The organism is Saccharomonospora xinjiangensis XJ-54, assembly GCF_000258175.1.
GTDB classification, from domain to species: domain Bacteria; phylum Actinomycetota; class Actinomycetes; order Mycobacteriales; family Pseudonocardiaceae; genus Saccharomonospora; species Saccharomonospora xinjiangensis.
This window is the reverse complement of sequence record NZ_JH636049.1, coordinates 379668-435657: the sequence shown is the minus strand read 5'-3', so window position 1 is coordinate 435657 and position 55990 is coordinate 379668. Positions and strand designations below refer to the sequence as shown.

Sequence of the window (55990 nt, the reverse complement as noted above, 5' to 3'; positions counted from 1 at the left end):
CGAGCCGGCCAACCTGGTGCTGATCGACGCCGATGCGGAGTGGACCGTCCGGGGTGCCGGGCTGGCGAGCCGCGCGGCCAACACGCCGTACGAAGGGCTTCGCCTCCCCGCTGTGGTCACGGCCACGCTGCTGCGCGGGCGTGTGACCTCGCGCGAAGGGAAGATTGTGTGATGGACAGGCTTTTGCTGACACTGCTGTGCTTCGCCGTTTTCGCGCTCTGCCTCTACGGCATGTGGCGCGGCTGGCGGCGCAAGGCCCGCGCCCAGAGCGTGCGTATCCCGCCGTTTCCCGAGGTTCCCGCCGACCGGGGCGAGGTGCTGCTCGAAACTCGCGGCCTCTACGTCAGCACGACGATGTCGGGGCACTGGCAGGACCGCATCGTCACCAGGGGCGCCGGTCTGCGTGGACCCGCGGTGCTGCGGCTTCACGACGGCGGGATCGAGGTCGATCGCACCGGTGCTCCGGGTTTCTGGATTCCGCGCGAGCGCATCGTCGGCGTCGGTACGGCCAAAGGAATGGCGGGCAAGGTCATGGGCACCGAGAGCCTCTTGGTGATCACGTGGCGCCTTGGAGACGTCGAGCTCGACACCGGTCTTCGCGGTGACGATCTCTCCGTCTACCCGCAGTGGATCGAGAAGGCCAAGGGAGGTGCCCAGGTATGACCGGCACGAATGGTCACAACGCCGCCGCACTCGTTCTCGAGGACGGCCGGGTTTTCCGGGGGACGGCGTACGGGGCGCGAGGGCGCACTCTCGGCGAGGCCGTCTTCTGTACCGGCATGACCGGCTACCAGGAGACGCTGACCGACCCGTCGTACCACCGGCAGATCGTGGTGCAGACGGCGCCGCAGATCGGCAACACCGGGTGGAACGACGAGGACGACGAGTCGAACCGCATCTGGGTGGCGGGCTACGTGGTGCGCGACCCCTCGCGGGTGCCGTCCAACTGGCGGTCTACGCGGTCGCTGGACGACGCCCTCGCCGAACAGGGCGTCGTGGGCATCGCCGAGGTGGACACGCGCACGCTCACCCGGCACATCCGGGAGCACGGCGCCATGCGCGCGGGAGTGTTCTCCGGTGACGCGCTGGCCACCGAGGACGACATGGTCGCGCAGGTGCTGTCGAGCCCGGCGATGAAGGGCGCCGACCTCGCGGGCGAGGTCACGACGGCGAAGCCGTACGTGGTGCGGGCCGAGGGCGAGACCCGGTTCAGGGTGGCGGCGCTGGACCTCGGCATCAAGGCGAACACGCCGAGGCAACTGGCGAGGCGGGGTGTCGAGGTGCACGTGCTGCCTGCGGGCAGCGGCCTCGACGACGTGCTCGCCGTCGATCCGCACGGGGTGTTCCTGTCGAACGGCCCCGGTGACCCCGAGACGCAAGCCCACGCCATCGACCTCACGCGCCGCGTGCTGGAGCGCGAGCTGCCGCTGTTTGGCATCTGCTTCGGCAACCAGATCCTCGGCAGGGCGCTGGGGCTTTCCACCTACAAGATGCGCTTCGGCCATCGGGGCATCAACATCCCGGTTCTCGACGCGGCGACGGGCCGGGTCGCGATCACCTCGCAGAACCACGGCTTCGCGCTGGAAGGTGAGCCCGGCCAGCAGTTCGACTCCCCGTTCGGCAAGGCGCACGTGAGCCATTACTGCGCCAACGATGGCACCGTCGAGGGCCTTCGCTGCGAGGAGGTGCCCGCGTTCTCCGTGCAGTACCACCCGGAGGCCGCGGCAGGCCCGCACGACGCGTCCTCCCTTTTCGACGACTTCGTGACCCTGATGGAGGCCCGCCATGCCCAAGCGCACTGACATCGAGCATGTGCTCGTGATCGGGTCGGGGCCGATCGTCATCGGCCAGGCAGCCGAGTTCGACTACTCCGGCACCCAGGCATGCCGTGTTCTGAGGTCGGAGGGCCTGCGGGTGAGCCTGGTGAACTCCAACCCGGCGACGATCATGACCGACCCGGAGTTCGCCGACTCCACCTACGTCGAACCGGTCACGCCGGATTTCGTGGAGAAGGTGATCGTCGCCGAGCAGGAGAAGGGCAGGCCGATCGACTCGCTGCTCGCCACGCTCGGCGGGCAGACGGCCCTGAACTGCGCTGTGGCCCTTCACGAGCGCGGCGTGCTGGAGAAGTACGGCATCGAGCTGATCGGCGCCGACATCGACGCCATCCAGCGCGGTGAGGACCGGCAGAAGTTCAAGGACATCGTGCGTGCCATCGGCGGCGGGGTGCCGCGCAGCGCCGTGTGCCACTCGATGGAGGAGGTGCGCGAGACCGTCGCGGAACTCGGCCTCCCCGTCGTCATCCGGCCGTCGTTCACCATGGGCGGGCTCGGGTCCGGCATGGCGCACACGCCGGAGGAACTCGAACGCATGGCGTCGTTCGGCCTTGAAGAGAGCCCGGTCACCGAGGTGCTCATCGAGGAGAGCGTCCTCGGGTGGAAGGAATACGAGCTGGAGTTGATGCGCGACCGCCACGACAACGTGGTGATCGTGTGCTCCATCGAGAACCTCGACCCGATGGGCGTGCACACGGGCGACTCGGTCACCGTGGCGCCCGCGATGACGCTCACCGACCGCGAGTACCAGCACATGCGTGATGTCGGGATCGCGGTGTTGCGCGAGGTCGGCGTGGACACCGGCGGCTGCAACATCCAGTTCGCCGTCAACCCCGAGGACGGCCGCATGGTCGTCATCGAGATGAACCCCAGGGTGTCGCGCTCGTCGGCCCTGGCGTCGAAGGCCACGGGCTTCCCCATCGCCAAGATCGCGGCCAAGCTCGCCATCGGCTACACGCTCGACGAGATCACCAACGACATCACCGGTGAGACGCCCGCGTCGTTCGAGCCGACGCTCGACTACGTGGTCGTCAAGATGCCGAGGTTCGCGTTCGAGAAGTTCCCCGGAGCCGACCCGATGCTCACCACGACGATGAAGAGTGTCGGCGAGGCGATGGCGCTGGGCCGCAGTTTTCCCGAGGCGCTGGGCAAGGCCATGCGCTCGCTGGAGACCAAGGCCGTCGGGTTCTGGACGAGGCCGGACCCCGAGGGCGCGACACTGGAGTCGGTGCTCGACCAGCTCCGCACGCCCCACGAGGGCCGCGTCTACACCGTGGAGCGCGCCCTGCGCCTCGGTGCGACGGTCGAGCAGATCCACGAGGCCAGCGGCATCGACCCATGGTTCATCGACCAGATCGCCTTCATCGGCGAGGTCGGCGCGCAGGTGCGCGACGCGCCGGTGCTGGAGGAACACCTGCTGCGCAAGGCCAAGCGCATCGGCCTTTCCGACCGGCAGATCGCGGCACTGCGGCCCGAACTGGCCGGTGAGGACGGCGTGCGGGCGCTGCGGCACCGGCTGGGTGTCCGCCCGGTCTTCAAGACCGTGGACACCTGCGCCGCGGAGTTCGAGGCGAGGACGCCGTACCACTACTCGGCGTACGAGTCGGACCCGGACGCGGAGTCCGAGGTCGCGCCGCAGCGTGAGAAGCCGAAGGTGCTCATCCTCGGCTCGGGGCCGAACCGCATCGGCCAGGGCATCGAGTTCGACTATTCCTGCGTGCACGCCGCGCTGGCGCTGCGGGAAGCCGGGTTCGAGGCCGTGATGGTCAACTGCAACCCGGAGACGGTGTCCACCGACTACGACACCTCCGACCGCCTGTACTTCGAACCGCTCACGTTCGAGGACGTGCTGGAGATCGTGCACGCCGAGCAGGAGTCGGGCGAGGTCGCCGGGGTGATCGTGCAGCTCGGCGGCCAGACGCCGCTCGGACTCGCCCAGCGGCTCGCCGACGCGGGCGTTCCCGTGGTGGGCACGCCGCCCGAGGCGATCCACCTCGCCGAGGAACGCGGGGCGTTCGGCGACGTGCTCGCAGCGGCGGGGCTGCCTGCGCCGAAGTACGGCATGGCCACGTCGTTCGACGGTGCCCGCCGCATCGCCGACGAGATCGGCTACCCGGTGCTCGTGCGCCCGTCCTACGTGCTGGGCGGCAGGGGCATGGAGATCGTCTACGACGAGGAGTCGCTGCGCGGCTACATCGAGCGCGCCACGGAGGTGACGCCCGAACACCCGGTGCTGGTGGACCGCTTCCTCGACGACGCCATCGAGATCGACGTCGATGCGCTCTACGACGGTGAGGACCTGTACCTGGGCGGGGTGATGGAGCACATCGAGGAGGCCGGGATTCACTCCGGCGACTCCGCGTGCGCGCTTCCGCCCATCACGCTGGGCCACACCGATCTGGAGACCGTGCGCCGCTCGACCGAGGCCATCGCGAAGGGCATCGGCGTGCGAGGGCTGCTCAACGTCCAGTACGCGCTGAAGGACGACGTTCTCTACGTGCTGGAGGCCAACCCCAGGGCGTCGAGGACCGTGCCGTTCGTGTCGAAGGCCACCGCGGTGCCGCTGGCGAAGGCGGCGGCGCTGCTCATGACCGGTTCGTCGATCGCCGATCTGCGCGCACGGGGCGTGCTGCCCGCCGAGGGCGACGGAGGGCTGCTGCCTGTTGGCTCCCCTGTGGCGGTGAAGGAGGCGGTCCTGCCGTTCCACCGCTTCCGCACCCCCGAGGGCCACGGCGTTGACTCACTGCTCGGCCCCGAGATGAAATCGACGGGCGAGGTGATGGGCGTCGATCTGTCCTTCGGTGAGGCGTTCGCCAAGTCGCAGGCGGGCTCGTACGGGTCGCTGCCGACGCAGGGCACCGTGTTCGTGTCGGTGGCCAACCGCGACAAGCGGTCGCTGGTGTTCCCCGTCAAGCGGCTCGCCGACCTCGGGTTCGCGGTCGTGGCCACCGAGGGAACGGCGGAGGTGTTGCGGCGCAACGGAATCGACTGCGCGGTGGTGCGCAAGCACTACCAGGGCAGCACACCGGACGAGCCCAACATCGTCGAGGTGATCCTCGACGGCGGGGTGGACATGGTGATTAACACTCCGTACGGCAACAGCGGCCCGAGGGTGGACGGCTACGAAATCCGCACGGCGGCGGTGTCGCGGGGAATCCCGTGCATCACCACGGTGCAGGGTGCCGCCGCGGCCGTGCACGGCATCGAGGCACTGATCCGCGGTGACATCGTCGCGCGGTCGTTGCAGGAACTCCAGGCCACCGTTCGCGAGGTGACGGGCGCGTGAGTGCGGAGAACACAGCCGCGCGCCCTTTCGGCGCGCGGCTGGCCGAGGCCGTCGCCGAGCGAGGGCCGCTGTGCGTGGGTGTTGACCCGCATCCGGAGCTGCTGCGGTCGTGGGGGCTGCCCGTTGACGCGAGCGGTCTCGAACGCTTTGCCCTGACGGCGACGGAGGCACTCGCGGGCTCCGTCGCCGTGCTGAAGCCGCAGTCGGCGTTCTTCGAGACGTACGGATCGGCGGGAATCGCTGTGCTGGAACGGGTTCTCGCCACCACGAGGCAGGCCGGTGCGCTCCTTCTGCTGGATGTCAAGCGGGGTGACATCGGCTCCACGATGGCCGCCTACACCGACGCTTATCTCGCCGACGGCGCCCCGCTGGCGGTCGATGCGATCACCGTGTCGCCCTACCTCGGATTCGGTTCGCTGGAGCCCGCGCTGGCCAAGGCCCGCAGCACGGGCAGGGGAGTCTTCGTTCTCGCGAGGACGTCCAATCCGGAGGGGCACACCGTGCAGCGGGCGAGAGACTCTTCGGGAACCACAGTGGCACAGTCCGTTGTGGACGCCGCGGCGCGGTACAACGCCGGTGCCGAGCCGCTGGGCGACGTCGGCGTGGTGGTCGGGGCCACCGTCGGGCCAGGTGAGGTGCGTCTCGACACATTCAACGGCCCCGTGCTGGCCCCGGGGTTCGGCGCGCAGGGGGCCACGGCGGAGGATGTGCGGCGGGTGTTCGGCGCGGGATTGCGCGGGCTGCTGCCCGCGTCGTCGCGTGATGTGCTGCGCCACGGGCCCTCTCCCGATGCGCTGCTCTCGGCGGCGCGGCGCGCGGCCGACAGTCTTGCGGCCATTCTGCCCTCGTCCTGACCGGCTCGCGAACAAGCCCAGGTCCGACCATATTTTGATCTTGCACTACGCTACGTTTCGTGGCGTCAGGCGGGGTTTACGGCGCGACAGGCAGAGCAACGGATTCCGGCCGCACTGCCCGGCAACGGGCAGTGTTGTCGTGAGTAGTGTCGTCTCTGGCCGCGGATCACGGCTCCCAGTCGTGACCCGGTTCAGTGTCGCCGGAAAGGACTTCCGGTGACACCTGCGGTCGGCGCCACCCCCGCATTGAGAGTCAAGGTCGAGGGTGGGTACGGTCGCCACACCCACCCAGAATTTTCTGAGTAACACCGGAGGAAAACGTGGCACTTCCCCAGCTCACCGAGGAACAGCGTGCTGCGGCGCTGGAGAAGGCCGCCGCCGCCCGTCGCGCTCGCGCGGAGCTCAAGGAACGGCTCAAGCGCGGCGGTACGACCCTCGCCGAGGTGCTGAAGCAGGCCGACGAGGACGAGGTTCTCGGCAAGATGAAGGTCTCCGCTCTGCTGGAGGCCCTGCCGGGCGTGGGTAAGGTGCGTGCGCAGCAGACGATGGAGCGACTGGAGATCGCGACCAGCCGTCGTCTGCGTGGCCTCGGCGACCGGCAGCGCAAGGCGCTGCTGGCCGAGTTCAGCGGCGAGTGAGTGAGCAGGACCGCGGCTCTCACGCGGCAGGCCGGTCGGCAGGTCGCGTGGTGAACGGTGAGCCGGTGCCGGGCGCGAGCCCACGGCACCGGCTCACCGTCGTCTCGGGGCCGTCCGGGGTCGGGAAGTCGAGCGTCGTGGCGGAGCTGCGGAGGCTGTGCCCCGACATCTACTTCAGCGTGTCGGTCACCACCCGGCCGCCGCGTGCGGGCGAGGTGGACGGGGTGCACTACCACTTCGTGGACAGCGGCACCTTTGAGACCATGGCCAGCGGCGGGGAGTTGCTCGAACACGCCGAGTTCGCGGGCAACCGCTACGGCACACCCCGGGAACCTGTCGAACGGATGCTGCGGGAGGGCCGCCCCGCGGTGCTGGAGATCGAACTCAAGGGCGCGCGCCAGGTGCGCGAGGCGATGCCGGACGCACAGTTGGTGATGTTGCTGCCGCCGTCCTGGGACGAACTGGTCGGCAGGCTCACCGGGCGCGGCACGGAACACGACGACGCCGTGCGCGCACGGCTGCGCGAGGCCGAACGTGAACTCGCGGCGGCGGACGAGTTCGACCAGCGCATCGTCAACGCCGATGTGCGGACCGCCGCACGCCAGTTGCTAAGCTTGGTGACTGGCCGAACCACCGCTTGCGACGAGACGGAGCACAGTCAGTGACCGCGATTACGCTGGGTCCGCAGGGTGAGCAGCTCGAAGGCATCACCAACCCGCCCATCGACGACCTGCTCGAGAAGGTCAGCTCCAAGTACGCCCTCGTGATCTACGCGGCGAAGCGCGCCCGTCAGATCAACGACTACTACGCGCAGCTCGGTGAGGGGCTCTTGGAGTACGTGGGCCCGCTTGTGGAGCCGGGCCCGAGGGAGAAGCCGCTGTCGATCGCTCTGCGCGAGATCCACTCGGGTCTGCTGGAGCACACCGAAGGCGAGTAGTCCGCCGGTGACGACACGGCCGCGAGTCGTCCTCGGTGTCGGGGGCGGTATTGCCGCCTACAAGGCGTGCGAGGTGTTGCGGGGACTCACCGAGACAGGGCACGACGTCCGCGTCGTCCCCACCGCCTCCGCCCTGAACTTCGTCGGGGCGGCGACGTTCGAGGCGCTGTCGGGGCACCCGGTGGACACCGGGGTGTTCAGCCGGGTTCCCGAGGTGCAGCATGTCCGCGTCGGCCAGGAGGCCGACCTGGTGCTGGTCGTCCCCGCGACCGCGGATCTGCTGGCCAAGGCCGCGCACGGACTCGCCGATGACCTGCTCACCAACACGCTGCTGACGGCGAGGTGCCCTGTCGCGTTCTTCCCCGCCATGCACACCGAGATGTGGGAGCATCCCGCCACGCGCGACAACGTGGCGCTGCTGCGGTCGCGGGGCGTGGTGGTCACCGAGCCGGACTCTGGCCGGTTGACCGGGAAGGACACGGGCAAGGGCCGCCTCGCCCACCCGCAGGAGATCGTCGATCTCGCCCGCCTGCTGCTGGCGAGACCCACGGCGCTGCCGAGAGATCTCGACGGCGTCAGGGTCGTGGTGTCGGCGGGAGGGACGAGAGAGCCGCTGGACCCGGTGCGCTTCCTCGGCAACCGCTCGTCGGGCAAGCAGGGCTACGCGCTCGCCAGGGTCGCCGCGCAGCGGGGTGCCGAGGTGACACTCGTCGCCGCACACACGGCGGCGCTGCCCGATCCCGCTGGGACGCGCGTGGTGCGGGTCTCGACGGCCGAGGAGCTGGAGAAGGCCGTGAACGCGGCGGCGGCGGACGCCGATGTCGTCGTCATGGCCGCCGCCGTCGCGGACTTCCGCCCGGCCGATCGCGCCGAGCACAAAATCAAGAAGACGGATGACGATTCGGCGCCCGCAGTGGTGCTGACCCGCAACAACGACGTCCTCGCGGGTCTGGTGCGGCGGCGGCGTCCCGGCCAGCTCCTCGTGGGTTTCGCTGCGGAGACGGGCGACGCGCACGGCACCGTGCTCGACCACGGCAGGGCCAAGCTGAAGCGCAAGGGCGTCGATCTGCTGGTGCTCAACGCCGTCGGCGAGGGCAGGGCGTTCGAGGTGGACGAGAACACCGGGTGGCTACTGTCCTCCGACGGCGCCGAACGGAGCATTCCCCTGGGGGCGAAGTCCGAGCTGGCGACCATTGTGTGGGACGCCGTGTCGGAGTTGGTGCGTGCGGGTGGACGTGCCCAGTAGGCTGCCCCGGTAGACACTCTGTCGCGTCGATCGAGGATGGGGCGAGTCCGGTGAGTGCGTCCAACCGCAGGTTGTTCACCTCGGAGTCGGTGACTGAAGGGCACCCCGACAAGGTCTGTGACTCGATCAGCGACACGATCCTCGACGCGCTGCTGAGCAAGGACCTCCACAGCCGGGTCGCGGTGGAGGCCCTGATCACCACAGGGCAGGTGCACATCGCGGGTGAGGTGACCACGGAGGCGTACGCCGACATCCCGACCCTCGTGCGCGACCGCATCCTCGACATCGGCTACGACTCGTCCACCAAGGGGTTCGACGGCGCGTCCTGCGGGGTGAACGTCGCCATCGGTTCGCAGTCGCCGGACATCGCGCAGGGCGTCGAGTCCGCCTATGAGACGCGGATCGGAGAGCACGATCCGGGCGAGGTGGACGAGCTGGACCGTCAGGGTGCCGGTGACCAGGGCCTGATGTTCGGCTATGCCTGCTCGGACACGCCCGAGCTGATGCCCCTGCCGATCGCGCTGGCTCATCGCCTCGCGCGCCGGTTGACGGCCGTACGCAAGCAGGGTGTGCTGCCGTATCTGCGTCCCGACGGCAAGACCCAGGTGACCATCGAGTACGAGGGTGACCGTCCGGTGCGGCTGGACACGGTGGTGATCTCCAGCCAGCACGCCGAGGGCATCGACCTTCAGAAGCTGCTCGCGGTGGACGTCGCCGAGCACGTGGTGACGCCGGTGTTGCGGGAGATGAACTGGGACCAGGAGGACGCGCGCCTCCTGGTGAACCCGACGGGCCGGTTCGTGGTGGGTGGTCCGATGGGTGACGCGGGGCTGACGGGCCGCAAGATCATCGTGGATACGTACGGCGGGATGGCCCGGCACGGTGGTGGTGCTTTCTCGGGCAAGGACCCGTCGAAGGTGGACCGCTCGGCCGCCTACGCGATGCGCTGGGTCGCCAAGAACATCGTCGCCGCGGGCCTCGCGGGCAGGGTCGAGGTTCAAGTGGCCTATGCGATCGGCAAGGCGGCTCCGGTGGGGTTGTTCGTGGAGACGTTCGGGACGGAGAAGGTGGACCCCGCCAAGATCCAGGCCGCGATCACCGAGGTGTTCGATCTGCGTCCCGCGGCGATCATCCGTGATCTCGACCTGTTGCGGCCGATCTACGCCCCGACGGCCGCCTACGGTCACTTCGGCCGCACCGACATCGACCTGCCCTGGGAGAAGACCGACCGCATCGACGACCTCCGGCACGCTGCCGGAGCGTGACGGCACGCCACCACCCCTGCGGGGTACGGCCGGTGTGGTGGCCTAAACTTCCGGACTCATGGTGCAGGCGCAGGAGGTCAGGCCGAGCCCGCTGGTGGCGGCACGACCGGATAAGGCCGGGCCGCGCAAACCGCGCTACATCAGCTGGGATGTCATCAGGGTCGTCGGCATTCTCGCCGTTCTGGCCTTTCATGCCACGTTGCTCGCGCCGCTGAATCTTCCCGGCCTCGATCTTCCGCCGGAACCGCTGCGCATGGACTTCCCGTTCGGCGCCTCGGTGCTGATCACGGTGTCCGGTTACTTCGCGGCGATGACGATCGGCAAGCATTCGTCGCTGCGCTGGTGGCTGCGCAGGCTGGCGCGCCTGCTGCCCGCGTTCTGGGTAGCGGTGCTGGTGATCTTCGCGGCGACCCAGCTCTTCGCGCCGGAAGGACTGCCGAGGCACACCTACCGCGATCTGCTCGGCAACCTCGCCCTCGTGCACCTGCTGGTACCCGACATCGCCTACATCGACCTCGCGCACTGGACCGTGCCCGTGCAGGTCGCCGGGTTCACGGCGATCGCGCTGCTCGCGGCGAGCAAACGGGTCCGGGGCAGGGTGGCGTCGGCGGTGATGTGGCTGGTGCTGCTCGTGCCACTGGCGGTGCGGTACCTGTTCATGGGGCCGGGTGACATGGTGCCGATGTGGCTGTCCATCGCCATGGACGGCACGGGCCTCAACCGCGCCCACCTGCTTCTCGCGGGCGTCGCCATCTACCGGTGGTCGAAGAAGCGGATGAGCTTCACCGAGCTGTACCTGATGCTCCTCGCCGTGCTGCTGGCTCACGACCTGCACCCGCCGGACAACGACGCCGTGCAGCCTTATGCGCTGGCCATGGTGCTCATCTGCGTCGCGGCCTACGAACCGGCCTGGAACGGCAGGGTCTTCACGGCGCTGGAGCGGCCGATCCGCTGGCTCGCCGGCATCTCCTACGGCGTCTACCTCATGCACTTCGTGATGGGCACCATCGTGGCCAGGCACCTCGCCGACCTCGGCCTGCCGTGGTGGGGCTGGGTGCCCGCGTGGTTCGCCACGGCGATCGTGCTGGGCTGGGCTCTGACGAAGTTCGTGGAGCGACCCGTGTTCGACTTCTTCAACCGGTGGCTCACTCCCCAGGGCAAGCCGGTTCCGCCGGCGCGTCCCGCCCGACCGTCGGTGTGACGGGGCCGCCGGGCGGGTCTGGTAAAGAGGAACCGATGAGCCGCTCGGACCCCGACCCGCTGTGGGAACTTCCGCGAACCGCGCAAACGGCGTCGCGAGCGAAGGCGGGGCCCGGCGCGAAGTCCCGTCGGTCGGGGAGGGGCAAGCGGCAACCGGCCGAGGTCGATCCCATCGCCCGTGTGCTGGTGGACGTCCCGCTGGCCCACCTCGACCGAACCTTCGACTACCAGGTGCCGCGTGAGTTCGCCGACTCCGCCGTGCCGGGCTGCCGGGTGCGGGTGCGGTTCGCGGGAAAGCTCGTGGACGGATACCTGCTTGAGCGGGCCTCCACCACCGAGTACACCCGGGCGCTCGCGTTTCTGGAACGGGTCGTCTCGGCCGAGAGGGTGCTGCCGGACGCGTTGCTGCGGGTGTGCCAGGCGGTCGCCCGACGCTACGGTGGCACGCTCGCGGACGTGGTACGGCTGGCAGTCCCGCCACGCCATGCGAAGGCCGAGGCCGAACCCCCGCGTGAGCCCGCTTCCCCGCCCCCGCGACCGGATGTGGACGGCTGGGACCGCTATGTGCACGGCGCCGCGTTCGTCTCAGCCGTGCGGGAGGGACGGCAGGCCAGGGCGGTGTGGCAGGCGCTGCCGGGCGAGGACTGGCCACGCAGGCTGGCCGAACTCGCCACCACGGTGGCGGCCACCGGCAGGGGCGCCGTGCTCGTGGTCCCCGACCACCGCGACGTGGCTCGCCTGCATGCGGCCTGCGCGGACCTGGCGGGGGACGACGCCGTCGTGGCGTTGTCGGCGGGGCTCGGGCCCGCCGAACGGTACCGTCGCTGGCTCGCCGTGGTGCGTGGTGCGGTGCGCATCGTGGTGGGCACCCGCGCCGCGATGTTCGCGCCTGTCGCCGATCCAGGGCTCTACGTCGTGTGGGACGACGGCGACGACCTCCATGTCGATCAGCACGCCCCGTACCCGCAGGTACGGGACGTGCTCATGCTCCGCGCGCACACCGACGCGGCGTCGGTGCTGGTGGCGGGCCACGCCAGGACGGCCGAGGCGCAGTTGCTGGTCGAGACCGGCTGGGCGCACGCGATCACACCGTCGCGCGACGAGCTGCGCGCGCGGGCTCCCCGGGTGACACCCACGGGCGAGGACTTCGACGTCGCCCGCGACGAGGCGGCCCGCGCGGCGCGGCTGCCCGCCGTAGCGTTCGAGGCCGCGAGAGGCAGCCTGTCGGCGGGTGCGCCGGTGCTGGTGCAGGTTCCCCCGGCGCGGTTACGTTCCGGGGCTCGCGTGTGCGCGATGCCGGACCCCCGCGCGGTGCCGCAGGTGTGCGGGGCCGTTGCTGTTGCCGGGCGGAGGCGGGGCGCCGCGCTGCCGCTGGTGCGGGGTGTCGGACGCGGCATACCACTGCCCGGCGTGTGCGTCGCAACGGCTGCGGGCCGTCGTCGTGGGTGCGCTGCGCACGGCCGAGGAACTGGGGAGGGCTTTCCCCGGCGTCGCGGTGCGGACATCCGGAGGTGGGGAGGTGCTGGCCGCCGTACCGGCCAGGCCCGCGCTGGTCGTGGCGACGCCGGGAGCCGAACCGGTCGCCGAGGGCGCCTACGGTGCGGCGCTGTTGCTCGACGGTTGGGCATTGCTCGGCCGCCAGGATCTGCGAGCCGCCGAGGAGACGCTGCGCCGCTGGATGGCGGCGGCGACGCTGGTGCGCCCGGCGAGGGACGGTGGCCGCGTGGTCGTTGGCGCGGAAGCGGGAATCCCGGTGGTGCAGGCGCTCGTGCGCTGGGACCCAGGCTGGCACGCCGGGCTGGAACTCGCCGAGCGTGCGGAACTCGGTTTCCCGCCGCAGGTTCGCATGGCGAGTGTGGAAGGCACCCCCGACGCGGTGGCAGGCCTGCTCGACGAGATCGCGCTTCCTCCCTCGGCCGAGGTGCTCGGGCCCGTTCCGCTCGGGGAGATCGACGAGGAGGGACGCGCCGAACGGGAACGCGCACTGCTGCGCGTGCCGAGGGAGCACGGCAGGGCCCTGGCGGAGGCCGTCCACGCGGTCCGCGCCGTACGGGATGCGCGTAAGGCCACCGAGCCGGTGCGAATCCAGCTCGACCCCCTTGCCCTGGTGTGACGCCGTGTCCGCACCTGGTGCACGAGTGCTGGCACCCGGTGCACCAGTGTTGGCACTTGGCGCCCGTGTCCGCAGTTTGTGCACATGTGTTGGCAGTTCGTGCACGAGTGTTGGCAGTTCGAGTGACGAAAGACCCGGCACCGGCAAGCTGGATGTGAACTGCCTGACGGCCTCACCACCTGGTCCAGGTGTGTGGGGTCAAGGCACCCGTGCGGGAGGTGCCAACACTTGTGCGGGAAGTGCGGACACGGGTACGGGAGGTGCGGACACGGCGCTCTAGACTGGACTCGATGTCGCCTTCTCAGACCTTTCCGGATCGCCGATGAGGCTCGTGTTCGCGGGAACGCCCGCGCCTGCCGTGCCGTCGTTGCGTGCCTTGATCGAGTCGCCTCGCCACGACGTCGTCGCCGTCGTCACCCGTCCCGACGCTCCCGCAGGCCGGGGGCGCAGGCTGGTGCGTTCGCCCGTCGGGCAACTCGCCGACGAACACGGCATCGAGGTCCTCACCCCCCGGCGTCCCGGGGACGAAGACTTCCTCGCCAGGCTCACCGAGCTGGCGCCGGACGCGTGCCCCGTCGTGGCCTACGGGGCGCTCCTGCCGGAGAGCGCTCTGGCCGTGCCGGCCCACGGGTGGATCAACCTGCATTTCTCTCTTCTGCCCGCCTGGCGTGGCGCCGCGCCGGTGCAGGCGGCCGTCAGGGCGGGCGACGAGATCACCGGCGCGACGACGTTCCGGATCGTGCGGGACCTCGACGCGGGGCCGGTGTTCGGCACGGTCACCGAGCCGGTGAAGCCCACCGACACGGCCGGTGAGCTGCTGGACCGTCTCTCCCTGTCAGGAGCCGCGCTTCTGGTGTCCACACTGGACGGCATCGAGGACGGCACCGTGCGGGCCGTTCCGCAACCGGCCGACGGCGTCACCTACGCGCCGAAGGTGACGGTCGAGGACGCGCGGATCACCTTCGGTTTTCCCGCTACGGCGGTGGATCGCCACGTGCGATCGGTGACGCCGGAGCCGGGGGCGTGGGCGCAGTTTCGAGGTCAGCGGATCAAGCTCGGACCCATGATGCCCGCCGAAGGCGAGTACACCGACCTCGAACCGGGGGAGGTGCGTGTCGAACGCCGCCGTGTGCTCGTGGGCACGGCCACCTCGGCCCTCGTGCTCGGCGAGGTGCAGGCGCAGGGGAAGAAACGGATGTCGGCCACGGATTGGGCCAGGGGCAGCAGGATCGAGCAGGGAGAACGGCTGACATGACCGGTGAGCGGCGGGCTCCCCGCCACGGGCAGCGCGGTCAGGGTGGACGCCGTCCCGCGCCACGGAAGCAGGGTCCACGCAAACCTCCTGTGACCGACCCGGCGCGGCGGGCCGCGCTGGACGTTCTTCGCGCGGTCACCGACCGGGACGCCTACGCCAACCTGGTTCTGCCTGAGCTGCTGCGGCAACGCCGGATCACCGGCAGAGACGCGGCATTGGCCACCGAGCTCACCTACGGCACGGCGAGGGCAGCCGGTCTGCTCGACGCGGTGCTCGGGCGCTGCGTGGACCGGCCACTGGACACAGTGGACACTCCGGTGCGCGACGCGCTGCGTCTCGGCGCATACCAGTTGCTGCGGACCCGAATCCCGACGCACGCCGCTGTGGCCTCCACTGTGGACCTCGTGCGCGAGGAAGCGGGATCGCGGGTGGCCGGTTTCGCCAACGCCGTGCTGCGCAGGGTGTCGGAGAAGGATGAGCGGCAGTGGCTTGACGAGCTGGAGGCCGACACCGCCGACCCGCTGGCCAGGATCGCGCTGCGCACGTCCCATCCCCGGTGGATCGCGCGGGCCTTCGCCGAAGCGCTCGGCGACTCCGGCGACGAGCTGCGGGCGGCGCTGGAGGCCGACGACGCGCGTCCGGCGGTGCACCTGCTGGCCAAGCCGGGCGTGGTGAGCGCTGACGAGCTGGCCGCCATCACGGGCGGCGACGTGGCGCCCTACTCGCCCTACGGCGTGCACCTGCCTCCTGGCGGGGGTGACCTCGCGGAGTCCGAGGCCCTCGCCGAGGGAATCGCCACGGTGCAGGACGAGGGCAGCCAGCTGGTGGCCGTGGCGGCCACCTCGGCACCGCTGACGGACGGCCCCGACGAGCGCTGGCTCGACCTGTGTGCAGGACCGGGCGGCAAGACCGTGGTGCTCGGCAGTCTCGCCCAGGTGTCGGGCGCCACGGTGGACGCCGTCGAGGTCGCCGAGCACAGGGCACGGCTTGTCCGCGAGGTCACCGATGATCTTCCCGTCACGGTGCACGTCGCCGACGGGAGAGACCCCGGCCTCGATCCCGGCTACGACCGGATTCTCGTGGACGCGCCGTGCAGCGGGCTCGGCGCGCTGCGGCGCAGGCCGGAAGCGCGGTGGCGCAAGCAGCCCGGCGACATCGCCGAGCTGACCCGGTTACAGGGGGAACTCCTAGCGTCGGCGTACCGGCTGGTGCGTCCGGGTGGAGTGGTGACCTACGTCGTGTGCTCCCCGCATCTGGCCGAGACCGAGGGCATCGTCGTGGAAGCGGCACGCCGGGGCGGCGCGGAGATCCTCGACGCGCGGCCACTGTTTCCCGATGTTCCCGACCTCGGTGACGGCCCCTTCGTGCAGTTGTGGCCCCACCGGCACGGCACTGACGCGATGTTCTGCGCGGTGACCCGCAAGCGCTGACTCACCGCGCGGGAGTCCTGCCCGTGAACGCGTCGGCGCGCTGCGGGCAATACCGAATGTGACCGATCCGATCCAGAACTCGGTGCGCACCGCCGACGCCGAAGACGCCGAGGACCGGCCCGACCTGTCAGGTCCGGAGCCCGCCCCGGAGTTCGAGCGGCTGTTCGACCGGCACGCCCGTCCCCTGCACCGCTACCTCGCGCGGCGGGCCCGTGACGTCGCCGACGACCTCGTCGCCGAGACGTTCCTCGTGGCGCTCCAGACGAGACACGACTACGACCCGCGCCGGGGCACGGCCAGGTCCTGGCTCTACGGCATCGCGACCAACCTGCTGCGCAGACACGCACGCCAGGAGGTGCGGGGGCTGCGGGCCACGGCGCGCTGCCAGGAAACCGAGGCGGTACGCACCGAAGGGCCGGAGAACCGGGTGGCGGATCGGGTCGATGCGCAGGCGCGGGCGCGGCAGCTGGCGAGGGCTCTCGCCGAACTCAACCCGAGCGACCGTGACGTGCTCCTGCTCATCAGCTGGGCGGAGTTCGACTCAGCCGAGGTCGCCGAGGTGCTCGGCATCCCCGTCGGCACCGTCCGTTCGCGACTGCACAGGGTCCGTCGCCGTCTCCGTATCCAGGACTCCACGGAACACGAAGGGAACAAGTCATGAACTCCGAGGAAACCGGCCACTCTGTCCGTCGCGTGTGGACGGAGTCCGAACTCGACGAGGCGTTGTCGAACCTGCACGACGACGTGACCACCGACGAGCAGGTCCTGGCGACTGCCCGTGCCGCCATGCTGAACAGCGCGGGTGGGCAGGTCACCGATGTGCGGCAGGTGAGGCGGGCCGACGCCGCGCCACGACAGCGTTCGATGCGGCGCTGGCTGGCCGCGGCGGCCGTGGTCGGGGTCGTGACCGCGGGCGGGCTCGTCGCGGGATCGCTGTCCTTCGGCGGCGACGCCCCGGAGACCCCGCGTGCGGGAGCCGCTGTGGCCGCGACCCTCGAACGCGCCGCCGAGCGGGCGTCCGGTGCCGACGAGCCCGCCGCGGCGGAAGGCCAGTACCGCTACGTCATGGAGCGGGTGTCTGTCGTGAACTCGGGATCCGGCGACGGCGGCCGGTCGATCTTCTGGCGTGTCGAGCAGGTGAACGAGACGTGGGCGCCGCACAGGGAGAGCGACGAGTGGCTGCACAGGAGGACACCCGACGGTGAGCGGGAATGGCTCGTCGGGAGCGAGGAGGAAGCGAGGCGAGCCGGTCTGACGTTCGACGACGAGCACTCCGACGGTGAGTGGAAGGCGCCTTGCGGCGACTGGTTCTCCGAGCGGCCGTGCGAGGAACCCGCCGGCTGGCACAACCCGACACCCGAGTGGCAGGCGAGCCTGCCGAAGGACCCCGGCGCCCTCTACGAGCGGCTGCGTGACGACGCGCCCGAGAACTCGCGTGGTGACGCGGAGTTGCTCGTCTACGCGGCCGACGCCTTGCGGTCTGGCGTTCTCGGCAAGGAAGTCAGGGCGGCGCTCTACGAGGCACTGACGAAGGTGCCGGGACTGGAGATCACCGAGGAGGAGGCCACTCTGGACGGACGGGTGGGAACGGCGCTGGGAATCGAGGACGGCACCCAGCGGCAGGAGATCATCATCGACCCGGACACCGGCGAGTTCATCGGCGAGCGCACGGTGCTGTCCGAGGGCAACGGCGACCTCCCCGAGGGCACGGTGCTGAGCCACTCCTCCGTGACCACGGCCGTGGTGGACGATGCGGGCGACCGGCCCGTCGAGTGAGCACCGGGTGAGCACCGGGTGAGCGAGGAGGGGTCCGCGCGCGTCGGGGCGCGGCGGGCCCCTCTACACTCGGGAGAGTGGCGCACGAACCGATGATCGCTCCCAGTATTCTCTCCGCCGATTTCGCCAGGCTCGGGGCGGAGATCGACGCTGTCGCGGGGCCCGGTGACGGCCGGGCCGACTGGGTGCACGTCGATGTCATGGACAACCATTTCGTTCCCAACCTCACCATCGGGCTTCCCGTCGTCGAGTCGCTGCGCAAGCACACCGGTCTCCCGCTGGACTGCCACCTCATGATCGAGGACCCCGACCGCTGGGCACCGGGATACGCGGAGGCGGGCGCCCACAACGTCACCGTCCACGTCGAAGCCGCGCACGACCCGGTGATGCTGGCCAAGAACCTGAGGGCAGCGGGAGCGAAGGCCGGGCTGGCGATCAAACCGGGCACGCCGATCGAGGATTATCTCGACACCCTCAAGCACTACGACACGCTGCTGGTGATGTCGGTGGAACCCGGTTTCGGCGGCCAGTCGTTCATCCCCGACGTCCTCGACAAGGTGCGCACCGCGCGCAGGCTCGTGGACACGGGCCATCTGACGTTGCTGGTGGAGATCGACGGCGGTATCAACGCCGACACCATCGAGCAGGCCGCCGAGGCGGGTGCCGATTGCTTCGTCGCGGGATCGGCCGTGTACGGCGCCGGTGACCCGGCCAAGGCGGTCGCGGCGTTGCGGGACAAGGCGAGGGCGGCCCGCGCGCGGTGAACACGTCGGCAGGCTCTGGTCCCCATGCCGGTGCCCGCACGGCCGTGGAGCGGGCGATGGAGGCCGCGCTCGCGCTCAGTGAGGGGGTGCGCGGGACCACGAGCCCCAATCCTCCCGTCGGGGCCGTGATCCTCGACGCGGACGGACGGCGGGTCGGCGAGGGAGCCACGCAGCCGCCACCCGGCCCGCACGCCGAGGTGCTGGCGCTGCGTGAGGCGGGCGATCGGGCCAGGGGCGGCACCGCCGTGGTCACCTTGGAGCCGTGCTCGCATCACGGGCGTACCCCGCCGTGCACGCGGGCGCTGATCGAGGCCGGGGTGGCTGCCGTGCGGTTCGCCGTGTCCGATCCGCACCCGGAGGCCTCCGGCGGTGCCGGGGTCCTGAGGGCGGCGGGTGTGGACGTCGAGGGCGGTCTGCTCGCGGAACAGGTGGCGGCGGGGCCGTTGCGGGCCTGGCTGCACCGCGAGCGCACCGGACGACCCCACGTCACGTGGAAGTACGCGACGAGCCTCGACGGCAGGGTCGCCGCGGCCGACGGCACCAGCCGGTGGATCTCGGGCCCCGTCTCACGCGCCGAGGTGCACACACTGCGGTCCAGGATGGACGCCGTTGTGGTGGGCACGGGGACCGTGCTCGCCGACGACCCGTGGCTGACGGTGCGCGCGAAGGACGGGACACTCGCCGACCGTCAGCCGCTCCGTGTGGTGGTGGGCACACGCGGCATACCTCGCGACGCGCGCGTGTTGGACAGCGCGGCGGAGACGGTGGTGTTCGCCACTCACGACCCCGGTGAGGTGCTGGCCGGGCTCGCCGAGCGCGGCGTCGTCGATGTGCTGCTGGAGGGCGGACCGACGGTGGCGGGAGCATTCGTCGCCGGTGGCATGGTCGATCGCATCCTCGCGTACGTCGCCCCCGCCCTGCTGGGGGCGGGGCCCGTGGCACTGCGGGATGCGGGAGTGTCAACCATCACCGAAGCACACCGCTGGCGGGTGGAAGAGGCCACCATGAGCGGTGAGGACGTGCGAATCTCCGCCGTTCCGCTCACAGGCGAGGGAGGCGACTAGGTGTTCACCGGGATTGTCGAAGAGCTGGGCGAGGTCACGCGGGTCGAACCGCGGGATGCGGCCATGCGGCTCGCGCTGCGCGGGCCCGTGGTGACGAAGGACGCCAAGCACGGCGACTCGATCGCGGTGAACGGGGTGTGTCTCACCGTGGTGGACGTGGTGGGCGACGAGTTCACCGTGGACGTGGTGGGCGAGACGGTGAAGCGCACCAGTCTCGACGGTGTCGAGCCGGGCCGCCTCGTGAACCTGGAGCGGGCGATGGCGGCCGACGGCCGGTTCTCCGGGCACATCGTGCAGGGACACGTCGATGGCACCGGGACCTTCCTCTCGCGCGATTCCGACGGCCTCACCCGCTTCGCCTACCCTCCCCGGCTGTCGCGCTACGTCGTCGAGAAGGGGTCGATCACGGTGGACGGGGTTTCGCTCACGGTGGCCGAGGTGTCGGCGGACGAGTTCGCCGTCGCGCTCATCCCCACCACGTTGCGCGCCACCACGCTGGGCCGGAACCAGCCCGGTGACGCCGTGAACCTTGAGGTTGACGTGCTCGCGAAGTACGTCGAGAAGCTGGCCGCCGTCCACCTGCCCCCGGCAGCGGTGGAGAATGGCAGGGGCGAGGAGGACAGGTGACGATGACGGAGCCCGCGCCGTCGGTGGACGTCGAGTCCATCGAGAGGGCCATCGAGGACATCGCGAACGGCCGCCCTGTGGTGGTGGTGGACGACGAGGACCGCGAGAACGAGGGAGACCTGATCTTCGCGGCCGAGTGTGCGACGCCGGAGCTGCTCGCGTTCATGGTGCGGTACACGTCCGGCTACGTGTGCGTGTCGCTGACCGGCGAGGACTGCGACCGGCTGAACCTCCCGCCGATGTACCACGCGAACGAGGATCGGCGCGGCACCGCGTACACGGTCACGGTGGACGCGGCCGAGGGCATCGGCACCGGCATCTCCGCAGCCGACCGCAGCCACACGATCCGGCTGCTGGCCGACCCGAAGTCCACGCCGTCCGACCTGCGAAGGCCGGGGCACGTGGTGCCGCTGCGCGCGAAGGACGGCGGTGTGCTGCGCAGGCCGGGGCACACGGAGGCCGCCGTGGATCTGGCCAGGATGGCGGGGCTCGCACCGGCGGGTGTGCTGTGCGAGATCGTGTCGCAGAAGAACGAGGGCGACATGGCCCGCCGCGACGAGCTGGAGGTGTTCGCGGCGGAGCACGATCTGCAACTGATCACGATCGCCGACCTCATCGCCTACCGCAGGCGCACGGAGAAGCAGGTCGAGCGCGTGGCTGAGGCCCGCATCCCGCTGGCGGCGGGCACGTTCAGGGCCATCGGGTACGACAGCCTGCTCGACGGCATCGAGCACATCGCGTTCGTCTACGGCGACATCGGCGACGGCGAGGACATCCTCGTCCGCGTCCACTCCGAATGCCTGACGGGCGACGTGTTCGGGTCGCTGCGCTGTGACTGCGGCCCTCAGCTGAACGCGGCGCTGGAAGCGGTGGCCACCGAGGGCCGGGGTGTCGTGCTCTACGTGCGCGGCCACGAGGGCAGGGGCATCGGGCTGCTGCACAAGTTGCAGGCCTACCAGTTGCAGGATGCCGGGGCGGACACGGTGGACGCCAACCTGGCGCTCGGGGTTCCCGCCGACGCCCGCGACTACGGCACGGGCGCGCAGATCCTGTGCGATCTCGGTGTGCGGTCGATGCGGCTGCTCACCAACAACCCCGCCAAGCGAGTCGGCCTCGAAGGCTACGGGTTGCGGGTGGTCGGCAGGGTTCCGCTGCCGATCTCACCCAATCCGGAGAACCTGCGTTACCTCACAACGAAGCGTGACAGGATGGGCCACGAATTGTCCCAGCTGGAGCAGTTCGACGAGGTCGGAGCGGAGGTCGCCGACGCCGACCGCACCGGCCGGGGGCAGGACGACGGCGCAGTGACGGGTGGAGCATGAGTGGAGAAGGCCGCCCCGACGAGGGGCAGGAACTGCGGGAGTGCGAGAACCTCCGGCTGGCGATCGTCGCCACCCGCTGGCACACGCGGATCACGGACAGCCTGCTGGCCTCCGCGCTGCGCACGGCGGCCGAGGTGAAACTGGCCGAGGAGCCGACGGTGCTGCGGGTGGCGGGGGCCGTCGAGTTGCCGGTAGTGGCGCAGGCGCTCGCGCGGGGCCACGACGCGGTCGTCGCGCTCGGCGTGGTGATCCGGGGCGACACGCCGCATTTCGACTACGTGTGCGAGTCGGTGACGGCGGGCCTGACCAGGGTCGCGCTGGACGAGAGCACCCCCGTGGGCAACGGCGTGCTGACATGTGACACCGAGGAGCAGGCATTGGCGAGGGCTGGACTGCCGTCCTCGAAGGAGGACAAGGGACGGGAGGCGACGGTGGCCGCGCTGACCACCGCCAACGTGTTGCGTGGCCTGCGTCAGCCGTGGACGGAGCGAGGTTTCGTGTGAGCCGGGTGGCGGACATGACGGACGGGAAGCAGACCGAGAACACCGCGGGCACCGAGGGTACCGACGGCGCCGTGGTGATCCGGCCGCACCGCGTGGTGTGGATGTCGGGGGCGTTGGCGGTGCTGCTGCTGGCGGTGTTCGTCACCGTGGCGGTGCTGCTGCGCTCGCAGGACACCGGCGTGATCTTCATGGTCAGCGACCAGATCGCGATGATCGGCGTCGGCGTGTTCCTCGCGGGTGCCGCGATGCTGTTCGCCACGCCGAGGGTGCGGGCCGACAGCGACGGTGTTCACGTGCGCAACATCGGTGTGTCGAGGACGTTCGGCTGGGACGAGGTGCTGTCGGTGAGCTTCCCCGACGGCGCGTCCTTCGCGCGGCTCGAACTGCCCGACTACGAGTACTACTCGATGATGGCGATCCAGGCCGTTGACCGGGAGCGTGCCGTTGCGGCGGTGCGCGCGCTGCGGCGCCTCCACAGCGCCGCGCACCGCGACTGAGGATTCAGAAGGATTCAGGGCGCAGGCTCCGCCGTGGTGGGGCCTGACTTCCCGGCCTTCGCCGCGCGGGGACGGTAACGCGACAGGGCGACCCCCGCCAGGCAGACCGCCCCGCCCACCAGGCCGTACACGGTGGGGACTTCGTGCAGGAGCGCCCACGACAGCACCACCGAGATGGCGGGCACGGCGTACGTGGAGACGCTGAGCTTGCCCGCGTCGGTGCGTTTGAGGGCGTAGGCCCAGGTGCTGAACCCGATCGCGGTGGGGAACATCCCGAGGTAGACGGCGCCGAGCACGGCGGAGGCGGGGGCGGCCGCGACCTCGGTGACGAGCTGCGGCGTCCACGGCAGCAGGGCCGCGGCGCCGATAAGGCAGCCCAGCCAGGTGATGGCCGTGGCATCGACGTGCCGCATCGCGGTCTTCTGGATGAGCACACCACCCGCGTACAGCACGGCGGCGAGCAGGCACAACGCGACGCCGATCCAGTCGCCCTCGGTCTCGGTGCCGAGCCCGATGATGACGATGCCGGACAGTCCGACGGCGCCGCCGACGATGAGCGGGCGCGGGAAGCCCTCGCCGAGCACGAGCCCCGCCCCGAAGGTGATGAGGATCGGGGCGATGTTCACCAGCAGTGCGGCCGTGCCGGCGTCGAGGTGCAGCTCGGCGGCGTTGAGGGCGACGGTGTAGCAGCACAGCCACAGGACGCCGTAGGCGATGACGAGCAGCCACGAGGTGCGGTCGCGGGGGAGCGGTGGAAGGCGCCGGGAGCTGACACCGATGAGCACGGTGAGCGTCGCGGCGGCGACGACGAGGCGGAGCAGCGCGAGCGGTGCGGGGGAGAGCACGTCGCCGATGGCGCGGATGGCCACGAACGCCGAGGACCACAACACCATCGTCACCACGGCGGCCAGCGCGGCCTTCGTGGTGTCGGAGCGGGGAGTGCGGGAGCGGGAGAGCAGCTGGGTCACGACCGTCATCGTCACCGGCGCCGAACCGGAAGGACAAGCGACTAATCCTGTATCACCGTTTAGCAGGGCTGTACTGTCGTGCCGTGCCGGACGTGAGTCGTTTGCGCGTGTTGAGGGCCGTGGTGGCGAAGGGATCGATCCGGGAGGCCGCCGCCGCTCTGGGTTACACGCCGTCGGCGGTGAGCCAGCAACTGGCGGCGCTGCAACAGGAGACGGGACTGCGGCTGGTGGACCGGGTCGGCCGCGGCATCGAGCCGACCACGGCGGGGCGCACGCTGGCCGAGGAGTCGGAGGCGTTGTTCCGGGAGCTGAGCCGCCTCGACGGCCTCGCCAGGGATCTGCGCGCGGGCCGCACCGGCGTGTTGTCCATCGGGTACTTCGCCTCGGCGGGCGCGGCGTGGCTGCCCTCCGTGGTGACCGTGCTGAGGCGGGAGTTCCCCGAACTGCGTCTCGACCTGCGATGGACCGAGGTGCTCGACGAGCGGCCCGCCGATCTCGATGTGGAGGTGTTCGTCGAGACGCGGGGCGCGCGGCCTGCTGGCACGATCGTGTACCCGCTGGTCGATGACCCCTACGAGGTGGTGGTGCGGGACGACGACCCGCTCGCGGAGGGGGCGTCGGTGCCGCTGGCCGAGCTGGCCGACCGTCCGTGGATCGACAACGACATCAGCCACGGTGCCTGTAGGGAGATCCTGCTCACGGCGTGCGCGGAGGTGGGATTCGCGCCCCGGTTCTCGGTCGAGATGCGCGACTACCGGACGGCGATCCCCTTCGTGGTCAGCGGGATGGGGATCACCGTTCTGCCGAGGCTGGCGCGCGGCGAGCTGCCCCAGGGGTTGACCTCACGGCCGGTGGTGGCACCGGCGCCGGTGCGGCGGATCAGCGTGGCCGTCAGGAAGGCCGTCGCCGACCATCTCGCCGCGACGCGCACGGTGGAGTTGCTCCGTGCGGCGGTCAGCGAGGAGTGCGGTTCTCACGGTGTGGAGTGCGGCGCGAGATCCATGACGACGGGCGCGTGGTCGGAGGCGCCCTTGCCCTTGCGCTCTTCCCGATCGACGTAGGCGTCGGTCACGGCGTCGGCGAACGCGCCGGAGGCGTAGACGAGGTCGATGCGCATGCCGCGGTTCTTCGGGAACGCGAGCTGCCGGTAGTCCCAGTACGTGTAGGGATAGTCGTACTTCAGCGGCCTGGGCACCACGTCGGAAAGGCCGGCCTCACGCAGGGCCGCCAGTGCGTCGCGTTCCGGTTCGGTGACGTGCGTGGAGCCGGTGAACGCCGAAATGTCCCACACGTCGTCGTCGGTGGGCGCGATGTTGAAGTCGCCGAGCACCGCGAACGGCCTGCCGGGCTCGTTCTCGGCGAGCACGGTCTCGCGCAGGGCGGCGAGCCAGCGCAGTTTGTAGGCGTAGTGCGGGTGGCCGGGTTCGCGGCCGTTGGGCACGTACACCGACCACACGCGGACGCCGTCGCAGGTGGCGCCGATGGCGCGGGGTTCGATCTCACCGTCGTAGGACGGCTCGTCGATCAGTCCACGGGTGAGGTCGTCGAGCCCGATGCGGGAGAGCACGGCGACACCGTTCCAGCGGCCGGAGCCATGGCAGGCGATGTCGTAGCCGAGTTCGGTGATCTCGTCACGCGGGAACGCGTCGGCGCCGCACTTCAGTTCCTGGAGGCACACCACGTCGGGCTGGGCGGAGCGCAGCCAGGCGAGCACTCGCGGCAGCCGGGCGGTGATCGAGTTGACGTTCCACGTCGCGATGCGCATGCCGCGAGAATCGCACACGCCGGACCTCCAGCCCCCAACCCTCTCGTATAACGCCCTATACGGCGGGGCTGTCGGAGGCGGATCTCGTCATCTCGGATCACTCCCTTTCGATGAGGTTGTGCCGGGCAGAGGAAGTGCGGGGTGGCCCTGCGGCAACCGCCTGCCGGTTTTCGATGGCTCGTCGTCGGCGGTCGGATGGATCGAACAAATGGCCGAAGTCGCTAGGGTATCGAGTCGTGACGATCATCGAGAAGAAGATCGAAAGTCCGCGTGCCGCAGCCACCGAAGGGGATCCGGACGCAGCTCGTGAGCTGGGGCGCCTGCTGTGCCTGCTTCGGGCCGACTCCGAGGAGCACCTCGGCGACATGGGCACGCTCTTCTGGCCGGAGGAACCATGGCTTCGTGCCGCCCTGCGCGCTCGGCCCGACGATCGGCTCGCCGCCACCCTGCTCGCCGGGAGACTCGTCCAGCAGATCGCGTACTGGAAGATCGATGAAGACCATGCGGAGGCACATGGCGAGAACGAGGACACCCTGGCACGCAGGCGAGACGAGGCCCGCGCCCTCTACGAACGAGTTCTGAAAGCCGCCCCCGGCGACCCTGCTGCCCTGGCCGGTGTCGCTGCTCTACAGATGTGGGCCGACGACAGCGATGCCGTTGAGGGGGCGTGTCCTTTCTCGTATTACGAACTTCATCTGGCCGAGGCGTCAGGCTCGTTCGAGTATTCCGAAACGGTCGTCAGCACCCATCCGGACGAGGTGCGCTGGGCTGCCTCCTGGCTCCTCGCGTCGGCCATCGCGGAGACAGGAGAACCTCCTACGGGCGACCTGTGCCTCTTCATCCACTCGCCCGGTCGGACAGACCGCGTCATCCGCCTCGATGAGCATGTCAACGCCGATGGCACGATCGAATGGGACGCCATCGAGATCCCGCCCTTGACGGGCGAGCCGCTTCCTGCGGGGCATCCGGTCGGCACGGGACACTACGGCTATTCCTGCGACTGGGGATAGTCCTCGCGCCGCGCGGTGGCCGCAGGCGGATCATGGGAAGGGGCCGATCGGACTTGTCGCCGGGGAGCCATAGGCTGGACGGCGTGGCCGACCCTTCCACCTACCGACCCGCGCCGGGAACCATCCCCGACTCGCCCGGCGTGTACAAGTTCCGCGACGCGAGTAGCCGGGTCATCTACGTCGGCAAGGCGAAGAGCCTGCGCAGCAGGCTGAACTCCTACTTCGCCGACCTCTCCGGCCTGCATCCGAGGACCCGGCAGATGGTCACCACGGCGGCGAGCGTCGAGTGGACCGTGGTGGGCACCGAGGTGGAGGCACTCCAGCTCGAATACAACTGGATCAAGGAGTTCGACCCGAGGTTCAACGTCCGCTACCGCGACGACAAGTCGTATCCGGTGCTCGCGGTGACGTTGAACGAGCAGTTCCCCCGCCTGCACGTCTACCGGGGCCCGAGGAAGAAAGGCGTGCGCTACTTCGGCCCCTACGCGCACGCCTGGGCGATCCGCGAGACGCTCGATTTGTTGCTCAGGGTGTTCCCCGCGCGGACGTGCTCGGCAGGTGTGTTCCGCAGGCACGCCCAGATCGGCAGGCCGTGCCTGCTCGGCTACATCGGCAAGTGCTCGGCGCCGTGCGTCGGCAGGGTGTCGGCCGAGGAACACCGCGAGATCGTCGAGGAGTTCTGCGACTTCCTCGCCGGCCGCACCGACGTCATGATCCGCAGGCTTGAGCGGGAGATGGCCGAGGCGTCCGAGGCGCTGGAGTTCGAGCGGGCCGCCCGGCTTCGCGACGACCTCGGCGCGCTGCGCAGGGCGATGGAGAAGCAGGCCGTGGTGCTCGGCGACGGCACCGACGCCGACGTCATCGCCTTCGCCCACGACGAACTCGAAGCGGCTGTGCAGATCTTCCATGTGCGGGGTGGGCGGGTCAGGGGCCAGCGTGGCTGGGTGATCGACAAGGTCGATGAGATGGACGTGCCCGCGCTGGTGGAGCAGTTCCTCTCGCAGTTCTACGCCGAGCAGACCGAACTGGCCGCCGAGACGTCCGCCGAGGGCGGCACCGACCAGGTGGGCACCGTCGTGCCACGGGAAGTGCTCGTGCCGGAGCTGCCGTCCGATCCCGACGCGGTGGAGGAGTGGTTGTCCGGTCTGCGCGGCTCGCGGGTCCGGCTGAGGGTTCCGCAGCGCGGCGACAAGCGCGCGCTGGCCGACACGGTGGCCCGCAACGCGGTGGAGGCGTTCACCCAGCACAAACTGCGCAGGGCAGGCGACCTCACCGCGCGGTCGGCGGCACTGGCCGAACTTCAGGAATACCTCGACCTCGACAGCGCGCCGCTGCGCATCGAGTGCGTGGACATCAGCCACCTCGCCGGAACCGACGTGGTGGCCTCGCTCGTGGTGTTCGAGGACGGGCTGCCGCGCAAGTCCGAGTACCGCCGGTTCGCGCTGCGCGAGGCCGCCTCCGAGGGGGACGTGGCCGCCATCGCCGAGGTCGTGCGACGCCGGTTCTCGAGATACCTGAAGGAGACGGCGGAAACCCCGGAGACCCCGGAAACCTCGCAGGCCCCGGGAATCCCGGAGACCCCGGAGGCAGGCGGCGTCGCGAGTGGAGCAGGGCAGGCTCTCGACCCTGCGACAGGGCGCCCGCGTAAGTTCGCCTACCCTCCCAACCTGCTGGTGGTGGACGGGGCGGGGGCGCAAGCCACGGCAGCGGCCGACGTGCTCGCCGAGCTCGGGATCACCGACGTCGCCGTCGTCGGGCTCGCCAAGCGGCTCGAAGAGGTGTGGTTGCCCGCGGGCAGTGGTGACTCAGCCGATCCGGTCATCCTGCCGAGGACGTCGGACGCGCTGTACCTTCTCCAGCGGGTGAGGGACGAGGCACACCGGTTCGCGATCACCTACCAGCGGCAGAAGCGTTCGAAGCGGGTGCAGGCTTCGGCCCTCGACGGGATACCCGGTCTCGGGCAGGCGCGGAAGACCGCTCTGATCAAACACTTCGGCTCGGTGAAGAAGCTGAGGCAGGCCACGGTGGCCGAGATCGCACAGGTGCCGGGCTTCGGCACCCGCACGGCGGAGGCCGTGCATACCGCGCTCGCGGGGGAGCGCACCGACAGCAGAGGGGAGTCGCAGACGTGACCGAATCCGACATCGGCGCGAGGGCGTCGGGTGAGCGGGGTTCCGGTATGGAGGTCGCTGTCGTCACCGGCCTTTCCGGCGCGGGACGCAGCACCGCGGCCAAGTGTCTCGAAGACCTTGGCTGGTTCGTGGTGGACAACCTGCCACCGGAGCTGATCTCCACGATGGTGGAGCTCGGCGCGCAGGCGAGGGGCGCCATCACCAAGGTGGCCGTGGTCATGGACGTGCGGTCCCGCGCGTTCACCGACGACCTCGCCTCGGTGATCAAGGACCTCGACGCACGCGGGTACAAGCCGAGGGTGCTGTTCCTGGAGGCGACCGACCCGGTGCTGGTGCGCCGCTTCGAGCAGGTGCGGCGCGGCCACCCGATGCAGGGCGACGGGCGGCTGGTTGACGGCATCACAGCGGAACGCGCGTTGCTCGCGCCGCTGCGGGAGGAGGCCGACCTGATGCTCGACACGTCGGCGCTGTCGGTGCACGACCTCCGCGCCAAGATCGAGGACGCCTTCGGGACGGAGTCGAGCACCAGGACGAGGGTGACGGTGCTCTCCTTCGGCTACAAGTACGGCCTCCCGATGGACTCCGACCTCGTAATGGACGTGCGCTTCCTGCCGAACCCGTTCTGGATCCCCGAGTTGCGCGACCAGAGCGGTCTCGACGGGGACGTGCGCAACTACGTGCTCGGGCAGGAGGGCGCCGAGGAGTTCCTTGAGCAGTACCACGAGTTGCTGCGCCTCGTGGGTGCCGGATACAAGCGGGAGGGCAAGAGGTACCTGACCCTGGCCGTCGGCTGCACCGGGGGTAAGCACCGCAGCGTGGCCATCTCCGAGGAGCTGGCGAAGCGGCTCTCCAAGGAGGACGGCATGGCGGTCAAGGTCGTGCACCGCGACCTGGGCAGGGAATGAGCCGCGAGATGCGTGCCGTCGCACTCGGTGGTGGACACGGGCTGCACGCGACGCTGTCGGCGTTGCGGCGGCTCACCTCCGACGTCACCGCGGTGGTGACGGTCGCCGACGACGGTGGCTCGTCGGGGCGGCTCCGGCGGGAGCTCGGTCTGCTCCCGCCGGGGGATCTCCGCCAGGCGCTGGCGGCGCTCGCCGCGGCCGAGGACGGCGGAACGCTGTGGGCGGAGGTGTTCCAGCACCGGTTCGGAGGCACCGGGGCGCTCACCGGACACGCTGTCGGCAACCTGCTGCTCGCGGGGCTGTTCGAGGTGCTCGGCGACCCCGTCGCGGGGCTCGACGAGGCGGCGAGGCTGCTCGGCATCACAGGGAGGGTGCTGCCGATGTCGGCGGAGCCGCTGGAGATCGAAGCCGAGGTCACGGGCCTGGAGAACGGCGCCGTCAGCCGCATCAGGGGTCAGGTTGCCGTCGCCAGCACACCGGGCAGGGTGCGGCGCATCAGCCTGCACAACCCCGGCCGCCCGCATCGCCCTCCCGTGGCGTGTGCGGACGCGGTGGAGGCCGTGCGCGGCGCCGACGCCGTCTTCCTCGGCCCGGGATCGTGGTTCACCAGCGTCCTGCCGCACCTGCTCGTTCCGGACCTGCACGACGCGCTGGTCACCACGTCGGCCACCAAGGTGGTGATCCTCAACCTCGTCCCCCAGCCGGGTGAGACGGCTGGCTTCTCACCGGAACGGCACCTCCACGTACTCTTCGAACACGCTCCCCGCCTCACGGTGGACGCGGTGATCGCCGATGTCGATTCCGTGCCCACCCCCGCGCGGCTTCGCCGTGCGGCCGAGGCGCTGGGCGGGCGGGCGCATCTGGCATCCATCGCCGCACCAGGCGGAGCGGGACGGCATGATCCGGATGCCCTTGCGGGCTGTGTGCGAGAGGCTCTCGGTCTGTCCGAGAACGTGGAGGAGGGGCAGTAGATGGCGATGACGGCGGCGGTCAAGGACGAACTCAGCCGCTTGGAGATCACCAAGGTCGGTCCGCGCCGGTCGGAGGTGTCCTCACTGTTGCGGTTCGCAGGCGGGCTGCACATCGTGGCAGGCAGGGTCGTCGTCGAGGCCGAACTCGACACCGGGTCGGTGGCGCGCAGGCTTCGCAAGGAGATCCACGAGCTGTACGGGCACACCTCGGACGTGCACGTGATCACCTCGGGCGGCTTGCGGAAGGGCACCCGCTACGTCGTGCGCGTGGTGAAGGACGGCGAGGGACTGGCGCGGCAGACGGGCCTGATCGACCAGCGTGGCCGGCCTGTGCGGGGGCTTCCTTCCTCGGTGGTGTCGGGTGGCGTCGCCGACGCCGAAGCGGCCTGGCGGGGCGCGTTCCTGGCCCACGGGTCCCTGACCGAGCCAGGCAGGTCGTCGTCGCTGGAAGTGACGTGCCCAGGGCCGGAAGCGGCGCTGGCGCTGGTGGGGGCCGCCAGGCGGATGGGCATCCAGGCGAAGTCGCGGGAGGTTCGCGGCGCCGACCGGGTCGTGGTGCGCGACGGTGATGCCATCGGGGCGATGCTGACCAGGCTGGGCGCGCATTCCAGCGTGCTCGCGTGGGAGGAGCGGCGCATGCGCCGCGAGGTGAGGGCCACGGCCAACCGGCTCGCGAACTTCGACGACGCCAACCTGCGGAGGTCGGCGAGGGCGGCGGTCGCCGCGGCTGCGCGGGTCGAGCGGGCCATGGAGATCCTCGGTGACACCGTGCCCGACCACCTGCTCGCCGCGGGGAAGCTGCGGCTGACCAACCGGCAGGCGTCGTTGGAGGAACTCGGGCAGCTCTCCGATCCGCCGATGACGAAGGACGCCGTGGCGGGCCGCATTCGCAGGCTGCTGGCGATGGCCGACAAACGGGCCAAGGAACTCGGGGTGCCCGACACGGAGTCGGCCGTTACGCAGGAGCTGCTGGAGGAAACCCTGTAGGGCCGTCGAGCGCTTTCACTCCCCGTCGCCGGGATGGTGCGGCGGGGAGTGGTGCAATTTGCCGCCGTTTCGAGGTGTGAACCGACCGCGTTACGTCCATCCGGGTGTAGAGGTCAGGTCGTCACCGGGTCGTGTCAGCCCGGTCGGCGGCCCGCAACGTGAACGGCCGACGCTTCCCCTGGCGATTCCACGGTCGCTCTCGCACGAAAGGGGACCTCGTGGACACGACACGCATCGGGTTGGACCCGGCCGCCGAACTCACTCTCTCCCCACGGGTCCGTTCCTGGTTGCGGCGCAGGTCCTCTCGCGCCGACGACTGGACGGCAGCCCAGCTCGCCGCCCTCAAGGGTGATCGCACCGTCAGTGTCGTCATCCCGGCGCGCGACGAGGAGGAGACGGTGGGGCAGATCGTGCGGACGATCCGCACGGCGCTGATGGAGGACGACCCGCTCGTCGATGACGTCCTCGTCGTTGACTCCCGGTCGCGCGACGACACGGCGAGGGTGGCGGCCGAGGCGGGTGCGAGAGTGGTGGCCCAGGATGCGGTCCTGCGCCCGCTGCCCGGTATGCACGGCAAGGGCGAGGCACTGTGGAAGGGGCTCGCCGCCACGAGTGGCGACCTCGTCGTGTTCGTGGACGGCGACCTCTACGACTTCACCGCCGATTACATCATCGGCCTGCTCGGGCCGCTGCTGACCGACCCCGGCGTGGACTACGTCAAGGGCTTCTACCACCGGCCGCTGGTCAACGGGAGCCACACCGACGCCGACGGCGGCGGGCGGGTCACCGAACTCGTCGCCAGGCCGCTGCTGAACATGTACTGGCCGGATCTCGCGGGTTTCGTCCAGCCGCTGGCAGGCGAGTACGCGGGACGCCGGGAGGTGCTGGAGAGCATCCCGTTCGTCACCCACTACGGGGTGGAGGTCGCGCACCTCATCGATCTGGTGCGGTGGCGGGGTCTGGACGCGCTCGCCCAGGTCGATCTCGGGATGCGCACCCACCGGCATCAGAGCACGCAGGCGCTGGGCAGGATGGCGGGACAGATCATGCTGACGGTCATGGACCGGCTTGACCGCAGTGGTCGGTTGACGGCGCATCAGGCGCCCTCGACGCTGCTCGCCCAGTTCCGCAGGGGACATGCGCTCGACGGTGTCGAACGGGAACTCGTCGTGTCCGACCTCGCCGTGCAGGAGCGCCCGCCACTACGCACGGTGCGGCAACCCGGCCCGCGAAGGTAGGGGCGACTCGGGCCGGGTCCTCGGAACTGTTGCCGGTGAAATGGCGCGTGTTCGCCGACTCGCACCGCCTGAACACTGGCGTGTCCAATCGGACACTAATACGACAAGGAGAAGTGCAGTGACTGATGTCTTGGATCCCGTGGCGCCTGTCCGTCTGCCGAGCACCAGTTCACCTTTACAGGGTGACGTGCGCGCGCCGGGCAAGCTCTGCTAGTTCCGGCATCCTGCTGTGCCTGGGGAAGGTGGCCAGGGCTCTGATCAGCCGCCGCGCTGAGCTGCGGGTGTGTACTTCGCCGGGGGCATGGTATTCAGCGAGCAGGATCGCTCGATAGGCGTGACGGTCGTGGCCATGCTGTTGCCAGGCCAACGCGAGATCGACCAGGTAGCGGCCTTTGCGTTCGGTGGTGGGGAGCGCGTCGAGGTGCACTTGGCGGGCCGCCTCCAGTGCTGTGGCGGAGTCGCCCAGTTTAGAGGCACTACTGATCTGGTGGGCCAGGGCGTAGTCACGCGCCATGCACTGTTGGTGGTGATCGCTGATCTGGGCGGCCACGGCGGCTGCTTCGCGATAGCACTCGATGAAGCGGTCCCGGTCACCGCCGATGGCTGCTGCGTACCCGGCCACGCACCACAGTTCAACCACGTGCCGCCACGTGGCCGGATGATTCTGCTGGGTGAGAGGAAGATCTTCGATCGCGCGGATGCCGACCCGTTCGGCTTGCTCGTAGTCACCGATCCGGCGTGCCGCTGTGGAAAGGACTCGCCGGGCCTGCGCCAGCACCAGAGGATCGTCGGCCTGGTATGCGCGGTGGACGGCGCGGTCGGCTGTCATCGGCTGTAACCCGGAGACCAGGAGCTTCGCCAAGGTGTGCGCGGCGAGCTGGTAGCTGGCTGAGGACAGCGCGGCGGTAGCGGCCGTCGGTGTCGCGGCCATGCTCGCGTCGGCGGCGGAGATCAGTCGCGGGAGTTCGTCAGACAGCCACGCGTAGCGGCACGCGTTGTATCCGGCTTGTGCGCGGCCCAGCCGCGCCCGCAGCTCGCCCACCGGCATCGGCGTGGCACTGGCGCCGGTGGTGTTGAACAGACAGGCTGACAGTCGCTTTTCCAGCAGCGCCGCCGGGTCCGGCTCGTCAGCCGCAGCAGGCGGGGCGAACGCGGCTGACACGCCGACCGCGCCGGCCACACCGAGGAATGCACGACGGTCCACCGGTCCCTCCGAAGTGCCTATGTCCAGGTTCGACGCCAGAGTAGGCGACTCGTCAGCCAGCCCGAACATCGACGGCGACACGCCAAGAACCTCTGCGAGTCGGCGCAGAACAGTGACGTCCCGGATGGGTTGTGCCCCCGTCTCTGCTCGGGAGACCCGTGTCTTGGTGTAGCCGATGCGGCGCCCCAGCTCATCCTGGGTCCAACCCATCGCCCGCCGAGCCTGCCTGATCAGGTGCCCCATGCCTGCCTGCTGCATGTGTGCCTCCAGCAATCGCGTCCCAGCCCACCGTAGTGGCGCGGGCAGTGGGGCAACCCGAAATGCCTGATCGGCAACCGATGTGCGGAGTCGGCACAACAGGGTCCAACGCCAGCCGACGTGCGGTTACGTGGCCTCATCACCAGTGTGAGGGAGGACAGGACGATGACTGTTTCCGCAGCACAGCACAGCCGGGTGGGTGATCCGGGGCGCGTGTGGGCGCCGATTGTGGATCAGCACGCGACGTGGATCGCGGTCAATCCGGTACAGGGCTGTCCAAAGCGCTGCACGTACTGCTTTCTCAACGAGCGTGGTCAGACCGCCGTGCCGCCGACGCAACTCGCGTCGGCCCGCGAGGCGGTGGATCTGCTGCTGAGCTCGGAGTTCTACGGTCCGTCGCGTCCGGTGGCGCTCTACACCTGGACCGATGTGATGGCGCTGCCCGCCTCGCGGACACATCTGGCCGCGCTGCTGGAGGAGTGGGTGCGGCGTGCGGTGCCGAGTCCGGTTGTGCTGATCACGAAGTGCCAGGTCCCGGATGAGACGATCGCGGTCATCAACTCCGCGCGCGAACGTGGGACAACGGTTCTGGTGTACCTGAGTTACTCGGGTCTTTCCCGCGAGGTTGAGCGGGGGATCCGGCACGACGCGATCGTGGCGAACTTCCCGCGCCTGGCCGAGGCCGGGATTCCGATCGTGCACTACTGGCGGCCCGTTTTCCCAGACTCCGCCGATCTGGAAACGATGTGTCGGGTGCTGGACCACGCGGCGCGCTACGCGGTCTGTACCGTCGCCGCCGGGCTCAAGGTCGAGCCCGCCGCACTGGACCGCCTGGCGGAGTCCTGGCCGGAGCTGGCGAGCACGCCAGGCGTGACTGAGGCGGAGGGCGTGTATCCGCGCCTGTTCTGGGAATTCATCCACCGCACCTGGCAGCGGCATCCCGGTTATCCGCTGTTTCACACCAACTCCTGCGCCCTGTCCTTTGTCCTCGAGCGGGCGGACTCGTTTGGAGTTTTCGGCAGCCCAATCTGCCGGCAGCGCAACACCTGCCCGGTCACGCAGCGCGAACGCTGTACCGCCGCCGACTCCCGCCGCACGCCGCCCAGCAACGATGAGATACGTGCTGCGTTGACTCGCCGTGGCTTGCCGGAAGTATCGTTTTCATTGGTCGAGCAAGGTCGCGAGTTGATCATCGACGCGGCAGCTGAGACGAACGTCGCCGCTGCACTGACCCAAGACCTCGGTGTCCGGATCCGGGTGGCTCGCGACGACGGGGACGCCTATTGGAGCAGCGGGACGGCTGGGGCGATACCCGTGATCGTGGGATGAGCCGCCTCAGTGAGCACGTCGGCGACGTGCTGGACGACGTCCGCCATCTGCGCCGCCGATTCGCCACCACTGCGCCCCGCGCATGGGATCCCAGCACCGCTGCCGCGGAGTTGTCCGTCCAGGTCGGACACCTGGCGTTGTGTTTGCTGCGCGACCACGGCGCCGACGTCACCGGGCTGGAAGACCCGCGCCGCCCCCTCGAGGACGTCGGGGACGAACTGGCCGACATCGTGCTCGCCGCGTTGAGTATCACCGTCCTCGCCCGCTGCGAGCCGATCGGATGCGCGGAGCCGCCGCGTGCGGAGACGGCCCTCGACGCGTTTCTGCGGCTGCTCGTGGCGGCGGGCACTCTCTCGGAGGCCGCGCTGGTCGAGCACCATTACCGCCATCGGCCCGAAGGGAGTCCACCGTCGCTGCCGGAAGCCGCCGGGGCCGTCGTCGCGGCGTGCGACGTACTCGCCGACCAGCTCGGACTCGACCTGATCGGCGAGTTCCGCGCGATGGTCGCCGACGCCTGCTCCTTCCTCGACCAGCGGGAAGGCAACGTGTCATGAGTCGGCAGGTGGGCGAGTTCAGCACGCGTCGCCGCGACGGTGCGCATGTCACCAAGCGCCTCACGCGGCAGCATCCGACCGGAGCTCGGTTCGTCACCGCGATGAGCGCGACCGGGACGGCCGGAATGCGCTCCTACCTCGACGCACTCCAGGCAAGTGGGGTGCGGCTCGCAGACGAGCTACAGCTACTCGGATCCGAACCGTTGACGATCCGCCACAGGTGGGTACCGGGGCCGAATCTTCTCGACGCCGCCAACCACACAGAGCCCGCCAGCTTCGCCGCGGCCGTCGCCGAGATCGCGCACTGGATCCGAGCGCTCGACGGCTCGGACGCGCGGCTTGACGCCAATCTCGCGAACTTCTGCCTCACCGACGATCGGCCAGTGCTCGTCGATGTCCTGCCGCCGTTGATTCCGAGTCTGCGGCCGAAGCCGGTGAACCTATTCGACGAGTTGTTCGCCGTGCTGTGCTTCGACACACCGGTCCTGCTCGACGCGTTCCTCGGCTACGCCCTACGGGCGTGCCTGCACACCCCGAACCGGACCCCCGCGCGTGAACTCTTGCCCGTCGTCCGCGACTTCGCCGCCGACGACGACGCCGACGCGGGTTTCCCGGCGACGTGGTTTCGCGTCCGGCTTCAACTCGCGGCCAGCGCAGCGTGTGGTGAGGTCGCGGTCGAATCAGTGCACGACTTCTTCTCCCTCACCTCGGTGCTGGGCTTCGGGCAGCTCAGCGAACACGCGCGCCGCCACCGCATCGACGCCGTCGCACGACGCATCCAGGAGTGGTCATGACCGCACAGCCCTACGAGTCCTGGACGTCACATCTGGGGGATGTGGGATTCGAGATCAGCGCACCGGTGTCCTGGGCCGCCCAGCAGCGCCGGTATCTGGCCGATTACCTGCCCGGCCGCCTCGGCGATCAGAGTTTCGGAGCGTTTCATCTTGTCGTGCGGCCCGACGACGCACGATGCGAGGAGGTCGTGCGGGACGCGAACCGGCCATCGATCACCCGGCACCTCGAACCGGTTCCCGGGGTGGTTCTGACCGAGACCCATACCCCTGCCGGGACTCGCAGCTACGCCGTGGCCGCCGACGGCTTGGAGCACCAGGCCAGCGCCTGGGCCGTTCGCGTGCACGAGCGCAGCATCGAGCTTTCCCTGCACTCCAGTGCGCGGCGTCCGCATGCCTATCCGCTGCGCTTGATGCGCGAGGCGATGCTGCGCACCTACGAGGACCACGGCGGTGTCGTCTTCCACGCCGCCGGAGCCGACTTCGACGGCCACGGCATGGTGATCATCGGCCCCCGTTCGGCGGGCAAGACAACATTGCTGACCTGCCTGCTCCGCGCCACACGCGCTGCATTGCTGTCCAACGATCGGCTCATCCTCCATCACCAGCGGCGTCTGGTCGCCGTCCCGCTGCCCGTCCCGGTCGCACGCGGCACCCTGGAAGCCGTTGCCGAACTCGCCGACGCCGTCTCGGCTTCATCCCGGCCGCAGCGTCCGGTCAGCGCACTCCCGACCACCTTCGGAGCCACGGACAAAGCCGAGTTCAGCGCCCGCGAGTACGCCGCCGCGCTCGGGACCTCGCTCGCTGCCGGTTCCTGGTTACGCACGATCCTTGTGCCGCGGCTCTCCGATACCGCCGAACCCGCGAGCATCCGCACACTCCCACCAGCGGAAGCCCAGCGAGCACTGTGGGCCAGTTGTTTCACACCGCACGACGAGTTCTGGCAACAACCGTGGCTTGTACCCCGCACGACGCCTGCCGCCGCACTGCGGCATCAGGCCGAACCGCTCGTGCGGGAGGTCGCCGAAACCATCCCGTGCGTGGAGATCCGGTTCGGGATACGCAACCCGCTCGGCGAACTGGAGCAGATACTTCCGACGATGGCGCTGGAGAGGACCATGTCATGACCAGGACGGATTTTCCCGCGGTCGTGACCGCAGCGGGGGCGGCCACACGATTCCAGCCGTTCGCAGCCACGGTGCCCAAGGAGATGCTGCCGCTGGGCCCCACGCCCGCCGTCGAGCACGTGATCCGCGAGTGTCTGGGCGCCGGCGCCACCGACGTCATCGTCGTAACCCGCCCCGGCGACACTGTCGTCCCAACCCATGTGCAAGGCCTGCGCGCCGAGGGGCTTCCCGTCGAGACCGTCGCAGAAGACCTCTCTCACGGTTACGGCAACGCCACGCCACTGCTCACCCTCCGGGATCGTCTCGCTTCCTGCGAGGCGTTCGCCGTCGCGTTCGGCGACGACATCCTCCTCGGCGAACACTCATCTGGCACGAACCTCACAACGATGCGCAACCACCTGCGTGGCGGAGTCGAAGGCGTCATCGCCGCCCAACACATCGATCGCAACGACACCCGCTCGTTCGGCATCATCGACACCGCCGCCGACACCCCTGACCGCGTGCGCAGGATTCGGCAACGTCCGACTCCCGAGACGGTGGACGAGCCACTGGCGGTTGTCTCTCGTCTGATCCTGCGGCCGTCGATCCTCGCCCGGCTCCGGCCCACCGAGCTCGCGCGTGGTGAAGTGGACCTCGGCATCGCCACAGGCCAGCTCGCCACCGAGGCATGTGTCTTGGTCCACCGGATCGCGGGACACTGGGTCACCGTCGGCGACCCTCACCGCTACTTCGACGCCCTCCGCACCTACTGGCAGCACCACACCGACCCGACAGGAGTTCCGCACCCGTGACTGAGATCGACATCTTCACCGACCGCTACGAACACCTCGGCACCGAGGACAAGAAGGAAGCCCACCGCTTGGGGCTGTGGCATCGCACGTTCTCCGCGCTCGCCGTCAACCCGAGTCGCCGCCGTGTGCTGTTGCAGAAGAAGGTCCCGGGCCGGTACTCATTCGACCGGCCCGACTACGCCGACATCACCGTCGGCGGCCACTACCACGCCGGTGAGGACATCCCCGCCGGTGTGCGCGAGGTTCACGAAGAACTGGGTCTACCCGTCTCCTACGACCAGCTGCATCCGCTCGGGCTGCGCCAGACCGCCGTCACCCTCGCCCCCGACTACCTCGAGCGCGAGTTCCAGCACTGGCACCTCCTGCCACTGGAGATCGACCTCGAGGAGATCCCACTGGCTGATGCCGAGGTGTCCGGACTCGTCGAACTCGACCTCGACGACGCGATCTCCCTGGCCACAGGCGACACCGACACCGTGCCCGCCCGGTTCGCCAGCCGCACCGACACCGGCCTGCACCACAGCGACGGCACGCTGTCACGCGCCGAGCTCGTGCCCAACTACCTCGCACTCGACCAGCTCTACTTACGCCTGTTCGTCACCGCATACCGCTACTGCGCGGGCGAACGCACCCACCTGTTCTGGTAGGCGCGAAGTGACTGTTGCGCTCATCGTGGGAACCCGACCCGAAGCCATCAAGCTCGCGCCTCTCGCCTCGCTGCTCGGTCCCGAAGCACTGGTCGTCCATACCGGTCAGCACCACACCGCCGGCATGACCGGCCACCTCACACCCGACATCGAACTCCACACCGCGCACGACACGACACGGGGTGCTCAACTCGGTGCGATGACCAGCGCCCTCGACCAGCTCTTCCGCAAAAACCGGCCGGACGTGGTCGTGGTGCAGGGCGACACGACCTCCGCGCTGGCCGGAGCCCTCGCCGCCAACGCCACCGACATGCCTCTGGTGCACGTCGAGGCAGGGTTACGCAGCTTCGATCGCGCCATGCCCGAGGAACACCACCGGGTTCTCATCGATCACCTCGCCGACCTCTGCTGCGCACCCACCCCCGTGGCGCGCGACAACCTTCTGGCCGAACGCATCCCACCCAGTCGCATCGCGGTCACCGGCAACCCCATCGTCGAAGCCGTCGGCCACAACCTGCCCCAGCCCGAGCATCAACTCCAACTCCTCAACCAGCTCGGCCTCACCACCAGCGCGTTCATCCTCGCGACCCTCCATCGGCCCGAAAACACCGACAATCCGGACGCATTGGAGACGATCCTGCGCGAACTCACCGCGCTCCGGGAGCCGGTCGTCCTGGCGCTGCACCCGCGAACCCAGCGTCAGATCACGAAGTTCAGTCTCACCACGCTCACGCGCGAGATCCGGTGTAGCGGCCCTCTCGACTATCCGATGCTGCTGACCCTGATCCGCCACGCCGCCGTCGTGATCTCCGACTCCGGCGGCGTCCAAGAAGAAACCACCGTGCTCAAACGCCCCATCCTCGTCATCCGCCGCAGCAACGAACGCCCTGAAGTCGAAGCAACCTTCGGAGCACGGCTGCGACCGGGCCAGGACATCGCAGGCACCGTGAACCAATGGCTCAGCGACATCGCCGCCACTCACACACGCCTCGCTGACCAGCGCTGCCCGTACGGGGATGGCACCGCCACACGCCGAATCGCGGACGCCATGCAAACAGTACGGCGATCAGCGAGGACGCTGTGTCCGGTGCCAAAGACCAGTCATCACAGGCCGATGTCGTTGAGGGCGTTGTCAGTCCAGCCGTCTTCCTCGCGGATGTAGCGGTCCACGTCCCGCTGGTGGGGCTCCACCGTCCTTGGCGGCTGATGGAGTGCTGGTCGTGGCCGGCGCGGCGGGCGGAGGTGGCCATCCCGGCGCGCAGCGAGCGTCCGGTGAACCGGAACGCCGACCCGCACAAGCCGTGGGCCATGCGTTCAATCGCTTGGCCCACGGCCTGCCCCGTCATGCCGCCGCCGAGGTTGCCGTGCCGGTCCACACGACGGAAGGCAGGCCCGTAGGTAAGAGCCGGGTCCGAGCACTGACTCCCTCGACGCGGGGTGGCCCACGCTTCGCGAAGCGTCTCCTCTCGGGTCATCTGACACCCACGACGCTGGGTGGCGTTTGGCGGTGCGGCGGCTCGGCAACACCCGTCCCGATCGGAGGTGCGGTGTGTTCGGACGGCGACGGACGGTGGGAGAGCTCGCCACGGCCGCGGCGCGGCGGTGGCCCCGGCGGTGGCCCCAGGAATGGCCGCAGGAATGGCCGCTGCGACCCCTGCCGCGCGAGGAGTGGGGCCGCCGGCGGCCGACGGTGGGGCAGGCCGACGTCACGGTGATCGACGCCGCCGTCAAGCGGGCGCAGGCCCGGCCGTCGGGTAACTGGTTCGTCGTCGCCGATTCCCGGCTCGTGCGCCGCGACCGTCCCTACGGCATGACGATCGCGGGCAGGGAACTGGTGGCGTGGCGCGACGAGCACGGTGACGCCGTCGTCGGTTCGGGTGTGTGCCCGCACCTCGGTGCCCCGCTGGCGCAGGGCCGCATCGTCGAAGGGCGACTCGTGTGCCGGTGGCACGGGCTCGCGGTGCCCGCGTCCGGATTGCCCGGCTGGGGATGGTGCCCGCTGCCCTCCCACGACGACGGCGTGCTCGTGTGGGCGCGACTCGACGACGTTGACGGCGAACCCCCGGCACCGAGGCCGGTGCTACCGCGGCGGCCGGACCTCGGCACGGCGCTGACGGCGGTCACCCGGCTCGACGGCGTGTGCGAGCCCGTGGACGTGGTGGCCAACCGGCTCGATCCGTGGCACGGCGCGTGGTTCCACCCCTACGCCTTCACCGCACTGCGGGTCGTGGAGACGCCGGAGACACCGGATGCCTCGCAGTCCCCTGACGCGGACGCCGAGGACCGGTGGGACCGGTTCGTGGTGGACGTGACCTTCCGCGTCGGGCCGAGGCTGGGCGTTCCGGTGCGCGCGGAGTTCACCTGCCCCGAACCGCGCACCGTGGTCATGCGCATCGTCTCGGGGGAGGGGCAGGGCAGCGTCGTGGAGACCCATGCGACGCCGCTGGGGCCGGGCCCCGACGGGCGGGAGCGCTCGGCCGTCATCGAGGCGGTCGTGGCGACGTCGCAGCGCACCGGGTTCCTCCTGGCCCGCAGGCTCGCGCCCGCGATCCGGCCTGCCGTGCGCAGGGCGGCCACCAGGCTGTGGCGGGACGATCTCGCGTATGCCGAACGCCGTTACGCCCTGCGGCGCGGTGTCTGAGCGCGAGACCGGGGCGCACGGCGGGACGCGGGTGCCGCGCTGGGCGGGGACTCGCCGGGATCGGTGAGCTGCGTCCTGTCGGACGGCGGCCACACGTACGGCAGGTCGTCGGGCACGTCGGGGAAGGCGGGGCGGTAGTGCTCCGGGTCCTTGCGCACCAGCGCCGACCGGTGGCTGCGGTGGAACGCCTCGTCACCGAACCACGGTGGAAGCTCGTGCGCGGCGGCCAGGGCATCCTGATCGCGCACGGTCGTGACGCCGAGCGCTCCGGCAAGATCGGCGACGAGCTTCACCGCGCACGTGTCGGCGCGGCCCTGCGCCGTCCAGTGCTCGCACATGGCGAGCCCGTACCGCGTGAGGGCCTCCTCGTAGCCGGCCCACATGCGCACGGCCGGATGGCGCCGCCAGCCGTGTCCCGGCACGGTCAGCGCGCGCAGCACCTGGAGTGTCTCGACGCGCTGCTTGCCCAGCCGCCGCAGGTCCAGCACACGGGCGGTGGCGGCGAAATCGGGGTAGGGCAGGAAGGTTTGCACCCGGCCTCCTCACACCGGCACGCCCGCGCCGGGGATCGCGTCGCGGCGGGAGCCGAACCGGGCGGTGAGCGCCCCGAGCGTCCGCAGTGCCCTCAGCGCCGCGTTGTAGCCCCTGCCGGGCACCGTGACCAGGTCGTGGCCTGCCGCGCCCCAGTTGGCGAGCAGGTGGTTCGCGGCAAGCCAGCCGGTGGTGGCGGCCCGCTCCATCAGGGCCACCGGCAGGTCCACCCTGATGCCGTCGCCCGCGAGCACAAGGCCCGGCACCGGTGTGCTGATGCCGGGACGGAACACGAAGGAGCCGGGTGGGAAGAGCGGACAGTCGTCCCGCCAGAGCACTTGCTCGGTCACCGTCCGCGCGGCGCGTGTTTCCGGGTACACCTCGTGCAGCCGCTGCCACAGCCGCGCCCGGATGTCCTGGCGAACGCCAGGGTCGTCGCCGCCGGTGACGGCGTAGGCGTGCAGTTCCACCACCGATCCGCCCTCGCGGGTGGCCCACGCCGCCGCGTCGGTGTCGTAGCGGTCGAGGACGCTCACGTTGTCCAGCGGCGGTCTGCCGCCCGTGGCGAGGAACGCGGGCCGCGCCGGATCGACCGGACGGTCCAGCCACGCCCGCAGCACGCAGAACGGCGGCGCCGTCGTCAGCTTCGCCACCTGCTCCCGCCACCACGGGGGCCCCAGCGCGGGGGAGTTCGCCACAAGTGTCCGCAGCCCACGCACGTCCGTCGCCAGCACCACGGCGTCGGCGTGTGCCGTCTCACCGCTGCCGTTGACGCGGAAAACACTCCCGTCCTGCTCGATCCGCTCCACGGCCATGCCGGTGCGCAGGCGCGCCCCCCGGCCGGTGAGGTAGTCGGCCAGCGGTTGCCACAGCTCATGGAACGGCCGGTGAGGCACGTCGAACACGAGCCCCTCCGCCGAGCCGAGGAAGTAGAGGTGGAACATCAGCGCCAGCTCGGCGGCCGAGAGCTGTTCGGCGGGGGCGAAGAAGCTGCGCGAGAACACGTCGAACGCCAGGTGCCTGGCGGCGTCGGGGAACCTGATGCGGTCGAGGAACGCGTGGGCGTCGAGGTCGTCGAGTGCGTGGTAGACGTCGGGAACGCGCACGTCGATCAGGGGCAGGGCGTCTTTCGCGGACACCCGCAGCAGGCCGGAGGCGGGAAAGGTCGGGCTTCGCAGGGCGAAGGCGATGGCGTTCCACGGCGGGGTCGTCGGCAGCCCCCTGAAGGAATCGACGCGGCCCTGTGCGTCCACCAGCGGGTAGTCGGCGACGGGCCGCAGCACCGCGAGACCGCTTTCCGCGCGGGCCAGCAGCGCGCGCAGGTTGTAGTACTGCCGGAAGAAGGCGTGGAAACCGCGGCTCATGCCGGTGTGGCGCCCATCGGGCAGCGGCACAGTCCAGCCGCCGACCCTGCCCCCCAGGTACGGCATGGCCTCCAGCAGTTCGACGGTGACGCCTCGTTCGGCGAGGCCGGTCGCGGCGGCGAGGCCCGCGATGCCGCCGCCGACCACCACGACACGGCGTCGCGGGAACACGGTGGCGGTTCCGCGCTGAGCGGCGATCGTCCTCCTCCGGGGGTCGGTGCCGAGAGCCGGATTCACGGCGCCGTCCCGCGAGGGCCGGGCGGCGCGGTGGCCGTGATCGTGTGCAGGATGCCCCGATGCCAGCCGCGTGCGGGGTGCTCGGACACGCGGGTGAAACCCGCGTCGAGCAGACGGCGCCGCAGCCGCGACGGCGAGTCGAACTCCCGCACGCTGCGCCACAGGTACCGGTACAGGCGGGTGTCGCCGCTGACCAGCCACGCTGCCGGGATGATCGCCGAACAGCACACGGCCGTCCACGTCAGCCGCGGCAGCGGGCGTTCCGCGAGCGAGTAGTCGTGCAGGACGAGCACCCCGCCGGGACGCAGCAGCCCCCGCAGAGCAGCCAGCGTGGTGTCCGGGTCGGGCACGTTGCGGAGCAGGTAGGCGGCGAACACCGCGTCCACAGTGCCGGCGACCCCGAGCGCGGGAAGGCCGGGCAGATCGTCGATGGCGGCGGCCACGAACCGCACCGAGTCGGGCCACGGCTTGCGCCTCGCCACATCGATCATGCCGGCCGAGGCGTCAACGGCCACGATCTCCGGATCGACGAGCATCGACAGCAGTGCCTGGGTGGATGCCCCCGTGCCGCACCCCGCGTCGAGCACCCGCGCTCCCGGTCCCACCGCCCTCGCCACGAGGCCGGCGGCGGAACGCAGGTGCGCGTGGTAGCCGGGATCGAGACCGACGAGCCGGTCGTAGTGCGGCGCGGCCCTGTCGAATTCGCCCATCACCTCGGCCTTGACCAGTCCGGTTACCGTCACGAGGTGTGCTCCTGTCGTTCGCTCGCGGTCCAGGCCAGCAGGGTGGCGGTGACGAGGCTGAACCCGAACAGGAAGTCCTCGACGGGGATGTCGAGCGGGAACCTCAGCCCAAGGTGATGTGCGGGGTCGTAGATCACGACCGGCGCGGAGAGCTTCGTCAGCCAGCCGTCCACCGGTACCTGAAAGGCCAGCACGATGGCCACAGTGATCCAGTACGCTCCGCGCCGGAAGAGGCCCGTGCGCAGCCACGCGAGCTCCGCGCCGACCACGGCGACCACCGAGGCCAGCGCGGGCACCGTGTATCCGAGGCCGCTCACCGTCGCTCACCCACCTTGCCGACCCTGATGCGCCGCACCGTCTCGAACGTGAGCAGCGCGCACAGCGGGATGGTGACGAAGAACAGCGCCTCCTCGACAGGGAGACCGGGAGCGAGCCGCACCCCCAGCGTGTAGACCGGGCTGATCTCCCACACCCCCGCACCGATGGCCACCACATCCCAAGCCAGAAACAGCAACGCGGGCGCCAGCGCGCGCACCAGGCGGCGGGGCCGCCGGTACACCCTGGCTCCCGCGAACTCCAGCGGCAGTGTGACGGCGAGGCAGGCAGCCAGCGCGAGTGCGTAGTGCCACTCGTCGGGCGGGAACGCCATGACCTCCGGCGCGGACGGCATCAGCGCCTCTCCTTCGTCGAGGTGATCGGGATGTGCTCGCCGACAGGGCCGCCGCGGTTACTCCGGCCTGCCCGGCTCCGGCCCACGGCGAACGAACGGGCGCCGGGACCGGTGTAGACAGGCTGACGCCGCCGCAGCGGGGCCCTGCGGGGAGGCGGCAAGGCCGCCGTGCGGACCATCGTGCTCGCGGCCAGCGCCAGCCGGCGCGAGGTGCCGACGACCGCGCGGCCTGCGAAGACGTCGTATCCCGCCTCGGCGATCGCGTCGAGAATCCGGGAGTACAGCGTGAACGCGGTGGCCACGCACGGCCGAGACTCGGGGCGCAGCAGCGCGACTCCCGGCCACGCGCGCCGGTAGACGCGGCGAGTGCGCTCCACCTGGTCGGCGACGGCGCGGCGCACCTTCGGGTCGGCGTGTCCCACGGTGCGGCACCACGACAGCAGTTCACGATCGACGCCGTGAGCGGCCAGCTCGTCGGCAGGCAGGTAGACGCGGCCCCGATCGAGATCCTCGGCGATGTCGCGCAGGAAGTTGGTGAGCTGGAACGCGGCCCCGAGCGCGGCAGCCCTTGGCGCGGCTGACGCCCGGTCGCACACGGTGCCCAGCACGGGAAGCAGTTGCAGGCCGATGACCTCGGCCGAACCGTGCATGTACTCCTCCAGCGCCGCGCGGGTGGCGTAACCGGAGGTGGTCAGGTCCATGCGCATCGAGCGCAGGAACGGGGTGAACAGGCCGGGGTCGATCTCGTAGCGGTTCACGGTGTCGGCCAGCGCGGTGAACACCGGGTCGTCGCACGGCCTCCCCGCCAGCGCCGCGCCCAGCGCGGTGTCGAGCGCCGTGAGCCGTGCCGCCGCCTCCGCGCGAGGCAGATCACCGTCCACGATGTCGTCGGCATGGCGCGCGAAGCCGTACAACGCGTGCACGGCGGGCCTGCGCGACGCGGGCAGCAGGCGCGTCGCCAGGAAGTAGGTGCGCCCGTGCCGGGCGTTGAGCCACCGGGAGTGCAGGTAGGCGGCACGGAGCCGGGGTTCGGTGATGCGCGCGGCGGCGAGTTCCCTGCGCGCGGCGACGCTGTCACCGACGGCACCGGCGCCGACGGAATCGCCGATCACTCCGACGTCACCGCCGGTGGGATCGCTTTCGGGACCGCTCCGCCTGACGACCACGGCCCTGCCCTCACCGCGAGAAGTTCGAGGGAGTCGCCCGGTCGGTCGCGGTGCGGGTGTTCTCGGCCCCGGTCACATCACGGGGCTCGGCCTCGTGGCCGGCAAGACCCCTGCTGCGGCGGGCGTGTTTGAGCCCAGCCTCGTACGCGTGCCGCTGACCTGGTGTGAGCCTTCTCGCCTCGTCGGCGAAATCCCGGAACACCGCGTAGTAGGTGTCCTCGTAGTCCTCGACCACCTGGTACGTCCAGCGGCCCGGCAGCACGTTGCGGCCGAGCAGTTCCCTGTCCAGCCGCGCGGCGAGGTCGGAGTGCCCGGCGTCCCGCAACATCCCGATCGCCTCCTCGAGTGCGAAGTCGGCCGTGCCGGTGAGCCGGTGGAAGGCGTAGAGGTGACCTCGCGCTTCCTCCACCACCTCCAGTGCCTCGGTCACCTTGCCCACCGCGCGCACCGTGGCGGTGCCGGGCTGCGATGTGTGCGTCATGGACGGTCGGGTACCCGGAGCGCGCACGACTGATGCGTGCCGGACCGTCCGGCGCGGCGATCTGCCGAGGAGGTGGTGCCCGTGAGCACGGTGATGAAGGCCGTCGATGTGGAGGTCCCGCTGTCCACCGCGTACAACCAGTGGACGCAGTTCGAGTCGTTCCCCGAGTTCATGGAGGGGGTCGAGCAGGTCCGCCAGCTCGACGACACGCGCACACACTGGGTGACCCAGGTCGGTGGGGTGACCCGCGAGTTCGACGCGACCATCACCGAGCAACACCCCGACGAGCGGGTGGCATGGAGGTCCGACTCCGGCCCCACTCATGCCGGGGTGATCACGTTCCACCGGCTCGACCCTCACCGCACCAGGGTCACGGCCCAGCTGGACATCGACCCTGACACGTTCCTCGAGAAGGTCGCGGACAAGGCAGGCCTGCTCGAGAAGCGCATCGACGGCGATCTGCACCGGTTCAAGGAGTTCGTCGAGCACCGGGGCCACGAGACCGGCGCATGGCGCGGCGACGTCCCGCCGCCTCCCACCGCGCGGTCGTAGGCGGCCGGTTCCCCAGGAAATCCACGAAGCCGGCTCACGACGTGAGCCGGCTTTCTTAATCGATTCGCCCGGACGGCGAGCGTGGCTCAGGTCTCGTCACGGGGTACTCGGGTAGCCGCTGGCCAGCACGCTAGGGTGGCTGGTGAACCCGAAGAAGTGTCAGCCCGGTTACGCTCCGGGCCGAACCCCGAGGAGAGCAGAGCAGTGACGGTTCGCGTAGGCGTCAACGGCTTCGGCCGGATCGGCCGCAACTTCTTCCGCGCCGTGCAGGCCGGCGGCCACGACATCGAGATCGTCGCCTTCAACGATCTCGGTGACGTCGCCACGATGGCTCACCTGCTCAAGTACGACAGCATCCTGGGCCGGTTGAGCGAGGACGTCTCCGTCAGCGAGGACGGCATCGTCGTCGGAGGCAAGACGATCAAGGCTCTCGCCGAGAAGGACCCCGCCAAGCTTCCGTGGGGCGACCTCGGTGTCGATGTGGTCGTGGAGTCCACCGGCTTCTTCACCAAGGCGGAGGCCGCGAAGGCTCACATCGACGGTGGCGCCAAGAAGGTGATCATCTCCGCTCCCGCGAAGGGCGAGGACCTCACCGTCGTTCTCGGTGTCAACGACTCCGCCTACGACGGGTCGCAGACCATCATCTCGAACGCGTCCTGCACCACCAACTGCCTCGCGCCGCTGGCGAAGGTGCTGCACGACGAGTTCGGCATCCAGCAGGGTCTGATGACCACGATCCACGCCTACACGCAGGACCAGAACCTGCAGGACGGCCCCCACAAGGATCTGCGAAGGGCACGTGCCGCCGCGCTGAACGTGGTGCCGACCTCCACCGGCGCGGCCAAGGCCATCGGTCTCGTGCTGCCCGAGCTCAACGGCAAGCTCGACGGCTACGCGCTGCGCGTGCCCGTGCCGACCGGCTCCGCCACCGACCTCACGGTGACGCTCGCGAAGAGCGCCTCGCTGGAGGACATCAACGCCGCCTACCGGGCCGCCGCGGACGGTCCGCTGAAGGGCATCCTCCGCTACAGCGAGGAGCCCATCGTGTCGTCCGACATCGTCACCGACCCCGCGTCGTGCATCTACGACGCGCCGCTGACCAAGGTCATCGACAACCAGGTGAAGGTCGTCGGCTGGTACGACAACGAGTGGGGCTACTCCAACCGCCTCGCCGACCTGGTGAAGCTCGTCGGCTCGAAGCTGTCCTGACGACATGGCGGTGAAGACTCTCGACGACCTGCTCGGCGAGGGAGTTCGTGGTCGGCGCGTGCTCGTGCGCGCCGACCTGAACGTTCCGCTCGACCGGGGGGAGATCACGGACGACGGCCGGGTGAAGGCCGCGCTGCCCACGATCCGCGCGCTCACCGAGGCGGGTGCGCGCGTCATCGTGGCGGCCCACCTCGGCAGGCCCAAGGGCGTGCCTGCCCAGGAGTACTCGCTCGGCCCTGTCGCCGACAGGCTGGCCGAGCTGCTCGGCACTCCGGTGACGTTGGCGGACGACGTGGTCGGCGAGCACGCGAAGGCCGCCGTGGCCGCGCTCACCGACGGCGCGGTGGTCCTGCTGGAGAACGTGCGTTTCGACGCGAGGGAGACCAGCAAGTCGGAGGCGGAACGCGCGGAACTCGCCCGTGAGCTTGCCGCGTTGACCGGCGAGAACGGCGCGTTCGTCTCCGACGGTTTCGGCGTGGTGCACCGGAAGCAGGCGTCGGTCTACGACGTCGCACGTGAGCTGCCCGCCTACGCGGGTGGGCTTGTGCTGTCCGAGCTGACCGTGCTGCGCACCCTGACCGGCGACCCCGAACGCCCCTACGCCGTCGTGCTCGGCGGCTCGAAGGTATCGGACAAGCTCGCCGTCATCGAGGCGCTGCTGCCGAAGGTCGATCGGCTGCTCGTCGGTGGCGGGATGTGCTTCACGTTCCTCGCCGCCCAGGGTCACGGTGTCGGCTCGTCGCTGCTGGAGAGCGACATGGTCGCCACCTGTGCCCGGTTGCTCGACGAGGCGGGTGACAAGCTGCTGCTGCCCGTGGACTTCGTGGTGGCCGACGCCTTCTCGGCCGACGCCCGGACGCGCACCGTGCCCGCGACCGGCATCGAGGACGGCTGGATGGGCCTCGACATCGGGCCCGAAACCGTGGCCGCGTTCGGGGCGGCGCTGCGCGACGCGCGCACCGTGTTCTGGAACGGCCCGATGGGTGTCTTCGAGATGGCGCCGTTCGCGGAGGGAACGCGAGGGGTGGCCACCGCGATCGCGGAGTCGGCGGCGTTCAGCGTCGTCGGCGGTGGTGACTCGGCCGCGGCCGTCCGCCTGCTCGGGCTTGCCGAGGACGGTTTCTCCCACATCTCCACGGGAGGCGGTGCCTCGCTGGAGTACCTGGAGGGCAAGGACTTGCCCGGTGTCGCCGTGCTGAGTGAGGAGCGCTGATGGCTCGCAAACCGCTGATCGCGGGCAACTGGAAGATGAACCTCAACCACTTGGAGGCCATCGCTCTGGTTCAGAAGATCGCGTTCGCGCTGCCGGAGAAGTACTACGCGAAGGTGGACGTGACGGTGCTGCCGCCGTTCACCGACATCCGCAGCGTGCAGACACTGGTTGACGGTGACAAGCTGCTGCTCACCTACGGCGCGCAGGATGTGTCGCCGCACGACTCCGGCGCCTACACCGGCGACGTGTCGGGCCCGATGCTCGCCAAGCTCGGCTGCACCTACGTGGTCGTGGGGCACTCCGAGCGTCGCGAGTACCACGCCGAGACCGACGAGGTGGTGAACAAGAAGGTCCGCGCCGCCCTCAAGCACGGGCTCAGCCCCATCGTGTGTGTCGGGGAGAAACTCGACGTGCGTGAGGCGGGCGGGCACATCGAGCACACCACGTCACAGCTGATCGCGGCGTTGAAGGGACTCAAGGCCGAGCAGGTCGAGCAGGTCGTCGTCGCCTACGAGCCGGTGTGGGCCATCGGCACCGGCAGGGTCGCCACACCCGCCGACGCCGAGGAGGTCTGCGCGGCGCTGCGGACGGCGCTGTCGGACAAGTACGGCGCCGACCTCGCCAAGGGCGTCCGCGTGCTCTACGGCGGGTCGGTCAAGTCGAACAACGTGGCGGAACTCGTGAAATGCGAGAACGTCGATGGGGCGCTCGTCGGTGGTGCCAGCCTTGACGGTGAGGAGTTCACGAAGTTGTGCGCTCTCGCCGCAGGTGGCCCACTCCCGTGACGTCGATCGCGATTGCGCTACCCTTGAGGCTCCCGCCACACGCAGTACTCAGAGGATGACATGGAACTGTTCCTGCAAATTTTGTTGATCGTCTCCAGCGTGCTGCTCATCGTCGCGGTGTTGTTGCACCGTGGTCGTGGCGGCGGGTTGTCGTCTCTGTTCGGTGGCGGAACGCAGTCGAGCCTTTCGGGGTCGAGCGTGGCCGAGAAGAACCTCGACCGCATCACGCTCGGGCTCGGGGCGGTGTGGGTGATCGCCATCGTGGGGCTCGGCCTGCTGACGAAACTCTGATCGACGTTGGCGTGCGAGAAGCGTACGCCAACTCATCTGGTGGGGTGACGATTTCATGGTTGGCGGTAACGCGATTCGAGGCACGCGGATCGGGGCGGGCCCGTCCGGCGAGTCGGAGCGTGGGGAGGCTGCTCCGCGTCGCCGGATCTCCTACTGGTGCGCCAACGGACACGAGTCACGTCCTTCGTTCTCGATGGACGCGGAGATTCCGGAGGAGTGGGACTGTCCCCGCTGTGGCCTTCCGGGAGGTCGGGACAGGGAGCATCCTCCAGCGGCTCCCCGTACGGAGCCGTACAAGTCCCACCTGGCGTACGTGAAGGAACGCCGCAGCGATGCCGACGGCGAGGCCATCCTCGCCGAGGCGTTGGAGCGGCTGCGACGTCGCAGGGAAGGCTGACAGGCGCGAGAACCGCCTCGTCCTACTGAAAGGGATGGGGCGGTTTCTCGTTTCCTCCGGTGGGGACGGTCTTGGACCACCCTGTGATTCCTGTCCGTGCCCACCTTTCATGCCGGGTGCGAAGCATTGTTCGGCGCACCGCGAGTTCCGGTGAAGGGTGTCTTTCTCGTAGCTCGTGTCATGACAACGAGGAGAGCGGTCATGGACGAATTCGCGGTCCTGCGCGAGTTGTTCGCTGACGAGCCTGCCACGGTGCACGAGCTGCGGGCCGCGTGGGAGCGCGCCCGTTCGCTGTTCGCCACGGTGCACGACAAGTACGAGAGCGGTGTCCTGCGTGATGAGCTGAACCGGCACGCCACCACGGCCAACGAAGCTCTGCTGCTGGAACTGGTGCGGGAGACGCTGGCGCGGGAGGGACTGACCGACGACGTAGTGGCCGCCGTGTTCACCGCGCAGGAATGGGACAACGGGTGCTTTCTGAACGAGCACGCCCGCGTCGTGAGGCGTGACGGAGCCCGAATCCGCTTCGACTTCGGTGAGGCCGTGGAGGATGTGCTGATCGAGGAGTACGGACCTGTCGGTCGTGATGCGGCGGTCGGGGTGGATCTGCGCAGCGGAACCATGACGTTCGACATCGACGCGAGCAATGTCTTCGCGAGGATCGCGGCGACGAACTCGTGAGTCGCGCGCTTCCCGGCAGGACCGCGCGCACCATGACCCGCGAACGTCGGCTCAGCGGGAGCGAGTCTGCCATCGTCGGACGGGCCGGCCTGCCAGCGAAGGCGCCCGAAACGCCATGGCCCTGACACCACGAAGGCCACCCTTCCTGCACCAGCCGCAGGGAAAGGTGGCCTTCACTTGCACAGGAAAAGCGGCCTTCGTGGTCAACCGAACGGATAGCGGGCGTGGATGCGGAAACCGCCGTCGTCGGTGGGCTCGGCCTCGAACGTGCCTCCGAGCAGTTTCGCTCGTTCGGCCAGCCCCGCCAGTCCGTAGCCTCCGCCGCGCGGGAGCGCGACGGTGCGCCGTGACTTCGGCCTGTCGTTGTGGACATCCACGCAGACACTGTTACCGGTGGCCGACACGTGGACGAACGCCGTCGCGCCAGGTGCGTGTTTGCGGACGTTGGTGAGGCCCTCCTGCACCGTCCGGTAGGCGGCGGCCGATACAGGGGCGGGCAGGCACGCCGGCACGTTCTCCACCGTCACCCGCACCGGAACCCCCGCGTGACACACGAGATCGTCGAGGTCACGCAGGTCTGCTTGCACGGCCATGTCGGCTCCCGAGCGAAGCACTCCGACGAGGCCCCGGAGTTCTTCCAGGGTGCGCGTGCTGAGCGTGCGGATGGTGTCCGCGGTCTTCTTCGCCTCGGTGCCCGCCTCGGCTGCCGACAACACTCCCGCCTGCATGGCGATGAGCGTGATGTCGTGTGAGACGACATCGTGCATTTCCCGCGCGAGCCGTGCTCGTTCCTCCGCGCGCACCGCCTGCGCGTGCAGTTGCCTTTCCCGGTCCCGGCTCGCGGCCAGTTCCGAGAGCCGGTCCGCCAGTTCCGCCCTCGACACGATCAGCAGCCCGATGGCCACGGGCATACCGGCCACGATGACCCCGTAAATGGCGTCGAGGATGTGCATCCGCCACGTGAGGCCGAGGAAGTCGGCGGGGGGCCAGAGCACGAACCGGCACAACCACACCAGCCCCGCACCCGTCCACATGTGCCAGTGGAACGGTTTCCGGCTCGCCAGCGAGCCCAACGCGAACATGGCCGCCAGCTGCGCCCAGCCCACGAAGAACCCGGGAACAGCGAGGACGACCGCGGTGAACGGCAACTTGCGGCGCAACAGCAGCGCCGCGCAACTCGCCGCTGAAAGGTAGATCGAGTAGGACGGTGCTTCCTCGGGAACCACCAGCCACACATCCAGAATCGCGATGACGACGAACGCGATATCGGTCGCCACAGCCGACACGGCGGGATGTCTGGAGAGCACGCGTGAGCGGAGGTTCAGCGCCGCGACTTTGGTTCGCGGCGGGTCGGCAGTCCCCGAGCCAGGACCGCTGACCGGGACTCCGGTAAGGGAGATTCCCTGTGTGGTCATTGGTTTTCGACCTCTCGTCTTGTGGACTCGACACAGAGAGGTTTCTGCGGTCTGATGGGGGAGCGCAACCCCTGAGCCGTGTGCGGTTGCAACGAAACGCGCGGGAAACAGCGGGTTCACAATGGTTCCCGAGTCTCCCGCGCGTTCTTTTCGGTCAGCGGGTGGGCTGCACCTTCGCCGCCGCGGCCCTGTCGATGAGCCACACGGTGCGTCGCTTTCCCTTGGCTCCCGCCACAGGAAGGCTCACCTCGTCGGCCCCGGCGAGCGCGAGGGCGACAGCGTCGGCCTTCGCCTCGCCCGCCGTGAGCAGCCACACCTCCTCGGCAGCCCGGATCGCGGGCAACGTCAACGACAACCGCGTGGGCGGTGGCTTCGGGCAGTCCCGCACGGCCACGACCGTGGCCGTGTTCTCCCTAACGGCGGGACTGGCCGGGAAGATCGACGCCGTGTGGCCCTCGCCGCCGAGCCCGAGCAGCAGCACATCGAAGGACGGCACCCGCACCGCGCCGGTCGCGGTGCTCGCCGAACGGGCCGAGGCCGCGAGAACGTCGGCGTAGGCGGAGGCCGCCGCGTCCGGATCGTCGCCGAAGGCGGCGTCGGAGGCGGCCATCGGATGCACCCGCGACTCGTCGATGGGCACGTGATCCAGCAACGCGGCGCGCGCCTGCTTCTCGTTACGGTCGTCGTCGGCGGCGGGAACGAAGCGTTCGTCGCCCCAGTAGACGTCCAGCCGCGACCAGTCCACGGCGTCCCTGGCCGGACTGTGGCGGAGGTGCTCCAGCACCGCGATACCCGTGCCGCCGCCGGTGAGGACCACGGAGGCATGGCCCTTGCGGGCCTGTGCGTCGGCGAGCGAGGAGAGCAGGCGCGCGGCGACGGCCGCGGCGAGGACGTCCGCGTCGGGATGAACGACGACCGTGGGTTCGGTGCCGGACGGTGTGCTCATGCGCCTGCCTCCGCTGCCGTCTCCGACGGTGTCGTCGCTGCCGCCGAGGCGGCCCTGCGGGTGATCTTCGTTCCTTCCTTGCGGCCCTTGCCCGCCGCAGTGGATTTCGCGGGCTTGCGGGCAGGGGCGAGTTTGGTGAGCCCCCGAAGCGCGGCCTCGTAGACCTCGTCCGCGTCCAGTCTGCGCAACTCCTCGATGAGGCAGTCGCGGTTGTCCCTCCTGTGCAGGGCGATCCGGCGCGTCGGCTGTCCAGGCTGGGTCAGCGTGCCGGTCTTCCCGTCGGGCCGGTACAGCTCGATGGGGCCGGAGGGCCGGTCGAGCCGGACCGCCACAATGCCTTGAGCCTCGGTGGTTTTGACCCGCCGCACCGGGACGTTGAGGTACTCGGCGAGCCAGCCCGCCAGTAGTTCCGTCGAGGGGGAGTCCGCCTCACCGGTGACCGAGGCTCCGGTGATGGGTTCGTACGGCGGCAGGTCGAGAGCGGCAACGAGCTGCGCCCGCCAGTTGGTCAGCCTGGTCCAGGCCAGGTCGGTATCACCATCTACATAGGACTTGCTGCGGCTGGCCAGCGCGCGGATGGGGTTGCTCTCCGCCGCGGAGTCGGTGATGCGGCGCTGAGCGAGCTGGCCGAGCTGGTCCTGCGACGGCGCCTTCGGCCCCTTGCTCGGCCACCACGTGACCGTGGGCGTGTCGGGCAGCAGCAGCGGCACCACCGCGCTCTTGCCCTGGTTCGCGAGCGCCCCGTACAGGCGCAGCACGATGACGTCGCTCGCGCCCGCGTCACCTCCGACCCGGATCTGGCCGTCGATGCGGGGCGCTGCCGTGCGCGCGCCCTTCGCCACCACGATCACCCGCGACGGATGCTCGCGGCTCGCCTCGTTGGCGGCGTCGATGGCGTCTTCGAGCTGGTCGTCGTCCTCCGCCGCGATCACCAGCGTCAGCACCCGGCCCAGCGCCACCGCGCCACCGCGCTCGCGAATCTCGACGAGTTTCTTGTTCAACTGCGACGTCGTGGTCGAGGGCAGATCGATGATCATCGAAGTCTCCAGTGTCGTTCCCGGGCATCCCGGTCGGCGTCCCTGACCGCGCGACCAATGTCGGTCACGGACGCCTCCAGTGGCGGCCCGTGCGGCGCAGCATCTCCTCCGCCGACGGCGGACCCCACGAGCCCGGCTCGTACGGTTCCGGCGCGCCGAGTTTCGCCCAGTGGTCGAGCACAGGGTCGAGGATCTGCCAGGACAGCTCGACCTCCTCGTTGCCGGGGAACAACGACGGCTCGCCCAGCAGCACGTCGAGGATCAGCCGCTCGTACGCCTCCGGCGAACTCTCGGTGAACGCGTGCCCGTAACCGAAGTCCATCGTGACGTCGCGGACCTCCA

Annotated in this window: 57 protein-coding genes and 1 pseudogene (2 of these 58 only partly in view); 44 read left to right on the top strand and 14 right to left on the bottom strand. The window is 69.9% G+C overall.

Features of this window, described 5'->3' with window-relative positions:
• From SACXIDRAFT_RS01460 to SACXIDRAFT_RS01355, 22 genes and pseudogenes are all read left to right on the top strand, one after another.
• Positions 1-172 carry the final stretch of a dihydroorotase gene (locus SACXIDRAFT_RS01460; protein WP_006236677.1) on the top strand. Its footprint begins 1118 nt before the window's first position, so 172 of the gene's 1290 nt are visible here — the last part of the coding sequence; the start codon falls outside the window, past its left edge; the stop codon is at positions 170-172.
• A complete protein-coding gene (locus tag SACXIDRAFT_RS01455) occupies positions 172-663 on the top strand; it encodes a PH-like domain-containing protein (protein ID WP_006236676.1) in 492 nt (163 codons plus the stop codon). The genes SACXIDRAFT_RS01460 and SACXIDRAFT_RS01455 overlap by 1 nt, the downstream gene beginning before the upstream one ends.
• Positions 660-1802, top strand: coding sequence for a glutamine-hydrolyzing carbamoyl-phosphate synthase small subunit (gene carA / locus SACXIDRAFT_RS01450; RefSeq protein ID WP_006236675.1), 1143 nt, complete (start codon positions 660-662; stop codon positions 1800-1802). The genes SACXIDRAFT_RS01455 and carA overlap by 4 nt, the downstream gene beginning before the upstream one ends.
• Complete coding sequence (carB, locus tag SACXIDRAFT_RS01445) at positions 1786-5121, top strand: carbamoyl-phosphate synthase large subunit (protein WP_006236674.1); 3336 nt, start codon at positions 1786-1788, stop codon at positions 5119-5121. The genes carA and carB overlap by 17 nt, the downstream gene beginning before the upstream one ends.
• A complete protein-coding gene (gene pyrF, locus SACXIDRAFT_RS01440; protein ID WP_006236673.1) occupies positions 5118-5975 on the top strand; it encodes an orotidine-5'-phosphate decarboxylase in 858 nt (285 codons plus the stop codon). Before carB ends, pyrF begins: the two co-directional genes overlap by 4 nt.
• A 320-nt stretch (positions 5976-6295) precedes the next feature.
• Positions 6296-6613: an integration host factor, actinobacterial type gene (mihF, locus tag SACXIDRAFT_RS01435; RefSeq protein WP_006236672.1), complete on the top strand. Its 318-nt coding sequence runs from the start codon at positions 6296-6298 to the stop codon at positions 6611-6613.
• Positions 6610-7278 (top strand): guanylate kinase, encoded by a 669-nt coding sequence (gene gmk, locus SACXIDRAFT_RS01430; RefSeq protein ID WP_006236671.1) that lies wholly within the window; start codon positions 6610-6612, stop codon positions 7276-7278. Before mihF ends, gmk begins: the two co-directional genes overlap by 4 nt.
• Positions 7275-7550: a DNA-directed RNA polymerase subunit omega gene (gene rpoZ / locus SACXIDRAFT_RS01425; RefSeq protein WP_005455670.1), complete on the top strand. Its 276-nt coding sequence runs from the start codon at positions 7275-7277 to the stop codon at positions 7548-7550. Before gmk ends, rpoZ begins: the two co-directional genes overlap by 4 nt.
• Before the next feature lie 7 nt (positions 7551-7557).
• Complete coding sequence (gene coaBC, locus SACXIDRAFT_RS01420) at positions 7558-8796, top strand: bifunctional phosphopantothenoylcysteine decarboxylase/phosphopantothenate--cysteine ligase CoaBC (protein WP_006236670.1); 1239 nt, start codon at positions 7558-7560, stop codon at positions 8794-8796.
• A 50-nt stretch (positions 8797-8846) separates the two neighbouring features.
• Positions 8847-10061: a methionine adenosyltransferase gene (gene metK / locus SACXIDRAFT_RS01415; protein ID WP_006236669.1), complete on the top strand. Its 1215-nt coding sequence runs from the start codon at positions 8847-8849 to the stop codon at positions 10059-10061.
• 58 nt (positions 10062-10119) lie between these two features.
• Positions 10120-11262, top strand: coding sequence for an acyltransferase family protein (locus tag SACXIDRAFT_RS01410; protein ID WP_006236668.1), 1143 nt, complete (start codon positions 10120-10122; stop codon positions 11260-11262).
• Positions 11263-11297: 35 nt separating this feature from the next.
• Positions 11298-13374, top strand: a pseudogene (locus SACXIDRAFT_RS01405) (primosomal protein N').
• Between the two features lie 322 nt (positions 13375-13696).
• Complete coding sequence (fmt, locus tag SACXIDRAFT_RS01400; RefSeq protein WP_006236666.1) at positions 13697-14629, top strand: methionyl-tRNA formyltransferase; 933 nt, start codon at positions 13697-13699, stop codon at positions 14627-14629.
• A complete protein-coding gene (locus SACXIDRAFT_RS01395) occupies positions 14626-16059 on the top strand; it encodes an RsmB/NOP family class I SAM-dependent RNA methyltransferase (protein WP_006236665.1) in 1434 nt (477 codons plus the stop codon). The genes fmt and SACXIDRAFT_RS01395 overlap by 4 nt, the downstream gene beginning before the upstream one ends.
• Before the next feature lie 58 nt (positions 16060-16117).
• Entirely contained in the window at positions 16118-16720 is a 603-nt protein-coding gene (locus SACXIDRAFT_RS01390) for an RNA polymerase sigma factor (protein ID WP_006236664.1), read from the top strand.
• Positions 16717-17835 carry a CU044_5270 family protein gene (locus tag SACXIDRAFT_RS01385; protein ID WP_006236663.1) on the top strand — a complete coding sequence of 373 codons (1119 nt, stop codon included), beginning with the start codon at positions 16717-16719 and terminating at the stop codon, positions 17833-17835. Before SACXIDRAFT_RS01390 ends, SACXIDRAFT_RS01385 begins: the two co-directional genes overlap by 4 nt.
• Positions 17836-17927: 92 nt before the next feature.
• A complete protein-coding gene (gene rpe / locus SACXIDRAFT_RS01380) occupies positions 17928-18599 on the top strand; it encodes a ribulose-phosphate 3-epimerase (protein WP_006236662.1) in 672 nt (223 codons plus the stop codon).
• Positions 18596-19663, top strand: coding sequence for a bifunctional diaminohydroxyphosphoribosylaminopyrimidine deaminase/5-amino-6-(5-phosphoribosylamino)uracil reductase RibD (gene ribD, locus SACXIDRAFT_RS01375; protein WP_006236661.1), 1068 nt, complete (start codon positions 18596-18598; stop codon positions 19661-19663). The genes rpe and ribD overlap by 4 nt, the downstream gene beginning before the upstream one ends.
• Positions 19664-20290, top strand: a complete 627-nt coding sequence (locus SACXIDRAFT_RS01370) for a riboflavin synthase (protein WP_006236660.1) — start codon at positions 19664-19666, stop codon at positions 20288-20290.
• Positions 20291-20292: 2 nt separating this feature from the next.
• Entirely contained in the window at positions 20293-21612 is a 1320-nt protein-coding gene (locus tag SACXIDRAFT_RS01365; protein WP_006236659.1) for a bifunctional 3,4-dihydroxy-2-butanone-4-phosphate synthase/GTP cyclohydrolase II, read from the top strand.
• A complete protein-coding gene (ribH, locus tag SACXIDRAFT_RS01360; RefSeq protein ID WP_006236658.1) occupies positions 21609-22115 on the top strand; it encodes a 6,7-dimethyl-8-ribityllumazine synthase in 507 nt (168 codons plus the stop codon). Before SACXIDRAFT_RS01365 ends, ribH begins: the two co-directional genes overlap by 4 nt.
• Positions 22116-22129: 14 nt before the next feature.
• Entirely contained in the window at positions 22130-22612 is a 483-nt protein-coding gene (locus SACXIDRAFT_RS01355) for a PH domain-containing protein (protein ID WP_050986978.1), read from the top strand.
• Positions 22613-22626: 14 nt separating this feature from the next.
• Here SACXIDRAFT_RS01355 and SACXIDRAFT_RS01350 read toward each other — a convergent pair whose 3' ends face one another.
• On the bottom strand, positions 22627-23589 hold the full coding sequence (locus tag SACXIDRAFT_RS01350; RefSeq protein ID WP_006236656.1) for a DMT family transporter: 963 nt from the start codon (positions 23587-23589) through the stop codon (positions 22627-22629).
• Between the two features lie 74 nt (positions 23590-23663).
• Here SACXIDRAFT_RS01350 and SACXIDRAFT_RS22160 point away from each other — a divergent pair, with 74 nt between their 5' ends.
• On the top strand, positions 23664-24641 hold the full coding sequence (locus SACXIDRAFT_RS22160) for a LysR family transcriptional regulator (protein WP_006236655.1): 978 nt from the start codon (positions 23664-23666) through the stop codon (positions 24639-24641).
• On the opposite strand, the gene SACXIDRAFT_RS01335 is transcribed toward SACXIDRAFT_RS22160, so the two are convergent.
• Positions 24554-25345 (bottom strand): exodeoxyribonuclease III, encoded by a 792-nt coding sequence (locus SACXIDRAFT_RS01335; RefSeq protein WP_040922000.1) that lies wholly within the window; start codon positions 25343-25345, stop codon positions 24554-24556. The genes SACXIDRAFT_RS22160 and SACXIDRAFT_RS01335 overlap by 88 nt on opposite strands.
• Positions 25346-25581: 236 nt before the next feature.
• Between SACXIDRAFT_RS01335 and SACXIDRAFT_RS01330 the strand changes: the two genes are divergently transcribed.
• The 6 genes from SACXIDRAFT_RS01330 to SACXIDRAFT_RS01305 all read left to right on the top strand — a co-directional run bounded on the left by SACXIDRAFT_RS01330 (position 25582) and on the right by SACXIDRAFT_RS01305 (position 32588).
• The gene (locus tag SACXIDRAFT_RS01330; RefSeq protein ID WP_006236653.1) at positions 25582-26355 is read left to right on the top strand and encodes a hypothetical protein; all 774 of its coding nucleotides are present in this window, start codon (positions 25582-25584) and stop codon (positions 26353-26355) included.
• An 83-nt stretch (positions 26356-26438) separates the two neighbouring features.
• Entirely contained in the window at positions 26439-28487 is a 2049-nt protein-coding gene (gene uvrC / locus SACXIDRAFT_RS01325; RefSeq protein WP_040921999.1) for an excinuclease ABC subunit UvrC, read from the top strand.
• 47 nt (positions 28488-28534) lie between these two features.
• Entirely contained in the window at positions 28535-29392 is an 858-nt protein-coding gene (gene rapZ / locus SACXIDRAFT_RS01320; protein WP_040922378.1) for an RNase adapter RapZ, read from the top strand.
• Between the two features lie 8 nt (positions 29393-29400).
• Positions 29401-30363 carry a gluconeogenesis factor YvcK family protein gene (locus SACXIDRAFT_RS01315; RefSeq protein ID WP_006236650.1) on the top strand — a complete coding sequence of 321 codons (963 nt, stop codon included), beginning with the start codon at positions 29401-29403 and terminating at the stop codon, positions 30361-30363.
• The gene (gene whiA, locus SACXIDRAFT_RS01310) at positions 30364-31350 is read left to right on the top strand and encodes a DNA-binding protein WhiA (protein WP_006236649.1); all 987 of its coding nucleotides are present in this window, start codon (positions 30364-30366) and stop codon (positions 31348-31350) included.
• A 218-nt stretch (positions 31351-31568) separates the two neighbouring features.
• Positions 31569-32588, top strand: coding sequence for a glucosyl-3-phosphoglycerate synthase (locus SACXIDRAFT_RS01305; protein ID WP_006236648.1), 1020 nt, complete (start codon positions 31569-31571; stop codon positions 32586-32588).
• 175 nt (positions 32589-32763) lie between these two features.
• On the opposite strand, the gene SACXIDRAFT_RS01300 is transcribed toward SACXIDRAFT_RS01305, so the two are convergent.
• Complete coding sequence (locus SACXIDRAFT_RS01300) at positions 32764-34050, bottom strand: helix-turn-helix domain-containing protein (protein WP_006236647.1); 1287 nt, start codon at positions 34048-34050, stop codon at positions 32764-32766.
• A gap of 165 nt (positions 34051-34215) precedes the next feature.
• Between SACXIDRAFT_RS01300 and SACXIDRAFT_RS01295 the strand changes: the two genes are divergently transcribed.
• The 8 genes from SACXIDRAFT_RS01295 to SACXIDRAFT_RS01260 all read left to right on the top strand — a co-directional run bounded on the left by SACXIDRAFT_RS01295 (position 34216) and on the right by SACXIDRAFT_RS01260 (position 41930).
• Positions 34216-35379 carry a radical SAM family protein gene (locus tag SACXIDRAFT_RS01295; protein ID WP_006236646.1) on the top strand — a complete coding sequence of 388 codons (1164 nt, stop codon included), beginning with the start codon at positions 34216-34218 and terminating at the stop codon, positions 35377-35379.
• Entirely contained in the window at positions 35376-35933 is a 558-nt protein-coding gene (locus SACXIDRAFT_RS01290) for a hypothetical protein (protein WP_006236645.1), read from the top strand. The genes SACXIDRAFT_RS01295 and SACXIDRAFT_RS01290 overlap by 4 nt, the downstream gene beginning before the upstream one ends.
• Entirely contained in the window at positions 35930-36727 is a 798-nt protein-coding gene (locus tag SACXIDRAFT_RS01285) for a hypothetical protein (RefSeq protein ID WP_006236644.1), read from the top strand. Before SACXIDRAFT_RS01290 ends, SACXIDRAFT_RS01285 begins: the two co-directional genes overlap by 4 nt.
• Entirely contained in the window at positions 36724-37851 is a 1128-nt protein-coding gene (locus SACXIDRAFT_RS01280; protein ID WP_006236643.1) for a phosphoenolpyruvate carboxykinase (ATP), read from the top strand. Before SACXIDRAFT_RS01285 ends, SACXIDRAFT_RS01280 begins: the two co-directional genes overlap by 4 nt.
• Entirely contained in the window at positions 37848-38642 is a 795-nt protein-coding gene (locus SACXIDRAFT_RS01275) for a sugar phosphate nucleotidyltransferase (protein WP_006236642.1), read from the top strand. The genes SACXIDRAFT_RS01280 and SACXIDRAFT_RS01275 overlap by 4 nt, the downstream gene beginning before the upstream one ends.
• A complete protein-coding gene (locus SACXIDRAFT_RS01270; protein WP_006236641.1) occupies positions 38639-39289 on the top strand; it encodes an NUDIX hydrolase in 651 nt (216 codons plus the stop codon). Before SACXIDRAFT_RS01275 ends, SACXIDRAFT_RS01270 begins: the two co-directional genes overlap by 4 nt.
• A gap of 7 nt (positions 39290-39296) precedes the next feature.
• Positions 39297-40451, top strand: a complete 1155-nt coding sequence (wecB, locus tag SACXIDRAFT_RS01265) for a non-hydrolyzing UDP-N-acetylglucosamine 2-epimerase (protein ID WP_006236640.1) — start codon at positions 39297-39299, stop codon at positions 40449-40451.
• 387 nt (positions 40452-40838) lie between these two features.
• The gene (locus SACXIDRAFT_RS01260; protein ID WP_006236639.1) at positions 40839-41930 is read left to right on the top strand and encodes a DUF5914 domain-containing protein; all 1092 of its coding nucleotides are present in this window, start codon (positions 40839-40841) and stop codon (positions 41928-41930) included.
• Here the strand turns inward: SACXIDRAFT_RS01260 and SACXIDRAFT_RS01255 are convergent.
• The 7 genes from SACXIDRAFT_RS01255 to SACXIDRAFT_RS01225 form a co-directional block, all read right to left on the bottom strand.
• Positions 41906-42463: an MSMEG_6728 family protein gene (locus SACXIDRAFT_RS01255; RefSeq protein ID WP_006236638.1), complete on the bottom strand. Its 558-nt coding sequence runs from the start codon at positions 42461-42463 to the stop codon at positions 41906-41908. The genes SACXIDRAFT_RS01260 and SACXIDRAFT_RS01255 overlap by 25 nt on opposite strands.
• Positions 42464-42472: 9 nt before the next feature.
• A complete protein-coding gene (locus SACXIDRAFT_RS01250) occupies positions 42473-44062 on the bottom strand; it encodes an FAD-dependent oxidoreductase (RefSeq protein ID WP_006236637.1) in 1590 nt (529 codons plus the stop codon).
• On the bottom strand, positions 44059-44805 hold the full coding sequence (locus SACXIDRAFT_RS01245; protein ID WP_006236636.1) for a class I SAM-dependent methyltransferase: 747 nt from the start codon (positions 44803-44805) through the stop codon (positions 44059-44061). The genes SACXIDRAFT_RS01250 and SACXIDRAFT_RS01245 overlap by 4 nt, the downstream gene beginning before the upstream one ends.
• On the bottom strand, positions 44802-45122 hold the full coding sequence (locus SACXIDRAFT_RS01240; RefSeq protein WP_006236635.1) for a lycopene cyclase domain-containing protein: 321 nt from the start codon (positions 45120-45122) through the stop codon (positions 44802-44804). Before SACXIDRAFT_RS01240 ends, SACXIDRAFT_RS01245 begins: the two co-directional genes overlap by 4 nt.
• Positions 45119-45475: a lycopene cyclase domain-containing protein gene (locus SACXIDRAFT_RS01235; protein ID WP_006236634.1), complete on the bottom strand. Its 357-nt coding sequence runs from the start codon at positions 45473-45475 to the stop codon at positions 45119-45121. Before SACXIDRAFT_RS01235 ends, SACXIDRAFT_RS01240 begins: the two co-directional genes overlap by 4 nt.
• Entirely contained in the window at positions 45475-46587 is a 1113-nt protein-coding gene (locus tag SACXIDRAFT_RS01230) for a phytoene/squalene synthase family protein (RefSeq protein WP_050986976.1), read from the bottom strand. The genes SACXIDRAFT_RS01235 and SACXIDRAFT_RS01230 overlap by 1 nt, the downstream gene beginning before the upstream one ends.
• Before the next feature lie 64 nt (positions 46588-46651).
• The gene (locus SACXIDRAFT_RS01225) at positions 46652-47122 is read right to left on the bottom strand and encodes a hypothetical protein (RefSeq protein WP_006236632.1); all 471 of its coding nucleotides are present in this window, start codon (positions 47120-47122) and stop codon (positions 46652-46654) included.
• Between the two features lie 81 nt (positions 47123-47203).
• On the opposite strand from SACXIDRAFT_RS01225, the gene SACXIDRAFT_RS01220 reads away from it, so the two are divergent.
• The 7 genes from SACXIDRAFT_RS01220 to SACXIDRAFT_RS01190 all read left to right on the top strand — a co-directional run bounded on the left by SACXIDRAFT_RS01220 (position 47204) and on the right by SACXIDRAFT_RS01190 (position 52250).
• Positions 47204-47674: an SRPBCC family protein gene (locus SACXIDRAFT_RS01220; protein ID WP_006236631.1), complete on the top strand. Its 471-nt coding sequence runs from the start codon at positions 47204-47206 to the stop codon at positions 47672-47674.
• Between the two features lie 204 nt (positions 47675-47878).
• Positions 47879-48883 carry a type I glyceraldehyde-3-phosphate dehydrogenase gene (gene gap / locus SACXIDRAFT_RS01215; RefSeq protein ID WP_006236630.1) on the top strand — a complete coding sequence of 335 codons (1005 nt, stop codon included), beginning with the start codon at positions 47879-47881 and terminating at the stop codon, positions 48881-48883.
• A 10-nt stretch (positions 48884-48893) separates the two neighbouring features.
• On the top strand, positions 48894-50096 hold the full coding sequence (locus SACXIDRAFT_RS01210; RefSeq protein WP_269731818.1) for a phosphoglycerate kinase: 1203 nt from the start codon (positions 48894-48896) through the stop codon (positions 50094-50096).
• Positions 50096-50881: a triose-phosphate isomerase gene (gene tpiA, locus SACXIDRAFT_RS01205; RefSeq protein WP_006236628.1), complete on the top strand. Its 786-nt coding sequence runs from the start codon at positions 50096-50098 to the stop codon at positions 50879-50881. Before SACXIDRAFT_RS01210 ends, tpiA begins: the two co-directional genes overlap by 1 nt.
• A 60-nt stretch (positions 50882-50941) precedes the next feature.
• Positions 50942-51172, top strand: coding sequence for a preprotein translocase subunit SecG (gene secG, locus SACXIDRAFT_RS01200; protein ID WP_006236627.1), 231 nt, complete (start codon positions 50942-50944; stop codon positions 51170-51172).
• A 55-nt stretch (positions 51173-51227) separates the two neighbouring features.
• Entirely contained in the window at positions 51228-51569 is a 342-nt protein-coding gene (locus SACXIDRAFT_RS01195) for an RNA polymerase-binding protein RbpA (protein WP_006236626.1), read from the top strand.
• A gap of 201 nt (positions 51570-51770) precedes the next feature.
• Positions 51771-52250, top strand: coding sequence for a hypothetical protein (locus SACXIDRAFT_RS01190; protein ID WP_006236625.1), 480 nt, complete (start codon positions 51771-51773; stop codon positions 52248-52250).
• 203 nt (positions 52251-52453) lie between these two features.
• Here SACXIDRAFT_RS01190 and SACXIDRAFT_RS01185 read toward each other — a convergent pair whose 3' ends face one another.
• From SACXIDRAFT_RS01185 to zwf, 4 genes are all read right to left on the bottom strand, one after another.
• Positions 52454-53665 (bottom strand): sensor histidine kinase, encoded by a 1212-nt coding sequence (locus SACXIDRAFT_RS01185; protein ID WP_006236624.1) that lies wholly within the window; start codon positions 53663-53665, stop codon positions 52454-52456.
• A gap of 154 nt (positions 53666-53819) precedes the next feature.
• Positions 53820-54611: a 6-phosphogluconolactonase gene (gene pgl / locus SACXIDRAFT_RS01180; protein ID WP_006236623.1), complete on the bottom strand. Its 792-nt coding sequence runs from the start codon at positions 54609-54611 to the stop codon at positions 53820-53822.
• Positions 54608-55648: a glucose-6-phosphate dehydrogenase assembly protein OpcA gene (gene opcA, locus SACXIDRAFT_RS01175; protein ID WP_006236622.1), complete on the bottom strand. Its 1041-nt coding sequence runs from the start codon at positions 55646-55648 to the stop codon at positions 54608-54610. Before opcA ends, pgl begins: the two co-directional genes overlap by 4 nt.
• A 64-nt stretch (positions 55649-55712) precedes the next feature.
• On the bottom strand, positions 55713-55990 hold the 3' portion of the coding sequence (gene zwf, locus SACXIDRAFT_RS01170) for a glucose-6-phosphate dehydrogenase (protein WP_006236621.1). The gene runs 1252 nt beyond the window's last position; the window shows 278 of its 1530 coding nt (coding positions 1253-1530); its start codon lies off the right edge, out of view; its stop codon occupies positions 55713-55715.

What these genes read in the sequence shown, in the direction of transcription:
- rapZ (WP_040922378.1), top strand. Translation starts at nt 28,535, where the DNA reads ATGGAGGTCGCTGTCGTCACCGGCCTTTCCGGCGCGGGACGCAGCACC.
- fmt (WP_006236666.1), top strand. Translation starts at nt 13,697, where the DNA reads ATGAGGCTCGTGTTCGCGGGAACGCCCGCGCCTGCCGTGCCGTCGTTG.
- SACXIDRAFT_RS01395 (WP_006236665.1), top strand. Translation starts at nt 14,626, where the DNA reads ATGACCGGTGAGCGGCGGGCTCCCCGCCACGGGCAGCGCGGTCAGGGT.
- SACXIDRAFT_RS01295 (WP_006236646.1), top strand. Translation starts at nt 34,216, where the DNA reads ATGACTGTTTCCGCAGCACAGCACAGCCGGGTGGGTGATCCGGGGCGC.
- SACXIDRAFT_RS01225 (WP_006236632.1), bottom strand. Translation starts at nt 47,122, where the DNA reads ATGACGCACACATCGCAGCCCGGCACCGCCACGGTGCGCGCGGTGGGC.
- carA (WP_006236675.1), top strand. Translation starts at nt 660, where the DNA reads ATGACCGGCACGAATGGTCACAACGCCGCCGCACTCGTTCTCGAGGAC.
- SACXIDRAFT_RS01185 (WP_006236624.1), bottom strand. Translation starts at nt 53,665, where the DNA reads ATGACCACACAGGGAATCTCCCTTACCGGAGTCCCGGTCAGCGGTCCT.
- carB (WP_006236674.1), top strand. Translation starts at nt 1,786, where the DNA reads ATGCCCAAGCGCACTGACATCGAGCATGTGCTCGTGATCGGGTCGGGG.
- SACXIDRAFT_RS01285 (WP_006236644.1), top strand. Translation starts at nt 35,930, where the DNA reads ATGAGTCGGCAGGTGGGCGAGTTCAGCACGCGTCGCCGCGACGGTGCG.
- pgl (WP_006236623.1), bottom strand. Translation starts at nt 54,611, where the DNA reads ATGAGCACACCGTCCGGCACCGAACCCACGGTCGTCGTTCATCCCGAC.
- SACXIDRAFT_RS01335 (WP_040922000.1), bottom strand. Translation starts at nt 25,345, where the DNA reads ATGCGCATCGCGACGTGGAACGTCAACTCGATCACCGCCCGGCTGCCG.
- SACXIDRAFT_RS01350 (WP_006236656.1), bottom strand. Translation starts at nt 23,589, where the DNA reads ATGACGGTCGTGACCCAGCTGCTCTCCCGCTCCCGCACTCCCCGCTCC.
- SACXIDRAFT_RS01235 (WP_006236634.1), bottom strand. Translation starts at nt 45,475, where the DNA reads ATGCCGTCCGCGCCGGAGGTCATGGCGTTCCCGCCCGACGAGTGGCAC.
- secG (WP_006236627.1), top strand. Translation starts at nt 50,942, where the DNA reads ATGGAACTGTTCCTGCAAATTTTGTTGATCGTCTCCAGCGTGCTGCTC.
- SACXIDRAFT_RS01190 (WP_006236625.1), top strand. Translation starts at nt 51,771, where the DNA reads ATGGACGAATTCGCGGTCCTGCGCGAGTTGTTCGCTGACGAGCCTGCC.
- SACXIDRAFT_RS01355 (WP_050986978.1), top strand. Translation starts at nt 22,130, where the DNA reads ATGACGGACGGGAAGCAGACCGAGAACACCGCGGGCACCGAGGGTACC.
- SACXIDRAFT_RS01455 (WP_006236676.1), top strand. Translation starts at nt 172, where the DNA reads ATGGACAGGCTTTTGCTGACACTGCTGTGCTTCGCCGTTTTCGCGCTC.
- SACXIDRAFT_RS01290 (WP_006236645.1), top strand. Translation starts at nt 35,376, where the DNA reads ATGAGCCGCCTCAGTGAGCACGTCGGCGACGTGCTGGACGACGTCCGC.
- SACXIDRAFT_RS01365 (WP_006236659.1), top strand. Translation starts at nt 20,293, where the DNA reads ATGACGGAGCCCGCGCCGTCGGTGGACGTCGAGTCCATCGAGAGGGCC.
- SACXIDRAFT_RS01300 (WP_006236647.1), bottom strand. Translation starts at nt 34,050, where the DNA reads ATGCAGCAGGCAGGCATGGGGCACCTGATCAGGCAGGCTCGGCGGGCG.
- ribH (WP_006236658.1), top strand. Translation starts at nt 21,609, where the DNA reads ATGAGTGGAGAAGGCCGCCCCGACGAGGGGCAGGAACTGCGGGAGTGC.
- SACXIDRAFT_RS01315 (WP_006236650.1), top strand. Translation starts at nt 29,401, where the DNA reads ATGCGTGCCGTCGCACTCGGTGGTGGACACGGGCTGCACGCGACGCTG.
- whiA (WP_006236649.1), top strand. Translation starts at nt 30,364, where the DNA reads ATGGCGATGACGGCGGCGGTCAAGGACGAACTCAGCCGCTTGGAGATC.
- SACXIDRAFT_RS01280 (WP_006236643.1), top strand. Translation starts at nt 36,724, where the DNA reads ATGACCGCACAGCCCTACGAGTCCTGGACGTCACATCTGGGGGATGTG.
- SACXIDRAFT_RS01385 (WP_006236663.1), top strand. Translation starts at nt 16,717, where the DNA reads ATGAACTCCGAGGAAACCGGCCACTCTGTCCGTCGCGTGTGGACGGAG.
- SACXIDRAFT_RS01410 (WP_006236668.1), top strand. Translation starts at nt 10,120, where the DNA reads ATGGTGCAGGCGCAGGAGGTCAGGCCGAGCCCGCTGGTGGCGGCACGA.
- SACXIDRAFT_RS01275 (WP_006236642.1), top strand. Translation starts at nt 37,848, where the DNA reads ATGACCAGGACGGATTTTCCCGCGGTCGTGACCGCAGCGGGGGCGGCC.
- opcA (WP_006236622.1), bottom strand. Translation starts at nt 55,648, where the DNA reads ATGATCATCGATCTGCCCTCGACCACGACGTCGCAGTTGAACAAGAAA.
- rpe (WP_006236662.1), top strand. Translation starts at nt 17,928, where the DNA reads ATGATCGCTCCCAGTATTCTCTCCGCCGATTTCGCCAGGCTCGGGGCG.
- SACXIDRAFT_RS01195 (WP_006236626.1), top strand. Translation starts at nt 51,228, where the DNA reads ATGGTTGGCGGTAACGCGATTCGAGGCACGCGGATCGGGGCGGGCCCG.
- tpiA (WP_006236628.1), top strand. Translation starts at nt 50,096, where the DNA reads ATGGCTCGCAAACCGCTGATCGCGGGCAACTGGAAGATGAACCTCAAC.